43 protein-coding genes and 1 riboswitch (1 of these 44 running past the window's edge) are annotated in these 57,671 nt (G+C 50.7%); of the genes, 11 read left to right on the forward strand and 32 right to left on the reverse strand.

The annotated features are described in order from the left end of the window. Positions 1–532 precede the first annotated feature (532 nt). The 4 genes from FJQ58_RS03835 to FJQ58_RS03850 all read right to left on the reverse strand — a co-directional run bounded on the left by FJQ58_RS03835 (position 533) and on the right by FJQ58_RS03850 (position 4,377). On the reverse strand, positions 533–1,465 hold the full coding sequence (locus FJQ58_RS03835) for a hypothetical protein (protein WP_139991115.1): 933 nt from the start codon (positions 1,463–1,465) through the stop codon (positions 533–535). Positions 1,466–1,495: 30 nt separating this feature from the next. Then, positions 1,496–3,709 (reverse strand): heavy metal translocating P-type ATPase, encoded by a 2,214-nt coding sequence (locus FJQ58_RS03840; protein WP_139991116.1) that lies wholly within the window; start codon positions 3,707–3,709, stop codon positions 1,496–1,498. A 98-nt stretch (positions 3,710–3,807) separates the two neighbouring features. Continuing rightward, positions 3,808–4,008: a copper ion binding protein gene (locus tag FJQ58_RS03845; RefSeq protein WP_139991117.1), complete on the reverse strand. Its 201-nt coding sequence runs from the start codon at positions 4,006–4,008 to the stop codon at positions 3,808–3,810. Positions 4,009–4,026: 18 nt separating this feature from the next. Beyond that, positions 4,027–4,377 carry a metal-sensitive transcriptional regulator gene (locus FJQ58_RS03850; protein ID WP_139991118.1) on the reverse strand — a complete coding sequence of 117 codons (351 nt, stop codon included), beginning with the start codon at positions 4,375–4,377 and terminating at the stop codon, positions 4,027–4,029. Positions 4,378–4,626: 249 nt separating this feature from the next. Here FJQ58_RS03850 and FJQ58_RS03855 point away from each other — a divergent pair, with 249 nt between their 5' ends. From FJQ58_RS03855 to FJQ58_RS03865, 3 genes are read left to right on the forward strand one after another with little or no spacing between them, the layout of a single operon-like run. Further along, complete coding sequence (locus FJQ58_RS03855; RefSeq protein ID WP_139991119.1) at positions 4,627–5,367, forward strand: glycerophosphodiester phosphodiesterase; 741 nt, start codon at positions 4,627–4,629, stop codon at positions 5,365–5,367. A 2-nt stretch (positions 5,368–5,369) separates the two neighbouring features. Beyond that, positions 5,370–6,542: an SLC45 family MFS transporter gene (locus FJQ58_RS03860; protein WP_139991120.1), complete on the forward strand. Its 1,173-nt coding sequence runs from the start codon at positions 5,370–5,372 to the stop codon at positions 6,540–6,542. Continuing rightward, positions 6,539–7,114 (forward strand): hypothetical protein, encoded by a 576-nt coding sequence (locus tag FJQ58_RS03865; protein WP_202915203.1) that lies wholly within the window; start codon positions 6,539–6,541, stop codon positions 7,112–7,114. The genes FJQ58_RS03860 and FJQ58_RS03865 overlap by 4 nt, the downstream gene beginning before the upstream one ends. A gap of 67 nt (positions 7,115–7,181) precedes the next feature. Here the strand turns inward: FJQ58_RS03865 and FJQ58_RS03870 are convergent, their stop codons facing one another. The 4 genes from FJQ58_RS03870 to FJQ58_RS03885 all read right to left on the reverse strand — a co-directional run bounded on the left by FJQ58_RS03870 (position 7,182) and on the right by FJQ58_RS03885 (position 12,096). Then, positions 7,182–8,048 (reverse strand): YitT family protein, encoded by an 867-nt coding sequence (locus FJQ58_RS03870; protein WP_139991121.1) that lies wholly within the window; start codon positions 8,046–8,048, stop codon positions 7,182–7,184. Positions 8,049–8,251: 203 nt separating this feature from the next. Beyond that, the gene (locus tag FJQ58_RS03875) at positions 8,252–8,530 is read right to left on the reverse strand and encodes a hypothetical protein (RefSeq protein WP_139991122.1); all 279 of its coding nucleotides are present in this window, start codon (positions 8,528–8,530) and stop codon (positions 8,252–8,254) included. An 89-nt stretch (positions 8,531–8,619) separates the two neighbouring features. Next, positions 8,620–10,365, reverse strand: coding sequence for an ABC transporter ATP-binding protein (locus FJQ58_RS03880; protein WP_139991123.1), 1,746 nt, complete (start codon positions 10,363–10,365; stop codon positions 8,620–8,622). Positions 10,366–10,368: 3 nt separating this feature from the next. Continuing rightward, positions 10,369–12,096, reverse strand: coding sequence for an ABC transporter ATP-binding protein (locus tag FJQ58_RS03885; protein WP_139991124.1), 1,728 nt, complete (start codon positions 12,094–12,096; stop codon positions 10,369–10,371). Positions 12,097–12,290: 194 nt separating this feature from the next. After that, positions 12,291–12,369: riboswitch (ZMP/ZTP riboswitch) on the forward strand. Positions 12,370–12,432: 63 nt separating this feature from the next. Between FJQ58_RS03885 and FJQ58_RS03890 the strand changes: the two genes are divergently transcribed. Then, entirely contained in the window at positions 12,433–13,287 is an 855-nt protein-coding gene (locus tag FJQ58_RS03890) for a bifunctional 5,10-methylenetetrahydrofolate dehydrogenase/5,10-methenyltetrahydrofolate cyclohydrolase (RefSeq protein ID WP_139991164.1), read from the forward strand. A gap of 87 nt (positions 13,288–13,374) precedes the next feature. Here FJQ58_RS03890 and FJQ58_RS03895 read toward each other — a convergent pair whose 3' ends face one another. From FJQ58_RS03895 to FJQ58_RS03960, 7 genes are all read right to left on the reverse strand, one after another. Further along, positions 13,375–14,331 carry a sugar-binding transcriptional regulator gene (locus FJQ58_RS03895; protein WP_238403782.1) on the reverse strand — a complete coding sequence of 319 codons (957 nt, stop codon included), beginning with the start codon at positions 14,329–14,331 and terminating at the stop codon, positions 13,375–13,377. Positions 14,332–14,373: 42 nt separating this feature from the next. Then, positions 14,374–15,546, reverse strand: a complete 1,173-nt coding sequence (locus FJQ58_RS03900; protein WP_139991125.1) for a response regulator — start codon at positions 15,544–15,546, stop codon at positions 14,374–14,376. After that, positions 15,527–17,350, reverse strand: a complete 1,824-nt coding sequence (locus tag FJQ58_RS03905) for a sensor histidine kinase (protein WP_139991126.1) — start codon at positions 17,348–17,350, stop codon at positions 15,527–15,529. Before FJQ58_RS03905 ends, FJQ58_RS03900 begins: the two co-directional genes overlap by 20 nt. Positions 17,351–17,650: 300 nt before the next feature. After that, the gene (locus tag FJQ58_RS32240; RefSeq protein WP_162341288.1) at positions 17,651–25,033 is read right to left on the reverse strand and encodes a 5'-nucleotidase C-terminal domain-containing protein; all 7,383 of its coding nucleotides are present in this window, start codon (positions 25,031–25,033) and stop codon (positions 17,651–17,653) included. 410 nt (positions 25,034–25,443) lie between these two features. Continuing rightward, on the reverse strand, positions 25,444–27,225 hold the full coding sequence (locus tag FJQ58_RS03945) for an ABC transporter ATP-binding protein (RefSeq protein WP_139991127.1): 1,782 nt from the start codon (positions 27,223–27,225) through the stop codon (positions 25,444–25,446). Between the two features lie 12 nt (positions 27,226–27,237). Next, entirely contained in the window at positions 27,238–28,980 is a 1,743-nt protein-coding gene (locus FJQ58_RS03950) for an ABC transporter ATP-binding protein (protein ID WP_139991128.1), read from the reverse strand. Positions 28,981–29,664: 684 nt separating this feature from the next. Beyond that, positions 29,665–30,477, reverse strand: a complete 813-nt coding sequence (locus FJQ58_RS03960; protein ID WP_139991130.1) for a hypothetical protein — start codon at positions 30,475–30,477, stop codon at positions 29,665–29,667. A 536-nt stretch (positions 30,478–31,013) separates the two neighbouring features. Here FJQ58_RS03960 and FJQ58_RS03965 point away from each other — a divergent pair. Beyond that, a complete protein-coding gene (locus FJQ58_RS03965; protein ID WP_139991131.1) occupies positions 31,014–32,087 on the forward strand; it encodes a glycosyltransferase family 2 protein in 1,074 nt (357 codons plus the stop codon). 8 nt (positions 32,088–32,095) lie between these two features. On the opposite strand, the gene FJQ58_RS03970 is transcribed toward FJQ58_RS03965, so the two are convergent. Genes FJQ58_RS03970 through FJQ58_RS03985 form a run of 4 tightly spaced genes read right to left on the reverse strand, consistent with a single transcriptional unit; the run spans position 32,096 to position 35,843 of the window. Further along, positions 32,096–32,863: an ATP-binding cassette domain-containing protein gene (locus FJQ58_RS03970; protein WP_139991132.1), complete on the reverse strand. Its 768-nt coding sequence runs from the start codon at positions 32,861–32,863 to the stop codon at positions 32,096–32,098. 20 nt (positions 32,864–32,883) lie between these two features. Then, positions 32,884–33,657, reverse strand: coding sequence for an aliphatic sulfonate ABC transporter permease SsuC (gene ssuC, locus FJQ58_RS03975; protein ID WP_139991133.1), 774 nt, complete (start codon positions 33,655–33,657; stop codon positions 32,884–32,886). 20 nt (positions 33,658–33,677) lie between these two features. Then, the gene (gene ssuD / locus FJQ58_RS03980) at positions 33,678–34,817 is read right to left on the reverse strand and encodes an FMNH2-dependent alkanesulfonate monooxygenase (protein ID WP_139991134.1); all 1,140 of its coding nucleotides are present in this window, start codon (positions 34,815–34,817) and stop codon (positions 33,678–33,680) included. 36 nt (positions 34,818–34,853) lie between these two features. After that, entirely contained in the window at positions 34,854–35,843 is a 990-nt protein-coding gene (locus FJQ58_RS03985) for a sulfonate ABC transporter substrate-binding protein (protein ID WP_139991135.1), read from the reverse strand. A gap of 276 nt (positions 35,844–36,119) precedes the next feature. Between FJQ58_RS03985 and FJQ58_RS03990 the strand changes: the two genes are divergently transcribed. Then, the gene (locus tag FJQ58_RS03990; protein ID WP_162341290.1) at positions 36,120–37,322 is read left to right on the forward strand and encodes a helix-turn-helix domain-containing protein; all 1,203 of its coding nucleotides are present in this window, start codon (positions 36,120–36,122) and stop codon (positions 37,320–37,322) included. Between the two features lie 74 nt (positions 37,323–37,396). Here FJQ58_RS03990 and FJQ58_RS03995 read toward each other — a convergent pair whose 3' ends face one another. Then, positions 37,397–38,446: an anthranilate phosphoribosyltransferase gene (locus tag FJQ58_RS03995; protein WP_139991137.1), complete on the reverse strand. Its 1,050-nt coding sequence runs from the start codon at positions 38,444–38,446 to the stop codon at positions 37,397–37,399. A 12-nt stretch (positions 38,447–38,458) separates the two neighbouring features. Further along, complete coding sequence (locus FJQ58_RS04000; protein WP_139991138.1) at positions 38,459–39,076, reverse strand: ANTAR domain-containing response regulator; 618 nt, start codon at positions 39,074–39,076, stop codon at positions 38,459–38,461. Between the two features lie 323 nt (positions 39,077–39,399). On the opposite strand from FJQ58_RS04000, the gene nirB reads away from it, so the two are divergent. The 5 genes from nirB (at position 39,400) to FJQ58_RS04025 (ending at position 44,900) form a co-directional block, all read left to right on the forward strand. Then, positions 39,400–41,841, forward strand: coding sequence for a nitrite reductase large subunit NirB (nirB, locus tag FJQ58_RS04005; RefSeq protein WP_139991139.1), 2,442 nt, complete (start codon positions 39,400–39,402; stop codon positions 41,839–41,841). Between the two features lie 24 nt (positions 41,842–41,865). After that, the gene (gene nirD / locus FJQ58_RS04010; protein WP_139991140.1) at positions 41,866–42,180 is read left to right on the forward strand and encodes a nitrite reductase small subunit NirD; all 315 of its coding nucleotides are present in this window, start codon (positions 41,866–41,868) and stop codon (positions 42,178–42,180) included. A 13-nt stretch (positions 42,181–42,193) separates the two neighbouring features. Then, positions 42,194–43,060 carry a formate/nitrite transporter family protein gene (locus FJQ58_RS04015; RefSeq protein WP_139991141.1) on the forward strand — a complete coding sequence of 289 codons (867 nt, stop codon included), beginning with the start codon at positions 42,194–42,196 and terminating at the stop codon, positions 43,058–43,060. Then, positions 43,057–43,833, forward strand: coding sequence for a uroporphyrinogen-III C-methyltransferase (gene cobA, locus FJQ58_RS04020; protein ID WP_139991142.1), 777 nt, complete (start codon positions 43,057–43,059; stop codon positions 43,831–43,833). Before FJQ58_RS04015 ends, cobA begins: the two co-directional genes overlap by 4 nt. 113 nt (positions 43,834–43,946) lie before the next feature. Then, a complete protein-coding gene (locus tag FJQ58_RS04025; protein ID WP_238403786.1) occupies positions 43,947–44,900 on the forward strand; it encodes a TRM11 family SAM-dependent methyltransferase in 954 nt (317 codons plus the stop codon). An 8-nt stretch (positions 44,901–44,908) separates the two neighbouring features. Here FJQ58_RS04025 and FJQ58_RS04030 read toward each other — a convergent pair whose 3' ends face one another. The 11 genes from FJQ58_RS04030 to FJQ58_RS04080 all read right to left on the reverse strand — a co-directional run. Continuing rightward, complete coding sequence (locus tag FJQ58_RS04030; protein WP_139991143.1) at positions 44,909–45,703, reverse strand: alpha/beta hydrolase; 795 nt, start codon at positions 45,701–45,703, stop codon at positions 44,909–44,911. A 188-nt stretch (positions 45,704–45,891) separates the two neighbouring features. Beyond that, positions 45,892–46,353 (reverse strand): divergent PAP2 family protein, encoded by a 462-nt coding sequence (locus FJQ58_RS04035; RefSeq protein WP_238403784.1) that lies wholly within the window; start codon positions 46,351–46,353, stop codon positions 45,892–45,894. Between the two features lie 151 nt (positions 46,354–46,504). Next, positions 46,505–47,347, reverse strand: a complete 843-nt coding sequence (locus FJQ58_RS04040) for an MBL fold metallo-hydrolase (protein WP_139991145.1) — start codon at positions 47,345–47,347, stop codon at positions 46,505–46,507. A gap of 6 nt (positions 47,348–47,353) precedes the next feature. Next, positions 47,354–48,121, reverse strand: coding sequence for an ABC transporter permease (locus FJQ58_RS04045; protein ID WP_139991146.1), 768 nt, complete (start codon positions 48,119–48,121; stop codon positions 47,354–47,356). Beyond that, on the reverse strand, positions 48,109–48,861 hold the full coding sequence (locus FJQ58_RS04050; RefSeq protein WP_238403785.1) for an ABC transporter ATP-binding protein: 753 nt from the start codon (positions 48,859–48,861) through the stop codon (positions 48,109–48,111). Before FJQ58_RS04050 ends, FJQ58_RS04045 begins: the two co-directional genes overlap by 13 nt. Before the next feature lie 106 nt (positions 48,862–48,967). Next, complete coding sequence (locus FJQ58_RS04055; protein ID WP_139991147.1) at positions 48,968–50,677, reverse strand: ABC transporter ATP-binding protein; 1,710 nt, start codon at positions 50,675–50,677, stop codon at positions 48,968–48,970. After that, positions 50,664–52,529, reverse strand: a complete 1,866-nt coding sequence (locus FJQ58_RS04060) for an ABC transporter ATP-binding protein (RefSeq protein ID WP_139991148.1) — start codon at positions 52,527–52,529, stop codon at positions 50,664–50,666. The genes FJQ58_RS04055 and FJQ58_RS04060 overlap by 14 nt, the downstream gene beginning before the upstream one ends. Positions 52,530–52,752: 223 nt before the next feature. Beyond that, positions 52,753–53,766, reverse strand: coding sequence for a zinc-binding alcohol dehydrogenase family protein (locus FJQ58_RS04065; RefSeq protein WP_139991149.1), 1,014 nt, complete (start codon positions 53,764–53,766; stop codon positions 52,753–52,755). Between the two features lie 19 nt (positions 53,767–53,785). Beyond that, the gene (locus tag FJQ58_RS04070; RefSeq protein ID WP_139991150.1) at positions 53,786–54,730 is read right to left on the reverse strand and encodes an aldo/keto reductase; all 945 of its coding nucleotides are present in this window, start codon (positions 54,728–54,730) and stop codon (positions 53,786–53,788) included. Between the two features lie 40 nt (positions 54,731–54,770). Continuing rightward, positions 54,771–56,270 carry a UxaA family hydrolase gene (locus tag FJQ58_RS04075; RefSeq protein WP_139991151.1) on the reverse strand — a complete coding sequence of 500 codons (1,500 nt, stop codon included), beginning with the start codon at positions 56,268–56,270 and terminating at the stop codon, positions 54,771–54,773. Further along, positions 56,263–57,671, reverse strand: partial view of a tagaturonate reductase gene (locus FJQ58_RS04080; protein ID WP_139991152.1) — the 3' portion only. Its footprint extends 88 nt past the window's final position; only the last 1,409 of its 1,497 coding nucleotides appear in the window; its start codon lies beyond the right edge, outside the window — the gene reads right to left on this strand; it ends in the stop codon at positions 56,263–56,265. Before FJQ58_RS04080 ends, FJQ58_RS04075 begins: the two co-directional genes overlap by 8 nt.

The following is a 57,671-nucleotide window of genomic DNA, read 5'->3' on the forward strand; positions in this document are numbered from 1 at the left end:
ACCTTTACAATGGAGATTTTTTTTGTTTTTGTCCATAAAATTCAGATTTTGATTAGTTATTAGTAAATGGTCATCCATGCTTTTTTCTATGTTAGTGTTGATGCAACGCTAGTGGAGAAAATCCTGTTAAATGCCCCAAAAGTCCGAAACCCATTAAATTAACGGGATAATTTACCGCTAAATCAAAGTGAGAGTAATCATTACCTGTGACGAAATTAAAATTGAAATAACAATTACATTAATCAATTAGCAATTACCTTATACAACATGTTTAGTTTAACACGTATTTTTAGGTTTTCAACCCCACTAATAGGTTTCTTACCTCATTACTCGAAGGCTTTTTTCAGAGCATGAGCTTCCAAAAGCACTATCGGAGCCCCTCCGCCTTCTTCTTTCCCCTTGTTCCTGTAACACATGATAGTCAAAATTCCGACTTCAAGCCGCCCTACTCCCATCCGATTTAAATAAAAACAACATTTCCAGCAAAAAAAATCACCCAACGAGGGTGATTTCCAATGATTACATGCGTTGCTTATTTGGCTTCAACCGTGAACGGAATGATAAACGTCTCTCCGCTGCGCTGGAATTGTCCCCATATTTTGTAGAGTCCGGGTGCTGGAAATTCCGTCGAAAAGACGGCAGTCGGCCCGCTTTCCTTGTCATTCTTCGGGTGAACATGCAAATAATGCTTCAAGTCCTCGCTAATAATCACAACATGTCCGATGGCTCCTAGATAGGGCTCCAGATTCGCAATCGGCTCCTTCGTTTTCTCATCAGACAAGGTAAAGGTTAAGTCTGCCGTTTCCCCCGGCTGATAAGTAGATACCTCAAGCGAAGCCGCAACGCCATCCACCGTTCTTGTAAGCTGGCTATCCTTCTGAATTGGCACGGAGGCCTGCTCCTTGCCGGCGACGGTAACATTCGAGGCTATCGTCATCTGCGAATAGCCTGAAGGAATAAAATCCGCAAACAGCTTGTACTCCCCGCTCTTGGCAAAGGTAGTCTTGATCTCGAACTTCCCTGCTCCCTTGTACTCGGGATGGATATGGCTAAATTCTGCCAGATCCTCGCTAACCACAATCAGATGCATAAGCTTCTCATGATTTAGCTCAAATTCTTCTATGCCTTTGTCGGCTGAATCTCGGAGCGACAGCTCGATTTGGGTTTCTTCCCCAGCCTTAGGCTGCTCCGGCGAATAAGCCCATTCCAGCTTCACATGATCTAGAGCAGACGCTTCGGCATCATGCCCGCCGCCATGGCCACTATGGCCCGCAGCCGCTTCCGTCCCGGCCGGTGCAACTTCTCCCTCCTCAGCGCCATGGCCGCTATGTCCGTTAGCCGCTGATTCTGCTCCGTTTTGCGAAGCATGCTGCGCATGCTCGTCCTTCGCGCCGCTGCCGCAGCCGGCGGCAAGCAGACTGAGCACGATTACGGCTGCAGCCGTCGTTCGTTTATGATATTTCATTATGTTCACAGGCTCCTTAACCATTTAAAATTATCTCATCCTTTGCAGCCTAAGCGCATTTAATACAACGGATACCGAGCTTAATGCCATCGCCGCTCCCGCTAGCCAAGGGGCTAGGAAACCGGCTGCCGCGATCGGTATGCCAATCACATTGTAGGCAAGCGCCCAGAACAAATTTTGTTTGATATTTGCCATCGTTACGCGGCTCATCCGGATCGCGTCCGCAATGCTGTTCAAATCACCGCGCATTAATGTAATATCCGCTGCCTCAATGGCCACGTCAGTACCGCCGCCGATGGCCATCCCGATATCCGCTGCGACTAGCGCAGGCGCATCGTTCATGCCGTCACCAACCATGGCAACTTTCCTGCCTTCTGCTTGCAGATCCTGTACCGCCTTCGCCTTCTGCTCGGGCAGCACCTCGGCAAGAACGCGCTCAATGCCAACTTGGGCGGCAATTGCTTTGGCCGTACGTTCATTATCGCCGGTCAGCATAATGACATCGAGGCCCAGCTTCTTCAAGCTGGCAACTGCTGCTGCGGAGGTTTCTTTAACGGTATCAGCTACCGCAACTAGTCCGGCGTATGCCCCGTTAACGGCAATGAGCATAACCGTCTTCCCCTCCGACTCCAGCGCCTGCTGCTCTTCCAGCACCGACTGTATGCTTACGCTGTGTTTTTCCATGAGCTTGCGCGTCCCTATCAACAATTGTTGACCATCTACCTCTGCTTCAATCCCGTAGCCCGGTACTGCCTCAAATTTCTGGGCATCAGGCATCGGGATTGAACGAGCCGCAATCCCGGCCACCAGCGCCTCTGCTACCGGATGTTCGGAGTTTCTCTCGGCTGCTCCGACCCAGCTTAGCAGCATCTCTTCCTCGAAGCCGGCCGCTGCTCGAACATCGGTCAGCTCCGGTTTGCCTTTCGTTACGGTTCCCGTCTTATCCAGCACGATCGTATCGACATGATGCGTGCTCTCCAAATGCTCTCCGCCCTTGAACAATACGCCGAGTTCTGCCGCGCGCCCCGAGCCCGCCATAATCGAGGTAGGCGTAGCCAAACCAAGCGCGCATGGGCATGCGATAACGAGCACCGCTATCGCCTTCTCCAGCGCGTTGCCCACATCGCCAGGCTCGACAACAAAATACCATACCACAAAAGCAACCGCGGCAAGCGCCGTGACAATCGGGACAAAAATGCCCGATATCCGATCAGCGACCCGCTGGATTGGCGCCTTCGAGCCCTGCGCTTCCTCCACAACCCTTATAATTTGTGCAAGCGCCGTTTGCTTCCCAACTTTCTCTGCCTGCATGCGAAGCGCGCCGTTTTTGTTAATTGTCGCGCCAATCAATTTATCACCCATGCTTTTCTCTACAGGCATGCTCTCGCCTGTCAGCATCGATTCATCGACTGTAGAAGCGCCTTCGAGCACAAACCCGTCGACCGGTATTTTCTCGCCTGGCTTAACAAGCAGCACATCGCCGGCGACCACCTCCATAATATCGACTCGCTGTTCCGCGCCGTCCCGAATCACGATTGCCGTCTGGGCTTGCAGCCCCATCAGCGTCTTAATCGCTTCAGAGGATCTGCCCTTAGCCAAAGCCTCAAGCAGCTTCCCGAGTACGATTAAGGTAATAAGCACCGCGCTCGTTTCATAATAAAGCTCTACGTCATGCGCGCCATGCCCGGAAGCACCAAGCGTTCGCAGCGTACCATAGAGACTGTAGAAAAAAGCAGCCGACGTGCCGAGTGCGACAAGAACGTCCATATTCGCGCTGCCGCTTCTCAGTGCTTTATAAGCGCCAACATAGAATGGCCACCCGATAATGAACTGCACGGGCGCTGCCAGCGCCAGTTGAAACCAAGCATTCATGAACAGCTGCGGAACCGGCAGAAAGCTCGTAAAGGAGAAATGGCCCGCCATCGCCCACAGCAAAGGCAAGGCAAGAATAATGGAAACGGCAAGCCGCAGCTTCTGCCGCTTGATCTCCTGTTTCTTGTAATCGCCAGCCTCTTCATTCGATCCCTCAGTCAGCTTGATCGTGCCATAGCCTAAATCGATAATCTTCTGCTCCAGCTTGCTATCATCCATGACCTGAGGATCATAGCTAACGGATGCCCGCTCCAGTGCCAGATTCACATTGGCCTCCACGCCTTCCATCCGATTGAGTCCCTTTTCAATCCGTGTCGCGCACGCTGCACAGGTCATTCCTGTAATTTGAATCGTCGTTTGTGCTTTTTCCATGTCTGCCCACCTACTATCTATATACCCTCACGGGGTATATTTTGTTGTAAAAAAAGAGAGGCTATTCCTAGCCTCTGCCTTGCCTAACCTGCGAAAAATCACACCACGTCGTAACCTTGATCCTCAATAGCCGCTTTGACCGCATCAAGCGAAACCTTAGACTCATCATATTCTACTTCGACCTTCTTCGCTGCCAGATCAACCTTGCCTACTGCTCCTGCATTGCCTACTGCCTTCTCTACCGCGCTCACGCAATGACCGCAGGTCATGCCCTCAACCTTCAATACTGTATTTGCCATTTCAAAAAATCCCCTCTCTTATTTCATTAATTTATTAACGGTAACAAGCAATTCATCAATAACTTCGCTCTCTCCCGCTTGGATTCGTTCCACAACGCAGCTCTTCAAGTGGCCTTCCAGCAGCAGCTTTCCAACGCTGTTCAAAGCGGATTGGGCAGCAGCAATCTGATTAAGCACATCATCGCAGTAAGTATCCTTTTCAATCATCGCCTTCACGCCTCTAATTTGTCCTTCTATGCGGTTGAGGCGCTTCGTCAAATTATCCTTCATCTGCTCGGAGTGATGACTCTTGCGCGGAGCAGATGAATCACAACAGTCAGCCGCGTGCCCATGGGCCACTGAGCTTCCCGTTATCACTTCATTATCCATTCAACATACCTCCAGGGGGTATCTGTTTACATCCGAAGTATAACATACCCCCAGAGGGTATGTAAATATCATTTTTGAAAATGGTTTAATATTCCCATTTAAGCGCTTCTATTCTGTACGGCAATATGCTACGATCCTCATAAACCACCTTGGGCGATTTTCATTTCGTTATTTTGCACTTAATTTTGCAAAAATACTACTCCTGTATGATTGCTTAGACACTACTCAATCAAGAGAGGATGAATCGATTTGCAAACCGTGATTAATTTTGCCCACCGCGGAGCAAGCGGCTGCTGCCCGGAAAATACGCTCGCAGCCTTCAAAAAAGCGCTGGAGCTAGGAGCTACTGGCATTGAAACCGACGTTCAGCTAACGAAGGACGGCCGGATTGTCATCATTCATGACGAATCGCTCGCTCGCACAGCCGGACTAAGCCAGTTTGTAAAGGATACCGACTATGCCGAGCTTTCAACCCTTGACGCGGGCAGCTGGTATGCTCCCGAATTCCATGCAGAACGGATTCCATCGCTGGAGCAACTGCTCGAACTTTTGCAAGCTACCGATACGATTCTTAATATCGAGCTCAAAAATGGGATTTTCCAATACCCGAACATCGAAAGTAAAGTCATCGAAATGGTTCGAGACTTTCGCATGACGGACCGCGTCATCCTCTCCAGCTTCAATCATTATTCGCTTGCCTTATGCAAGCAATTGGCTCCAGAGATTCAGACCGGCATTTTATATATGGAAGGTCTATACCGACCTTGGGATTATGCAGCAACGCTGCAGGCAGATGCCCTTCACGCCTTTAAGCTGGCCGTAACGCCTGAACTGATAGCAGAAGCAGCTGCAAATGGGATCGCTTACCACCCGTTTACAGTCAATGATTCCGCAGAAATGGAGAAGCTTATTCTTGCTGGCGTGGCAGGCATAATCACGGATTACCCGGATGTCCTTGCCGAGTTGCTGAAGAGGAGAGGAGCACGCTAAGCATGAGAAAAACATGGCTGCTAGGCTTCGGTTTTTTTAGCATCAGCATAACATGGGCGCTCTACAACGCATTCGTCCCCTTTTTTCTCGAGAAATTTTTGACGAGCACTGCGCTTATCGGGTTCATGATGACGATCGATAACTATTTCGCCCTATTCCTGCAGCCATGGATCGGCAGCCGCAGTGACCGCACGAATAGCCGCCTTGGCAAAAGAATGCCTTATCTCCTCCTCGGCATGCCGCTCGCCGCCTTGTTTGGAGCGCTTATTCCTTGGCATACCAGCCTGCTTACGCTCGTGTTGTTTATGGTGCTGATGAATTTATCCATGAGCCTTTACCGGTCGCCAACCGTCGCGTTGATGCCTGACATCACCAAGGAAGGCAAGCGGACGCAAGCGAACGGAATCATTAACTTTATGGGCGGAATCGGCTCCATTCTCGCCTTCGCGGGGGGCTCGTACCTGTACGACAAGCACGCCTCGCTGCCCTTTCTATCAGCATCCGTTTTGACGCTGGTCTGCCTCATGATTCTTTTGTTCACCATCAAGGAAAAACGGGACACGATCGCCTATATACCCGCCGAAGCGCAGAATAAAGTTTCATTCAAGGGCCAATGGAACCGCCCTACTCTGTTCTTGCTCGGAGCGATTTTTTTCTGGTTTCTCTCTTATCAAGGCGTCGAAGCCTTCTTCACCCTATACGGCAAAAACCATCTGCAGCTCACGGAAAGCCAAGCTTCCTTCTCACTTGCCTTCTTCTCCCTTGCTTTCGTGCTTGCCGCTATCCCAAGCGGGCTGCTCGGCAATCGCTATGGCAAGAAGCTGATTATTACGATAGGCGTGATTGGATTGATTATTATTTTCGCCGCCATTTCATTTGTGGACGCTTTGTTCCCCCTACGCGCCCTGCTCATCCTCGGTGGCGTATTCTGGGCCATGATCAATATTAACTCCTATCCGTTCATCATTTCGCTTGGTGATGAGCAGAGCATCGGCGCACGTACCGGCATTTATTACTTATTCTCATCGCTTGCCGCCATTACTTCGCCGCCTCTCATGGGTGGCTTGATCGATTGGCTCGATTATTCGGCCTTATTTTATTTCTCTTCCGGGGGCATGGTCATTGCATTGCTTTTGCTGCTGTGTGTTAAGGATAAAGGAAAAGCTATCCGATGATGATCCTACATCATTATTTCGATCAATCGACCGGACCCTTTCTTAATTTGTCGGACCTGTCTCCGGAGGATGCAGCGCTTGTCCTTGAACAAATTCGCCAGCTGCAGAAGGGGTTTGCCAGCAAACGTTCGCCAGATTATCTTGAGACCAGGCGCAGCCTTGAATTAAAGGCAAGGGAGCTGTTCATTCGCAAAGGAGGCACACCGGTAAGGCATCAGCCCCATTATATGACCGTAGGAAGCTGCCCTTGGCTGCTGGATTGGTATCCAAACGGCAAGGAGCTTCAAATTGCAATCAACGCTTTCGATCCAGCAACGCTAAGCTTTACTTATGGGGATTTGTTTCCTACCATGCGGTATGCGGACGGCAAGCCTTATCGCGGGGAGGTTTATACAGCGAATGAAATTGTTGGGATCATCCTTGAGTTCGGGCTGCCGCAAGAGTGGAACGCAAGTGGCCAACATGGTCCGGAGCGATACATCGAGGTGCAGGTATGGGATGACAAGCCTCTGAAGCGGTACATAACGGAAATGAATCCGACACTGGCGCAGTCTGCTCCTCCTCAAGCCTAACCCCCGATTTCGCAACAAAAAAATCCGGCTGTGCGTCGCATGACGCCCCAGCCGGATTTTCATTGGATTAGTGAATGCTGCCTTTGCTAAAGCCGCCGCCCATGACGTCGGACACATGCTCAATCGCGATAAAGGCATTCTCATCGATGGATTGTACGATAGACTTCAGCTTAGCGAGCTCCAAACGGGATACTACGCAATAGATCATTTGCGTATTCTCTTTGGAATAGCCGCCACGCGCATGAATAAAGGTTGTCGTTCTGCCTAAACGGTCGATAATCGCTTGGGAGATTTCCTCGAACTCGGCGGAAATGATCGTTACCGATTTGGATTCATCCAGACCCTCTACGACGATATCAATCAGCTTAATGGCGATATAATATGTAAACATCGAATACATCGCAGAATCCCATCCAAACACGAACCCTGCAAATACAAATATAACGACGTTAAAGATCATTATAATTTGCCCGACAGGCATACGAAGCTTCTTCGAGATCAGAATCGATACAATCTCAACCCCGTCAAGCGAACCGCCGAACCGAATGGTCAAACCAACGCCCGCACCCAGGATTAATCCACCGAACAGAACCGCGAGCAGCTTTTCTTCCGTAAAAGCCTCAACGTGATGGAGCAGGGAAGTCGTAATGGACATAACGATAATGCCGTACAAAGTCGAGATCGCGAACGTTTTCCCGATTTGCTTATACCCCAAAATAAGAAAAGGCACGTTTACAATGAATAGATAAACACCTAGCGGAAGCGGAGTTAAGCTAGCCAGCATGATCGATACGCCCGCAATGCCTCCGTCAATGACTTGATTCGGCACAAGGAACAGCTCCAAGCCGACACCCATTAGGACAGAGCCAATCGTGATAAAAATAAACCGTTTAAAAATTTCGAAAAATGATAACCCTTTGTGTGCCTTAGCCAACAGCCTTACCTCCGTTTTTTCTGAATCACTCTACTGACTTTAGCACAAAAATGGCATTTTTTCAAAAATGAATGCTCTCAAGTTAGAAAATATGCCACAGACTTCGGCTCCAATCCCTTGACAGAACGGCTTTGGATAACCTTTATTACAAATAAAGACTCAAGCCGCAATTGCCCCGGCATGAGTCTTATCCTAATCCAATATTAATCTACGAAGCCCGCAAGGCCTTTATCCATCAAATAATCCATCTCCGCGTCCAAAATCGACTCGACGACCAACTCATTCGATTTCACATCCGAACGGCTCAGCACATAGTCTACCAGTTCGTCGCCGTCAATATCGACCTCACCGTTTTTGTCTTCCTTAGCATTGTTGATAAAAACCTGCTCATGCTTCAATACGAGCTTGATCAGCTTTTCATCCGCATTCGTCTCGTTTGCAATATATTGCAAAAGCTCTTGCTCGTTCAATTGTTCCGTCATCGTTTGTCATCTCCTAATTCTAATGCTTGTTTCATTGTACCACATTCATTTCATCCTGATGAGAATGAGAAGCTAAGCGTTTTGTAAACTTAAGAATGATGATTTTGTACAAATTGGTTGCCATGCAGCTGATAGTACAGCCCTTTCTGGGCAAGCAGCTCTTCATGGCTGCCTCTCTCCGCAATTTCACCGTCTTTGATGAACAGAATCGTATCGGCATGGCGAATGGTGCTTAAGCGATGAGCGATGACAAAGCTGGTTCTGCCGCTAAGCAGCGTCTTCATCGCCTCCTGGATTTGAAGCTCGGCAAGGGTATCGACGCTGCTCGTTGCTTCGTCGAGAATGAGAAGCGCCGGTTCGCCCAAGATCGCGCGCGCAATCGTGAGAAGCTGGCGCTGGCCGTGGCTAATGTTGCCGCCCTCCGCGGTCAGCTCGGTGTCGTACCCCTGCGGAAGCTTGGCAATAAAAGCATGCGCATTCGCCTGGCGTGCCGCGGTCTCTACCTCGGCATCCGTTGCCTCCAGCCTGCCATAGCGGATATTTTCACGAATGGTGCCTGAGAATAAATGGGCATCCTGCAGCACGATGCCCAGCTGGCTTCTCAGGTTATTTTTGTCCATCATGCGGATATCCTCATCGTCAATCAAGATTTGGCCGGTGCTGATCTCGAAGAAACGCCCGATCAGATTAATGATCGTGGTCTTCCCTGCGCCAGTTGGGCCAACCAAAGCGATCGTCTCTCCCGCTCTAGCCGTGAAGCTGATATCCTTCAGCGCCGCGGTTCCGTCATTGTAGGCAAAACCTACGTCTTTAAACTCTACCCTGCCGGCAACTGAACCATGCTTGGCCACCTTCGATTCATCCTCGTATTCCGAAGGAACATCCATCATTTCAAACACCCGCTCCGCCCCTGCGACGCCCGATTGAATGTTATTGTATTGATTGGCAACTTCATTAAGCGGACCGCTAAACTGCCTGGAGTAACCAAGAAAGCTTATAATGACCCCGACGGAGGCATGGCCATGCACCGCCAGCCAGCCGCCGGCCCCCGCTATGATCAGATAGCTGATATGGCCGAACATATTCATGAATGGTCCCATAGTGCCGGAATAAATTTGCGCCTTGATCCCTACCTTCTTCAGCCTCGCGTTGGCGGTGCCGAACTGCTCCGCCATTCGCTCCTCCTGGTGAAAGAGAGCAACTACCTTTTGTCCGGATACCGTTTCTTCAATAAAGCTGTTCAGCCCGCCAAGCTCCTGCTGCTGTCCTTTGAACTGCCGTTTTGTTATTTTCGCGATTCGTTTGGTCACGAATACGATAAGCGGAATGACAACAAGCGCAACCAGCGTCAGCCATACGTTCAGGATAAGCATCATCGTAAATGAGCCTATGAGCATAATGACGCTTGAAATGATTTGAATCAGGCTTTGATTCAACGTATTCGTCACGTTATCGATATCGTTAGTCGTGCGGCTCATCAGCTCGCCATGATTTTTGCTGGCGAAGAACGGCACGGGAAGCTTTTGCAAATGAGTGAATAAATCCTTGCGAAGGCTCCAGACGGTCCGCTGCGATACCTCAGCCAGGAAAAAAGCCTGCAGCCACCCTACTAAGCTGCCAGCCGCATAAATCGCAAGCATAAGCAAGCAAATTTGCAGCAGGCCGTCGTAGTTTTTAGCAATAATGTAGTCATCTAATGCAAGGCCCAGCAAATAAGGGCCCGCCAGCGTCAGCCCTGCCGAAACTACCGTTAACACCATGACCGTAACCAACCGGCCCCGTTGATGAAGCAAGTAAGCGCCTATTTTCTTTAAAGTAGCAAACATCGAAGTCATTGGTTATGCTCCTTGCTGAGATAAGGCAATTTGCCGATAGAGACCGCTTTGCCGCAGCAGCTCCTCGTGTGTGCCAATCGCTGTAATTTGACCCTCTTCAAGCACGATAATCCGATCCGCCTGCTGAACCGATGCAATGCGCTGCCCGATGATAATGCAAGTGCTGTCCGCCATAAGCGTTTGAAGTGATCTACGAATGAGGAGATCCGTGTTCAAATCGACCGCGCTCGTGCAATCATCAAGTATGACGATCTTCGGCTGCAGCAGCAGCGTTCGTGCAATTGATAACCTCTGCTTCTGGCCGCCGGAGAGGTTAACCCCTCGTTGACCCAGCACGGTATCGTAACCTTTTTCCAGCTTCATAATAAAATGATGCGCTTCTGCCGCTTTAGCAGCCGCTTCTACCTCCTGCTGGCTTGCATCCGGCATGCCGTAACGGATATTATCCCGTATCGTCCCACTGAACAAATGGGCCTGCTGGAGCACCATCCCGATTTGACGATGAAGCTCCTTCGGATCAATCTCGTTGATCGGTTGTGAATCGATGCGTACCATCCCTTTTGTCGCTTCATAGAACCGCGGGATGAGGCTGACGAGCGTCGATTTTCCCGTTCCGTTGATGCCAACGATCCCTATCGTTTCGCCCGCTTCAACCGTAAAATGAATATCCCGCAGCACAGCCTTCTCCAAATCACCGTCATAACTGAAGCTGACATGTTCGAAGGAGAGGCTGCCCTCGCGAATGACGCTTTTCCCCGTACCCGCTTCGTTCCCTTTGTTACGGCTGTCGGCAGGCACATCCAGCACTTCATTAATCCGATCTGCGGAAGCCTTGGCTCGTGAAATAGCCATAAGCTGATTGCCAAGGCCAAGCGTAGAGAACAAGAGCTGCGTAATATAAGTCAAAAATGCCGCAAGGCTGCCGACCGACAATGCTCCTTGCTCCGATAGCACGCCTCCGTACCAAAGTGCGGCTACGATGCTAAAATTAAGAATCAATGACATGAGCGGCGTATTTAGCGCAACGATTTTGGCAGCTTTCAAGCTCGCTTGCAGCAAATTCGAATTCGTTTCATTAAAACGTTTCTCCTCATAATCGGCGCGCACGAAAGCTTTGACCACGCGAATTCCAGACAAATTCTCCTGCATAACCGTGTTCACTTGATCCAGCCGCTGCTGCATGCGCGAGAATAGCGGTACGGTGATCCGAGTCGTAATGACCAGAAAGGCAACCAGCAGCGGCAGCATGGCCAACAAAATAAACGATAAACGCGGACTGATCGAAAAGGCCATAATCAGGCTTCCTGCAATAATAAACGTATCGCGCGCAAATATACGAAGGATAATGAGCACTAAGCTTTGAATTTGCGTAACATCGCCTGTTAACCGGGTTACGATGGAGCCGGAGCCGAAGCGGTCCAACGTCTGTAGGGACAAGCTTTGAATTTTTTGAAACAGCTCCTGCCTCAAATCTGCCCCGAAGCTTTGCGACGCTATCGTCGAGAATACGGTGCAGCCTACGCCTGCAAATAATCCAACGAGCGCAGCAAGCAGCATTTTAGGCGCAGTCCCGGCAATCGCCCCCAAATTACCGTCCATAATTCCATCATTCACGATACTCGCCATAAACTTGGGCTGGAGCAGGTCCATCCATACCTCCAGCAGCATAAATAGTGGCGCAATGATGGCAGGCAGCCAATATTTCTTCAAAAATCTAGTAAGCTTTAACAAATAAACACCTCAATCTACTACCAATTTCGAAAACAACAAAGAAAGAGGGCTGCGCAGCTAGCGCCCTCTCGTTAGAGTCATTATAGCACCCCATAGCCCGTTTCTTCACTCCAAAAAACGAAAAATAATTCGCGGCTATAATCGGGACCGCTCGTTTTTTCTCGTTTCAGCTGTTACAATAGAAGCAACATCACAAAGCTGTGCGTGACTGGCGGAGCATGGGGAACCATGAGGAAGCGCGCAGATCATTAGCCGTACGCCTGGGCAAAGGTAAGGGGATTATCCCCTTGCCTTTTTATGTTTTCCGACAACCATTTGAAGGAGCTGGGGTAGATGATGGCAGAAAAGCTGATTTTAGACGGAGCACGCGTGGCGAACGAACTGAAGGAACAGTTGAGAACGAGGGTGGATGCACTGAGCGGCATAGGGATTACCCCTTGTCTCGCCACGATTCTAGTCGGTGATGATCCCGCATCCGAGACCTACGTGCGAATGAAAGGCAATGCCTGCAAACGGCTTGGCATCACGTCAAGACGCATCCATTTGGATAGGTCCATATCAACGGAGGAGTTAATTAACGTCATTTCACAGCTAAATGAAGATCCCCTTGTTCATGGCATTTTGCTGCAGCATCCCGTCCCCCATCAGATTGACGAACGCGCAGCCTTCGAAGCCATCAGCATCCACAAGGATGTCGACGGCGTGACCGCGCTGGGCTTCGCTCAAAATGCGTTTGGCTACGCGGACTATCCTTCCTGCACGCCCGCTGCCATTATGGCCTTACTCGATTATTACCGCATCCCGATCGAGGGCAAGCATGCTGTCGTCATCGGCCGCAGTCCGATCCTCGGCAAACCGGTTTCGCTAATGCTGCTTAACCGCAATGCCACGGTCACAACCTGCCATTCCAAAACCACGAATTTGGCGGATATGGTCAAGCTCGCCGATATCGTCGTCGCTGCCGTCGGCAAACCAAAGTTCATCCAAGGCGAATGGCTGCGCCCCGGAGCCGTCGTTCTGGACGCTGGATACAATGCAGGCAACGTCGGGGATGTCGACTACGAAGCTTGCCTCCTGAAGGCAAGTGCCATAACCCCCGTTCCGGCAGGCGTCGGACCTGTTACCATTGCCATGCTTCTCAAGCACACCGTTGACGCAGCCGAAAAAACCATAGCCATAGCAGAGCAATAACTTTGGCCATAAACACATCCACATAGCAAAAGGGGCTTCTTCCCCCTTTTGTTATGCAATCAAAGCTGCCATTCCAGCAGTTTGCGCTTAAAGCTCCCGCTCCAGCAAGTACCTTGCCGTAAATTGGTCGGTAATCAGCACATTGGTGTAGCCTCCGCGCAGCGCGCCATAGATGCCGTTAACCTTCTTCGCTCCGCCAGCAACAAGAATTGACTGTTCCTTACTCTTTAACTCGTCGAGGTTAATTCCAATCGTCCGTTGATTCAGCTCGTCCGAGCAAATGACGCCTGCCGTATCAATGTACCGCGAGCAAATATCTCCCGCAGCCCGCTCACGAATAATCCCAAGATCCGATTCTGTAAAATAATTCGCTCGAATCAACACGGAGTCGTCAGTCGGAGCACCTACCGTAACCACGGCAATGTTGGAGAGCTTACCCAGTTCCAATATATTGCGAATATGCCGATCCGACTCAATCGTTCGCTTTACAACCTCATGGTCGACAAGCGCAGGCAGCGGAATAAAATAAGGGATCGTATGAAAGGCTTGCCCGAATAAATGAACGATTTCATAGGCATACGTATTGGTCTCCGAATGACTGACGCCGCCGTTTAATTGTACGACCTTGACGTCTCGGACAGGCTTGTCCTTAAGCTGCGTAGCCATTTGAAACAGCGTCGTGCCCCAGGTTGTCGCAATGATATCGCCGTCCTTAACCGTATCATATAAATAGGATGCAGCCGCTTCGCCTATGTAGCGCTTGACGATGCTGTCCTCATACTGCGGCACCGAGACGATCACCGCCTTCTTCAAGTGAAACTTTGACTCCAGCCGGTCGGCTAGAACAAAATTGTTGCCGTTCGGATTGACAATCTTAATCTGCACATACCCCTCATCCTTCGCCTGTTGTAGAAACCTGGAGATGGTCGGACGCGACACGCCCAGCTTTTGCGCAATCTCTTCCTGATTATAATTTAATTCATAATAAAGTTTAGCGGCGTCTATCATTTTAGAAAGCTTGTCATCCATCCGATCTTCTGCCATCCTGCCTCAACTCTTTCTATATATAGCTTAACCAGCAAGCCTTCACATTTTTTTAACGGCTGCCGACATTTTGTTGTCAATCATATCCACTACAAGCGAATCGTACAAATGAAGCAGCTCTTTGGAGGGACGGATACCAAGCTCCCGGTTTAAAATTTTCACATAGTCGGTATACTGGACATTCAACGCCTTCTTGTTCCCTTCCTGAGCATGCAGCTTCATCAGCAAACGTACAACGGTTTCGTCCAGCGGATTGCGGGCATTCAGCTTAAGCAGCAGCTTCATCGCAGCAGCTGTATTCTGAAGGGACAACAGCGATTCGGATACCCGCTTAACAAAAGCCGCATACAATTCAGCCAAGCGTTCCGTCTCATGAATCGCCCATACATAAGCTTTACTGCCGAATAAATCTCCCGTATACAGCTTCTCGCATTGCAATATGCTATCAACCTCGCTGTCAGTCACCGTTTCCCACTGGCTAGACCGTTGTTCAAACTTCTCGTAATCGATAACCGCATGATTTAGTTCCAAAGCATAGCCGTCATTTTCCGAACGGATCGACTCCCGCAAGCCAAGCGGCTCTAATGATTTACGCAGCTGATAGACGGTCGTATTTAAATACTTATCCGCATTTTCCTTGGACATGCCACCGAAAATATCGGCGACCAGCCGGACACGGGCAATTCGTTTCCCTCGATTCAGAAGCAAATACGCAAATAGCTCTGCGCTTTTGCTCGAAATCCATTTCACGCGGCCCGAATCGTTTCGTACGGAAAAATCGCCTAACGTCGTAATCATGATTTCATTAGCCACTTTGGCGTTCGAATCCTCAAGCGTCATAGAACGCAGCGCCCTCCTGCCTGCAAGCGTGCGATTAACGGTTCTCTCCAGCCTCTCCTGCGATACCGGCTTAACCAAATAATCCACTACAGAAAGCTCATACGCCTTTAATGCAAATTCCTTATGCGAAGTAACAAATACGATTTGCACCCCGCTTCCCGTTTGTTCTATTCTAGCCGCAAATGTCATGCCATTTTCACCTGGCATCGAAATATCGACAAAAGCCAGTTCAATGTCGGCGTTCTCGCTCAAAAATGCCGCTGCTGACTGCGTATCCGTGAAGGCGCCGGCCACTTCCACTTCGGGAACCTTCATCAGCATTTTCCTCATAATCAGATGCATGACTGAATCATCATCAACCAGTATGACTTTCAAGTGCTTCCACCTCCATCTCCTCGCTTCTCCTCATAACCCCTCCGCTAATGAAACCAGGCAATGTGAATAAAACGTTAGTTCCTTCGCCAAGCGTACTTTCAAACTGGAGGCTTCCGCCATGGATGCGCAGAAATTCGCGTGAAAGCACAAGGCCGAAACGCATCTCGCTTCCTGCATGCAGGGAGCCTGACTCCTTAAAATACAATTCTTCCTGTGTGAGCAGATTCGCCGTCTCCTCATCGATTCCCGCTCCGTTATCCTTCACGGACACTCGGACAAGCTCCCCTTCAAGGACAGCGCCGATTTCAATTCGACCTTCCATGCCGGTGTACTTAATCGCATTCGAAAGCAAATTGCGAAAAATGAGATCGAGCATCTCTTTGTCGGCATTCACCGTCAACGTTTCGTCCACAGATTCAATCATTTGGATTTGCTTCATGCTAGCCCTACCTCCCGCTAGCGACATAGCCTGCCGGACCACCTGCTGCAAATTCCATGCCTGCGGCCGAAAAGCGACCCTGCCGTTTTGGCTTCGATACCAATCAAGCAGATTGTCGACGAGATGAAAGGTACCTCGCACTTGTTTTTTTATCTCCTGGAACACTTCCGCATTCGCCAAATCCGCATCCTTCGGTTCCTCTCCCAGCAGCTCCGTCAGACTGACAAGAAGCGCAATCGGATCACGTATGTCATGGGCCACCACAGTGAACAGCTTGTCTTTGAATGAATTCAATTGGGAAAGCTGTCTCGCGTTCTCGCGTAAGCGTTCCTCGTTTTCGATCAGCTCTGTAATGTCGTTGAACATCAGCATTTTCCCGATCGGAGTTACTCCAGTATCATAAATAAAAGAAAGGCTGCATATAAAATGCTTCAGCTTCTTCCCCTGCATATGTTGGAAAGAGAAACGCTCCTCTTGGTTTCCGGAAGAGGAAATTCTCTCTAGTAAATCCGGCCAAGAAGCAAAAATATCCGTCCCTTTGGCAGGATAGTTCCTTACTGCACCAAGCTCGGGAAACACCTGCTCAGCTGCTTGGTTGTAACTCACGATCTGTCCTTCGTAATCAAACAAAACAACGCCGTCCCGAATCGTCTCGAACACTTTGGCAAGCGCCAGCGGCGTTAAGCGAAGCAAATTGAACCGAAAAATCCCCCATACGTAAACAACGCCCGATACCGCAAACCCAATCGGCGTCATGTCGACATTCAAACCGAACAAAAAAACGAAATTCAAAAGCATCGGTGCGGCCGCGCCAAGGACGAGCACTATGATTTGCTTTCTTACGATAGGCAAGGATCGCAGATACATCGGAATAAACAGCAGAATGCCGAACAAGAGAATTAAATAATTATAAACGCCATGAAGGATATAAAAAGGACCCTTAATAGTCGTATACAAAGGAACCGCTGCATTTGTATTCGTTATGTATTCCTTATAAATGAGCTGATGCCAATCATTAGTCAAATGAAGTAGAAAGATCAGGACGGGGATGATCAAGAGCAAGAAGGTGATGCGTCGCCTAATTTGAGCGGCAGCGCCTGTAAATTGAATGACCAGAAGCAGCCAGAGGGTAGAAACAAACGGTATGCCCACATATTCAAGCTGGAGCGAGAGCTTGACCCCACACAAGCTCGTACTCAAAATTTCAAAGGCGTAGCCAAGAGCGTAACAAGAAGCTCCCAGCATAATCAATACCATCGTTCTTGCCACTTGTAACCGGCGTTTCTGATAAGAGAGCAACGCGATGAACAGCATCAGCGCCGTCGCGAGAATAAGCAATATGGACATCCATTGTCTTGTTTCCACGACTTCGCCCCCATTGTTACATCTATCCTTAATCGATCCGAATAATCTTAACCCAATTAATTATACCATCGATATAGGAAAGGAATGAATTCTTTTTGCTTGCAAAACAGCTGAAAAAAGAGGGGCAAGGCGAAGCCGCTGTCGCCGTCCTTTGGCGGTGCTTCGCGTAGCATGCCAAGAAAGGTAGAGAAGAGCGAACGATAAGATATCTTTTCCTATATTTCAAGAAAAAGAAACGTCCCACTCCACTCTTCGCACAGTGGATTGGAACGTTTCTACTAGGTTTATTTGTCGTATCGCTTAACTTTTGCTTTTCTCATACGCTAGCGCTGACAATATGAGCGTTACAACCTCTGCTCGAGTCGCTTTGGCTTGAGGCGCAAAACGATTGTCGCCCACGCCTCCGATCAAGCCTGCATTTTGCGCTGCCGCAATATACGGCCTAGCCCAAGCAGGAATATCTCCTACATCTGCAAAAGTTGTTTTTGCATTCGGATCAACTTCGATTCCGAGCGCGCGAACTAGAATAACGGTCATTTCCGTTCTCGTCAAGGAACTCGATGGCCTTAGCGTATTATCTTCATAACCCGCAATGACTTTATCTTCGATAAGCTGGGCAAAAAAGCTTCTTGCCCATACTGGCACTTGGCCGGCATCCGCAAATTCGAGCTTGCCCTCTGACGATTCAAGCTTGAATGCCCGCCCAACCATCGTAATAAATTGCCCTCTTGTCGCGGTATCTTTAGGATGGAACGTGCCATCTCCATACCCATTCACAAAACCAAGCTTCACGGCATCTTCAATTGCTTTTGCCGCCCAATGGCTGCCAACATCACTGAACTTAGTTCCCGTGCCTCCGCTGCCGTCAGGTGTCGGCGTCGGTTTTGGAGTCGGATTCGTTGGTATGACGATAGGCGTCGGCGTTGGTGATGTCGTCGGTGTTGGTGTTGGTTCCGTCGGCGTCGTCGGCGTCGGCTCCGTTGGTGTCGTCGGCGTCGGTGTTGGTTCCGTCGGCGTCGTCGGCGTCGGTGTTGGTTCCGTCGGCGTCGTCGGCGTCGGAGTCGGCGTTACCGTATTCACTTCGACAATCCGGCCTTCGGTCACCGTATTTATCGTACCTAATTGGTCAATGTACTCGCGGAATACTTCGTAATCCACAAGGTTCATCTCATACTGGCGTCCAGCATCCTTAGCCTGCTTCATCGAGCGGTAGAAATCCCCGCCGCTAGCCATAAAGGAGTTAGTTGCCACGAAATAGTAGGCTTCCAAATCAATCGGACTGAAGCTGCCGTCCGCATTTTTGATTTCGACCTTTGTAATTCGTTTGCCTTCTTGTGTAAGCTGGCCATTCGCGTCCAATATTTCCGGCTGCTGCTTAATATCATAGTAGAATCGCATGCCGGACACTTGCGGGAAGCGGCCTTGACCGGTTTCAATTCCGCTCACGCCGTTCTCGAGTGCAGCAACAATCTCTGCGCCAGTCATACGCAGCGACGTAAGATTGTTACCGAAAGGCATAACGGTAAGCAGCTCACCTAGCGTAATATCGCCGTCAACCTTGCCTTCTGCGGTCTGCTTGATGGAAGCGCGAATGCCGCCGCCATTTTGAATCGCAACAAAGCCTTTGACCTCCAAGTCCTTCAAGCTCGAATTGCTGTTCACGAAGCTTTTCACTTTAGAGATCATGCCGTCTGCCATCAGGTTGCCAAGATTGGTTTCTTTATAGCGGACAGAATTGCGCTCGCCATCCAAAAACACATTCGTTTTGCCGATGACTTCCTTTTGAATCTCCTCAACACCTTTACTGTACTCCTTTAGCATTTCCGTCGCTGTTGCGTCAGCTGCATAACCGCTGATCGCCAGCAGCTTGCCATTCCATGCCGTCAATACACCCGCTTGGTCAAATTCCAAATCCAGACGGCCCAAGTAATTGCCGTATTCTTCTGCTTGCACAACCAATGTAGGTTCTCCGTCCGCATGATAAACAAGTGGAGCATCTACCTTCGTATGGCTGTGGCCGCCAACAATCACGTCAATGCCTGTTACTGCTTCAGCCAAAATCTTATCAAATTCATTGCCCAAATGCGTGAGGGCTACAATTTTGTTAATGCCTTCATCCTGAAGCATTTTCACTGTTTCTTTAGCCTTGGCAATATAATTTTCGAACTCGATGTTATCGCCAGGTGACGCAAGGAATTTCGTATCTTCGGTCGTCAGACCGAACACGCCGATCTTCTCTCCATCGCGATCCAAAATAATTGCATCGTAAATTTTCCCTTCAGCTGCCGGGTTGCCAATGGCCTCCTCGGAGACAAGCCCATTCAGCGCCGGTTCCTTGCTGAAATTAATATTGGAGCTTACAAACGGGAACTGAGCTTTCTTCACAAAATCAGCAAGCGTAGCTGGTCCTTTATCGAATTCATGGTTTCCGAACACCATGGCATCGTAACCAATGTAGTTCATAAACTCCAAATCCGCCAAACCTAAATATTTATTAAAGTACAGCGTACCCGAGAATACATCGCCTGCATCAAGCAAAATCGATTGCTCCACTTCGGAACGAATCTCATTAATCGCCGTGATTCGTTTGGCAACCGAGTCCAGATGGGCATGCGTGTCATTGACATGCATCAAGGTAACCTTGAATGGCTCATCGCCCTCGGATGGAAGCGGCTCGCCTTTCAAGTCAGTCGTCCGGCCTTCCGTACCTGTGTTAATCGTCCCTAGTCCCTCGATATGCTCCAGGAACACTTCGTAGTCAACAATGTTGAGCTCATGCTGGCGACCCGCATCCTTCGCCTGCTTCATCGAGCGGTAGAAGTCTCCGCCATTTGCCATGAACGAGTTGGTTGCTACAAAGTAATAGGCATTCAAGTCAATCGGGCTAAAGCTGCCGTCGGCATTTTTAATATCTACCTTCATCACGCGTTGGCCAGCAGTCACCAAGTTTCCATCAGCATCCAGAACTTCAGGCTGCTTCTTGGAGTCATAGTAGAAGCGCAAGCCCGACACTTGCGGGAAGCGGCCTTGGCCGGTTTCGATTCCGCTTACGCCGTTTTCCAGTGCACCGACTATTTCAGCGCCTGTCATACGAAGCGCCGTCAGGTTATTCCCGAAAGGCATAACCGTGAGCAGCTCGCCCATGGTGATTTCGCCTTCTTGTTTGCCTGCTCCGGTAGTCTTGATCGAAGCGCGGATACCTCCGCCGTTCTGAATGGCAACAAAGCCTTTTACATCATATTGGCTAAGCTCTGCATTGCCGCTCACCAAGCTCTTCACCTTGGCAACCATGCCGTCCGCCATCAGGTTCCCAAGATTGGTCTCTTTGGCGCGAACAGTGGTTCGCTCGCCATCAAGCATTACGTTCGTGTGTCCGATGACTTCAGCTTGTATCTCTGCAACGCCTGCTTGGTAAGGGACAAGCATAGCAGTCGCTTCCGGATCAGAAGCAAAAGTCGCAATATCGAGCAGCTTGCCATTCCACTTAGTCAGCACGCCTGCTGCATTAAATTTAAGCTCCAATTTGCCTAAATATTTGTTGTACTCTTCCGCTTGAACAACAAGCGTAGGCTCGCTATTAGCATGGAATACCTTTGGAGCATCTACCTTCGTATGGCTGTGCCCGCCGACGATGACGTCGATGCCGGCAACTTCTTCCGCCAATACGAGATCGAATTCATAACCCAGATGAGTTAAAGCTATAATTTTGTTAATGCCTTTGTCTTGCAGCTTTTTCACTGCCAGCTTCGCTTTCGCGATATGATCCTCGAACTTAATATTTTCGCCAGGCGAAGCAAGGAATTTCGTGTCTTCCGTCGTTAAACCGAATACACCGATTTTCTGCCCATTTCTGTCCAAAATAATAGAATCATAAATCTTGCCTTTTTCCGCTGGCTGGTCCGCAGCTTGCTCAGATAAGTAGCCGCTAAGCGCTGGTTCTTTGCTGAAATCGATGTTCGAGCTTACAAATGGGAACTCAGCATCCTTCACAAAGTTTGCAAGCACCGATGGCCCTTTATCAAATTCATGATTGCCGAATACCATCGCATCGTATTTGAGCTTGTTCATAAATGCCAGATCGGCCAAGCCTAAAAACTTATTGAAAAACAGCGTGCCTGAGAATACGTCCCCGGCATCAAGCAAAATCGAATTTTCCGTTTCGTTGCGAATTTGCTTAACAGCGGTAAACCGCTTCGCCACATTCGCCAGATTCGCATGCGAATCATTCACATGCATAAGCGTCATTTCAAAATCTGCATCCTGCTTAGCTGAAAGATCAAGCTGTGCAAGAAGAGGATCGTGATCGCTCACTCTGCCCTGCTGTGTAGAGAAGTCTGCATTGACATGTACGACATCGATCGCTGCTTTCGCAGCAGTACCTTTGTCCACCAAAATATGATCCAGCGTTTGCGAATTGCCGTCATAAATATAGGAATAACGTTCCGAAACCGGAAGCGCATCAACCAAATTGGATAATTCCGCGCCCTTGAGCTTATTAAGCGTACCTGAGAATTGGAAATCATTAAAGTCTCCCAATACTACCACGCTAGCTTCAGGGTCTTTGGTTGTCAGCTCTTTAACGAAGCTGTTCACCGCATCTGCCTGCTTCGCGCGTTGTACCTCACTGCTGCGGACTACCGGCTGAATATCGCCCCAAGGCTTATCGTCCCCGCCTTTGGAATTCAAATGGTTCGCGATAGCCACAACGCGTTTCCCTTGGAAAAGGAATTCTGCGACCAGTGGCTTGCGGGATGAAGCGAAGGTCGTTGCGTCCGCCGATCCGATTCGCCCAGGATTTTGGGTCAGTCCTCCGACTCCATTTACCTTAACCGTTGATGAGAAATCGCCTTTTTTCCCTTTGGCAAGATCTACGCGGTCAGGATTGTACAAGAAGCCTACGCGGATGTTGCCTCCCGGCGCGCCGCCATCCTTATTATTTTCCGGAGCGATGTCCGTATAAGCATAAGTTGGGCCGCCTTGCGCCTTGATGGCGTCAATCAGCGTTTTGAAGCTTTGAGAAGCATCGGTTGTGCCGGTATCCTTCTCGCCATCATTGTCCTGTACTTCCATCAAGCCGATAATATCCGGTTTCTTCATGTTTGTGACGATGATAGCCGCGATTTTTGCAGCCTTGGCCGTTTCCGAGGCGCTGAAGTTCTCTACGTTAAACGTAGCAATCGTCAGCTTGTCCGGGTCTGGCACAAGACTCGTTACCTTCTGCGCATTCGTGCTGCGGATAACCGCTGGCAGGGCTTCCGTCGGAAGCAGCTTGTAAAGGTCGCTTGCGTATTGAATGACGCCTACGATATTGCCGTCAAAGGCATCGCCGGTTTTAATCTCGCTGCCCGCAGGCTTTGCGGCAACGAACAATTTTTGCGGGTTCAGGCTGCTGTCTGTCTCGTTCAGGCCATTGCCTTGCAGCACAATGCCGCCAGCAGCTGTTTTAACCGGATTGTTGGAACCATTGTCAAAAGTAACCGGAGTTACGGCATTGGCATAAGGTCCTGTAATCGTAGGATTTGTAATTTCAACAAGCATGCTCTCCAAACTCTCGAAGAAATCAATTGCATCGACAGCAGGATTAAACTGGCCAAAGCTGTCCGAATCGATCAAATTCGGAATCACGCGTCCGCCTGTCCCGATTAGAGTAGCAGTAGGAAGCGGATTGTTGCTAGATAGCTTATTAATAACTGATGCATTAATTTGCGTAACGGTCAGGGAAGGGCTATTCCCATACTCCTGAACCGTACCTGTTACCGATACGCTGTCTTTCACGGCTAAGCCATGAGCCTTCTTATAAACCTGGATAGCCTCCGAGGTATTCGGATTGTTATCCTGCTCCTCATCTGGCGCCTGCAGATAGAAGGAATCTGTGCTTACGGAAGTAATAATGCCCGTTACATTGGAAACTTGTACATTATTATAGATCGATTGATGCGTTTCGCCTTGAATCGTATGAATGGCAATGCCATTCGTGTTCTGCAGCACTTTGTAAGTAAATGTGGCTACTTCGCTTGTCACTCCGCCAGCTGTAACGACCGCCTTGATAACGGTATCTGCATTAATGACGATTGGAGCGCTGTAAACCGTACCCACCGTTGCGGAAGGAATCGTTCCATCCGTCGTGTAACGAATGGCGCCGTTCTCTGCAAGCGTGCTTAGCTTGACCGACCCACCTGCATTAATGCCGCCGGAAGGAATGCTTGCCTGAACAGCCAGTCTTTTCTCAACAATGTCGAGCGGTTGGCGAGGAAGCAGCTCCAGCCCTACGCTGGAATGATAGGTCATGACGCCAGTTACCTGCTCAAAGGTTTTGCCAGCGGCAAAGGATGCGTCAGAGGAATAGATAATGACTTTGCCTCCGTTAACAGCATCCGCAGCTGTTACAACGCCGCTAGCCACACTTTCAACGGTAATATTATTCACTTGAATCAAACGGCCTTCGAATTTATTGCGGTTTTCTGTTGTTTTGCCAAAACTAGTTGAATCTGCGATCATCGGTGCCGGTACCGCAACGGTACCCGTTACCTTCGTATTTTCGGCTGCGGCTTCCAGTTGGAGCAAGCCGTTGAATTCCGTCAGCTTTCCATATGCTTCAACTTGATCGCCAGGCTCTGCGGAAACCGAATTCGGAACTCTCACTACAATGCCGTTATTGGCATCCTGAACGAACAAATTAACGAAAGCTCCAGAATCCGCGCGGTGCGTAATAACGCCGCTAAGCGTAACGCTTGTGCCAACCGCAGCAGCACGGGCCTCAGCAATGGTCATCATGCTGGAGATCGTATAAGAGAACGCTGTAAGCGCGCTGTTTGCCAAACCATCCTTCATTGCGTAAGCATGGACGGTTGTTGGAGCCGTTATCACGATAGACGAAACTCCCGGCTGATACAATTCGAAATCTTCCGGAGCGATTTGCGCATCGCCTGATCCGTATACACTGTAATACACGCTTGCGCCAACCGTTGGCGATGAGAGCTTGATCATTGTGCCGGATGGCACCGCTCCTGCGCTGACGTCAGCAGTTACCGCTTCCACTCCGTCCGCAGCAGCGCCGTAGGAGGAGTTCCGCGGATCTGGCGTGCCCACCTCATAATCAGTGCTGTTGTTATTCGTGTCCAGAGCACGATTGCCCTTACGTACAGCAGCTGTTACATTTGTAAGCGCAACTCCCGTTGGACCTGTACCCTCAAACTCGCCAGCTGTACCGTAACCAACCAAATCAATCGTCTGGTTGCCGCTGTCTACCAGCTTCACCTTGCCGCTGGCGCCTGCCATATTCAGCGTGCCAATCGCATCCGGGCTCACTAGGTTAGGCGAATTTGTATCCGCACCCGCAGCCTGCTGGGTCAAATAATACTTGCCTGGCCCTATTTTACCTGTTAAGGCCATCGTATTGCTTCCAGACGTTGGCCATGCTCCCGTTGCAGAAGCGTATAGCAACGTCATCCCCGTTAAAGTAATTTCATGATTAGTCGGGTTATATAGTTCAACGAAATCCTGCCTAAAGGTCGAGCCTGTACCATTTCCCCCTGCGCCATACACCTGAGAAATAACGACATTGTCCCCCGCAGGCGTTGCATAGGCCGGACTTCCCAGACTGCCCAGCATACCGGTTACAACCAGTACCGCCGCTAACAGCATGCAGACTTGTCTTTGTATGCGTCTTGTCAATCGCTGCATTCTTTTTTACTCCTCTCTGAGTACCCTAAATAGTATTTAACATCTGGCATACCTTTACTAGCGTAATGAAAAAATGTCATGAGAGTATCGAAATGAAATTAAGTTCTAGTAAACATGCACATTTGTTCATAGGCGGCAACGAAAATCCCCTTCGCTCCAAAACATGCATGCCATCTGTAAGAAGATTATTTGCATAAAGGAAAAAAGGGGATTTCAGCTTTGGGCCCTAAAGCATTACGAGCCGCCTATAAATGTAATGTAAACTGACATTAAACTTATTGAAGAGTATACAGTGGAACATTTTTCCTGTCAAATTGGTAGAAAGGAGTAATGTTATTGATTGTTCTCACGAAAAAAGTGCCATATATATGACTTTTGAAGTCGTCTATATGGCACTTAAGACTCTTTTTTTACCTAATATCCACTTCTTGGGTCGCACTCGTCTCAGCGACTCCCGCCTTCTCGCCTTTCTGGAGCTGATACATTTTGAAATATCTGCCCTCCAGCGCCATCAAGGCTTCATGATTGCCGCGTTCGACAATTTCGCCTCGGTGCAAGACGAGGATTTGGTCAGCTTCCCGAATCGTAGACAGCCTATGCGCGATGACAAGCGTTGTCCGGCCTTGACTCACTACGCGCAGCGCTTGCTGAATGAGCCCTTCCGTCTCGCTGTCGATGCTTGCGGTGGCTTCATCCAGGATCAGAATCGATGGATCAAAGGCGAGCGCTCTCGCGAAGGAAATCAGCTGCCTTTGGCCAGAGGAGAGCGTGCTTCCTCGTTCGACGACCTGCTCATCATAACCGCCAGGCAGCTGTTCGATGAAAGGAGCTGCTCCGACATCCTTCAGCACGCTTTTTACGCGCTCAATGGAGATGTCCTTCTTGTAAAGGCTGACGTTAAACTTAATATCGCCGGCAAACAAATACGGGTCCTGCAGTACAATTCCCATATGCTTGCGCAGCGCTTGCTTCGAATAAGTCGATATGTCGCGTCCATCGATAGAGATCACACCCTGATTCGGCTCATAAAAACCGAGTAAAAGATTCATAATCGAGCTTTTTCCTGAGCCCGTATGGCCGACTAAAGCGACCGTTTCCCCTTTGCGCGCCTCAAAAGAGATCTGCTTCAGCACATTCTCTCCGTCATTGTAGGCAAAGGTGACGTTGTCGAATTTCACGATCCCCTGCGGACGCTTCACCTGGCCGGCTTCTTCAACCTCCACACCATCCATATCCAATATGGCGAATACCTTTTCCGCCGATACGAATGCCCGCTGCGCATTCGTCAGCTGATCAAATATCCCGATAATCGGCTGGAAGATCCGGCCCAAATAATCAATAAAGGCATAGAACACCCCGAACATGATTGAGGTTTCAAGCGAAGCGCGGCCAAAATACCAAATGACAAGCGCTGTTACAAGGCTGCCGATGGTGCCCACAATATTTCTCGAGGACATGGCAAATACCCGGAATTGCTTGATTTGATTGACATACCTGTCCTCATTCAGCACCTCGAACTCATCCAGCGTGACCCGCTCGCGGCGAAAGGCTTGAATAATAGGCATGACCACAATGGATTCATTGATCATCGCATTCATATCGCTAAGCCGTGCACGCATAATGGTAATGTACCGCTTGGAATATTTTAAATGGATGACCATGATGAGCGCGAATAACGGCGGCAGCAGCAAGCAGAACAAGGCTAGGCGCATATCCAAAATAAAAAGCGCCGTAAATATGCCGAGCAGCTGTACGAAGCTAACGACGAAGGTCGCCATAAAACTCATGAACAAATCGCGAACGGCCTCCGTATCATTGGCTATTCTCGATACGGTTTGCCCGATCGGCGTGTTATCGAAGTAACGCAGCGGAATCCGCTGAATATGGCCCATGAGATCCATCCGCATATTTTTTATAATTTTCAGGGCTGTCGATTGCAAAATATACGATTGCGAGAAGTTGCCGATGCTGGCGATGAGCAGCAGCCCCATGTAAAGGGCAAGCAGCCAAAGCACAGGCTTCAGGTCATTTCCGTCGACTGCCAAATGCTTGTCAATAATCGTCTTGATGATGAACGGACCGCCAAGCTCGGCGCCTACCGCACAGCAAAGAATAAGCAGTGCGCCAATAATTCTGTACTTATAGACGAGAGCATATTCGAATAGTCTTCTCGCCGTTGATTGCTTTGGCATTGAACAGCCTCCTCATTCTTCCAAGCTTGCTTCCATTTGCTGTCGATCCCATTGCTGCTTATACCAACCGCCGAACAGCATCAGTTCTTCATGGGTGCCTTCTTCAATGACGCGCCCCTCATTCAATACGATAATCCAATTCGCATGACTGACCGCCGATAGTCTGTGCGTCGTAATAAACGTCGTTTTCCCTTCACGTTCGAGGCGGATATTGTGCAAAATGCGGCTTTCCGTACGGGCATCGACCGCTGACAAGGAATCATCCAGCAGCAAGATTTCGGAATCAATGAGCAGGGCTCTCGCGATGGCTAAGCGCTGCTTCTGGCCGCCAGACAGCATAACGCCATTCTCGCCGACGATCGTCCCGAGCCCCTCCGGCATAGCTGCGATATCCTCCTTAAATGAAGCCATCTCTACCGCACGGGCAACTTCCTCCGGGGTAGCATCTGGTTTCCCAAGCGCGATATTGTCTCGGATCGACTTGGACAGCAGCAAATGCTCCTGCGGAACATAGGCCGTCCAGCGCCTCATCTGATCAATCGCAATCCGCTCGATCGGAACGCCTGCAATATACAAACGCTCCTGCTCCAGCGGATATTGCCGAAGCAGCTGCTTGAGAAGCGTGCTTTTTCCGCTGCCCGTTTTCCCGACAATGCCAAGCGTCTGCCCTCGTTCGAGCTGAAACGATACGTTGTCCAAGCTGGGCTGGCTCGCCGTAGGGTAGGTAAAGGTAAGGCCCTTGGCTTCGATGCTCTCAGGCACTGCTATGACCGCAGGCTTGTCCAAATCCTTCAAATCCGGCTTTTGCGTAAGCGCCTGATCTAGCCGCTCAGCCGATGCGCTGCCGCGCTGCAGCACATTGATAAACTCTCCGAAAGAAATCATCGGCCAAATCAACATGCCCAAGTAAATATTAAACGTCACCAGCTGGCCTAGTGAAATCTCGTTTTGAAAAACCAGATAGGAGCCATACCCTATTCCGATGGAATAGCTGACGCCAACAATTAAAGAAATAATCGGCTGAAACAACGCATTCAACAGGGAGACCCGTTTATTCTTCTGCATCACCTCGCTAGTCACTCGGTCGAAGGCAGCCAGATCGTCAGACTCCTGCACATAGGAACGGATGACACGTATGCCGGAAATGGACTCCAGCGCGTGGTCATTCATTTTACCGAAGGAGGCCTGCGCGTCAAGAAACCGAGTTCTCACCTTCTTGCCGAGCTTGCTGATGACAACCGCAAGCAGCGGCAGGGGAATAAGCGCTGCCAGCATTAATTTAAAACTGACGAGCGAGATCATCATAATCACGACAACCGAAGCGCCCACCAGCGTATTCACCAGCGTCATGACGCCGTACCCAGCGGTTTGCCCGATCGCCAAAATGTCATTGGTGGCTAGCGCCATGAGCTGCCCCGTGCTGTTCCGCTGAAAAAAAGCAGGCGTCATCCGCGTCATATTCGCAAGCAGACGGCCTCTTAGCAGCTTCTCGACCAGTGCCGAGTTCCCAAACAGCCTCGTTATCCAAATATAAACCATGACGTAGAGCAGCAGCGCCAAGCCAACCAGCAGCAGCACCGTTTGCGTCAAGTCCGCCGAGGTAAGCTGTCCTTCTCTAATGTGGTCCACCGTCTTGCCGATCAGATTGGGAGGCACCGTTGAGAGCAGGCTTACGAGCGCCATAACGCTGATCGCGAGCGTGTAGCTCCCCCATCTATCCTTTAAAAACCATCGCAACCGATGTACAAATGACATCTAATCCCCTCTTTCTTACGAACATGTGTGCCATTTTTAAGTATAGCAGTTTGCTAGTTCACATTTCACCCTCCTGCAGGACGAAAAAAAAAAAAAAAGAAGAAAGCGAAATCATGCCCGCTTCTTCTTCATCGCTATTCACAATTCATCGCTCGTCTTGGCNTCGAAGGAAAAGAAGCCCCGCAAGCAAAGAAATGATGCTCGTAAGGATCAATACGGATATCCAGCCACCATTTATGTTCATTAAGAACGGATAGAAAATAAGGACTGCTGCATAAGTAATCATGTAAAAATCCCTGCGAAATATAGCCAGCTTCCTAAGCGGCTCTTGATCTGCCAGCTGCGCGATTTCAGCAAGCCCGTTGAATATCCAATAAGCCAGCACCAAATGAATCAACAACACAGTTTGCGCGTAAATATGCGTGACAAGCGAAACGGACATAAAATCATTCAGCGGTATATTCGTATTGATCACCATATCAGGCATCGTCAAAAAAATCATGAGGAATGCCGCCCATTTGGCTTTGCCAAACACCGGTTGCTTCTCATTCAGCCGATGAAGCGCCAATGCTATCAAAATATAACCGATAAAGTCAGGAAGCACATCGATCACGATTCGAATATCAATTAATACAAATACAATTCCCCAGCCAAGACGCCGAAACGCACCCTCGCGCGACATCATCATATATGCTCGCCTCCCGAGCGAACGAATCTCCGTAGCTGTTTTTCGCTAATATACGTATTATGGTTGATTGGGATTTCTTCAAGGACCGAGCGGCCGTCTTCCGTCTTGATGTACAGACGCAGCTTTACCTGATAGATGTCAAACGCAGCAGGAGCTTGATCCGGAATGGACCATTTGTAATCTACCGATAACGAATTTCCTTTCAAAAAACGGACAGGCATATTTAAATGTTCAATCGCCCTTCCAGACATATTCACCGTTAACCAAGGCTCAATCTTGTCCTGGTGGGTTAACTCTATTTTTTCCAAGCTTGCAGCTTCATTGATTAGCAAGGACGAGCTGCCCGTGCCGTCGGAGGATGAGCTCCCCCAATGGTGACTAAGCACTTCTCCCCTCTCCTCCCAAACAAGCGCAATTTCGCCGATCGGCACCTTGCGCGGCTCTCCTTCACTGAAATAGACGGTAGCTTCACGGATGCTAATGGGTATTCTATCCATCGTTTCTATGTCCTCCGCCATCCATACGCCAGATGCCTTCATCATCATTTGATGGGCATAGTTATTCTCGGGATGCAAATGAAACCGAACCCAAGGCAATTCCTCAATTCGAACACTCGTTACCTTGCTGCTTCCCCGCCTATTCTCAAAATAGACAAGCTCCAGCATATCGGATTGGTAGCCGTTCACAGTAATATAATGCTTCAAAAAAAGCGGCTCCTCCAGCTGCGTGCTATCGTAATACCACAGATTTCCGACCCAGCTTCCTGCAATCATCACCAAAAGAGCTGGCCACAAAAAAATACGTTTCATGTACACACCACCTTCTCCCACTTTCCATATTACCATTTATTTAGGAGGTTGATGCCAATCTGAACATATTTACCCCACTTGAACGGCGTTCAGTATAAATTACAACTTGTTCTTTATAACGAATATGTTATGATGATAGCACATGTACTATTTAGAGCTTTCCTTCGCACGATTTTCGGTACGACATCGCTAATGGCTGTCTCCGGCCCTATTAACTGGATTTTGTCCTGTTATTTTAATGGATTTCGGGCACTCTGAAGATTTAGCAGGAATTTGTCCCGTTAATTCTAGGGATTATAACAAATATGTCGTAAACCGGTTAGATTAACGGGAGCCATTCCATCTATTTCATTTTTCCCGCGGATAATGATCGTTTAACGGGAGAAATTCCATCTAAAGTAAGCTGAACAAACGAAATCTATCTTTGAAAATGATTTAAATCCCCTGTTTTTGATCTCACCTATAGCTCTTTTTTTATCGTATATGGTTAGGATGGGTTAAGCTTCGCAATCATGTTTAATTCCGAGGTGGAGCAAATGGATTGTGCCATTAGTGTAATCGTTCCTATTTTCAATGCTGAAAAATGGTTGCTCCGCTGTTTAAACCGCATTCTGCATCAGCCCTTCCACTCGTTTGAGCTGCTGCTTGTCAATGACGGCTCCACAGACCAAAGCGGGGCTCTTTGCGAGGAGTTCGCTGCAAGCGATTCCAGAATTAAGGTGCTGCACAAGCCTAACGGAGGCACAAGCAGCGCCAAAAACGCCGGCCTGCAAGCAGCCAGCGGGAAATATGTCGTTTTTCTCGATGCGGACGACGCCATAGACGAATCTTATTTTGTTAAGCTTTATGCCACGGCGGAGGAGCATGCCTGCGACATCGTTATGAGCGGCTACGAGACCGTTCCTAATAAACTATCCGTAGTCCCCGGTTTCCAGCTGCATACGCTCATGAATGGGAAGCAATTCGTGCTTAGCTCCCCTTCGGTGCATTCTGGCAATGATCTATGTTTTGTTTGGCGGAGCTTGTTTCTGCGAGATATGCTGAAGAAGAACGAAGTGTTGTTTCATGAGGGGCTTACCGTTGGCGAGGATACCATCTTCCATTTGCAAGCCTTGCTATCCGCAAAGCGTGTTTATGCGATCCCGGACCCTTTATATTTTTATACGGTCAACAATTTAGACAGTCTAATGAGCTGCCCCTATAAGCCCTATTTGGAGAAGAGCCTTTCTCTGCAATACGAGCTGCGGCAGCGGCTTTCCGAAAAATCCGGGCTTCTCGCCCACAAGCATTACAAAAAAGACATGGCAGCCTACCACATCCGCTCCATTCTTGGCATGCTTTTGCGTAATGTGAGAAACAGCCCTATCCCCGTCAGCAAATCGGATGTAGCCAGAGTAATCAACCTAAACATGATTACAAGGAGCACGAAGGAGCTTAGCTTTACGTATGCGTGCCCCGGCTTCAAAGAATATCTCTATTATTTGGCGATTAAGTTCAAGTGGTCTGCCGTGCTATTCCGCTGGGAATTCCATCCGCCTGCCGTCGCCTCGTTCCTGTCCTTTGGCATCCTAGGGCGAAGCAAGCGAATGAACAACCGAACCTTTCGTTAACCTGCCGGTCAAATCGAATAAGAGACTACTCTCTGCTCATGCTTGCCTCTCTCCAAAATCCGGTCCAAAATCAACTTTTCAAAATGAACAAAGTCATTATCTCTCTCGCGTGGCCGATCAAGCGTAATCATCAGATCAAGCGCGATATGGCCATTTTCAATGAGGATGACCCGGTCCGCAAGCGCTACGGCCTCGCTGACATCATGCGTTACAAGCACGGCGGTAAATTGCTGCTTTGCCCAAAGCTCCTCAATAAGCTGCTGCATGTCGATTCGCGTAAGCGCATCTAGTGCGCCGAGCGGTTCATCAAGCAGCAGCAATCGCGGCTCGCCAACCAAGGCCCGCGCCAGCGCAACCCGCTGGCGCTGCCCTCCCGACAGCACGCCCGGCCATTCCTTGGCCCGATCCCGCAGCCCTACGAGTCCCATCGCTTCAAGCGCTTTTTCTTTGTCGCCAGAACCGGATTTCACGCCGATCTTCACATTGTCCACGCAGCGCTTCCAAGGCAGCAAGCGGGCATCCTGGAACAGCATCCTCGTGTCCTCGCGGATGCCATTGATTTCCGAATCGTCCAGCGCAAGCCGTCCCTGCGTCGGCTCCTCGAGGCCCGCAATCAGCCGCAGCAACGTGCTTTTCCCGCAGCCGCTCCGTCCGACAATCGCCACAAATTGCCCCGCGGGTATGTCCAGCTTCACGCCTTCAAGCACGATTTTATCCCCAAAGCGCTTTCCTGCTTCCTCTATGAGCAGTCTTGCACCCGATGAATGGTTTCCCATAAGCTTATTCCCTCCATTACCTACCGTTTCACGTAATTCGGATGCCATTTCAGCAGCTTTTCCTCCAAGATTTTAGCGGCAGTATCCGAAAGCTTCCCTAATATCGCATACATAATGATGGCAAGCACAACGACATCGAGGCGCATAAACTCGCGCGCATTCATCGCCATATAGCCGATGCCCGAGTTGGCGGAGATCGTCTCGGCAACGATAAGCGTAAGCCACATAAAACCAAGAGCATACCGGACGCCAACCAAAATAGACGACAATGCGCCGGGCAAAATCACTTCCTTGTAAAGAGCAAAGCCCCGAAGGCCATAAACCTTGGCCATTTCCACTAGACCGGGGTCAATGGAACGGATGCCATGCAGCGTGTTCAAATAAATCGGGAAAAATACGCCGAGCACCACCAAAAACACTTTGGCGGTCTCTCCGATGCCAAACCACAAAATCACAAGCGGAATAAGCGCCAAATGCGGCACATTGCGAATCATTTGGATAGAGCTGTCAAGCAGCCGGTTCGCCGTCTGCGATAAACCGTTAAGCAAACCGAGCAGGAAGCCGATTCCTCCGCCAATAGCAAAACCAATAAACGCCCGCCACGTGCTGCTGCCGATATAATGGAACAACTGCCCGGATTTTGTCATGGCAATGCCGGCCTCCGCTACCTGTAGCGGGGTCGGCAAGGTACGGCTGGAAATCCAGCCAAATTGTCCAAGCAGCTGCCAAATGATTAAGATAACGATCGGAACGATGGCAGGAGCAATACGACTATTGATCAATCGGGTAAACATGTTTATGATTGCTCCTTCCGTTACGTTGCACTGCCCGTTTTCGGGCGTTTGTTGTAAGCGACCAGCTCTCCGGAAGCTGCAATGCCGCCATGCTCTTCACTTGCCTGCGCCTTCAGAGGCAAACACGGAAACAGCAGCTCTGCCGAGCGGTAAGCCTCCTCTAAGTGCGGATAGCCCGATAGAATGAACGTTTCAATGCCAAGCTCCGCATATTCCTTCATTCGTTCGGCGACGGTATCCGCGTCTCCTACAAGCGCCGTACCCGCCCCGCCGCGAACAAGTCCAATGCCTGCCCAAAGATTAGGCGAGATCACGAGCGAAGCTTTGTCTCCGTTATGCAGCTCGCCCATCCGCTTCTGCCCTACGGAATCATAACGGGCAAGAATACGCTGCGCCTCGGCAATCGTCTGCTCATCGACGTGACTGATGAGTTGATCGGCTGCCGCCCACGCCTCTTCGTTTGTCTCTCTGACAATGACATGCAGCCGAATGCCGAATTTCATCTTTTTCCCTCTCGCTTCGGCAAGCTTCCGCACCTCGGCGATCTTCTTCGCTACTTCCGCAGGGGGCTCTCCCCAAGTCAAATAACAATCGACATGATCGGCGGCAATTTGCATCGCAGCAGGAGAAGAGCCTCCAAAATAAATCGGCGGATACGGCTTCTGAAGAGCAGGAAACATGACCTCCCCCGACTCTACCCGTACGTATTTGCCTGCAAAATCCACTTCTTCTCCCTGCATCATCCGCCGCCATACCGTCATAAACTCGTCGGTTTGCTCGTAACGTTCGCCATGCGAGAGGAAGATGCCGTCTCCGCCAAGCTCATGCGGATCGCCGCCGGTAACAACATTAACGAGCAGCCTGCCGCCGGAGAGCCTATCGAAAGTCGATGCCATCCGCGCTGAAGTCGAAGGGGACATGAGGCCCGGACGGATAGCTACCAAAAACTTTAATCTGCGCGTCATTCCAATAAGGGAAGAAGCCGCAACCCACGCGTCCTCACAAGCCTTGCCTGTCGGAAGCAGCACCCCATGGTACCCTAACCGATCAACAGCTTGAGCAATTTGCCGGATGTAATCATAATCTACCGCGCGGGCACCTTTCGAGGTGCCCAAATACCTGCCGTCCCCATGCAGGGGAATAAACCAAAACAGTTCCATATTCGCTCTCCTTAATCCTTTGCAGGGTATGAAGGTTTATTTGATTACCGCATCGCTAACTTTAAGTTCAGAAGGAATCAACTCCAGTTTGAAAAAGGTATCTGCGATGCTCTGCTGCGCTTGAAGCGTCTCATCGCTAACTCGGATGACGCCCCAGCCGCGGTGAGCCAGTGCTTGCTCAAGCGGAGCTGCGTCAAGTCCGAGCGCAGGCGCAAGCAGCTTAGCCACTTCAGGCTGATTGTCCTTTGCCCATTTATCCGTTTCTTCCAACTGGTCCAAAATGACATCTACAGCCTTTGTATTCGACTTTGCAAAATCGCGTGAAGCTAAATAGAACTCATAGTTCTTCACAAGTCCTTCGCCATCCGCAAGCACGCGCGCTTTCGTAGCTAGCTGTGCAACAGAATAGAATGGCTCCCAGATCACCCAAGCGTCTACATTTCCGCTCTCGAACGCCGCTCTCGCATCTGCAGGCGGCAGATACACAACCTCCACATCACTGTAGGCCAAGCCCTCTCGCTCCAAATATTTGACGAGCAAGTAATGAACGTTCGAGCCTTTATTCAATGCAATTTTCTTGCCTTTGAGGTCGGCCGATGATTGAATCGGCGAGTTTTCAGGCACAAGAATGCTTTCAGCCTTAGGGCTTTCAGGCGAATGTGCCAAGTATACGAGCGGCGCACCCGCAGCCTGCGCAAAAATCGGAGGCGCCTCGCCGGTATGGCCGAAGTCAATGCTTCCAACGTTCAAAGCTTCCAGCAGCTGCGGGCCGCCGGGAAATTCCGTCCATTCCACTACGTAGCCAGCTTCCTTCAGCTTCTCCTCCAGTCCTCCGCGTTCCTTCATAATGTTTACGGAAGCATACTTCTGATAGCCGATCCGAACCGTCTTCGCTTTCGTGCCGTTGGAACCTGCATCCTTGCCCGAATTATTCGCGCTGCATGCCGAAACAACCAGCAATGCCGCCAGCATCAGGAGAACTGCCCAGCCTCTGCCCTTCTTTTGAACCCGTTTGCTCTTATTCATCTCTGCTCACTGCCCCTTTTCTTCTTCTCGGTTTGCTAATGCTTATAATTCCAATTAACTTACTAAGATTTGTATAACTCGAAATTATCATCTCCGTTTTGGACTGTCAACAAAATGAGGAAAGAAGAGCGGCTATGAGGAGGAATGAGGAAAATCAGCCGCAATTCGCATTTATCAATTGAAGTTTAAGAAGCTATAGCTTATCATTATAAATAACTCATAATTCCTATGTATTAACTTTGAATTAATGATGCAGTAGAAATGGAGTGCTCCCCTATGATGAATGAACGCTTGAATCTTCTAAGCCTGCAGGAAGCGATGGATATACTGGGCATCAGCCGTGCGACCATCGACCGCTGGCGCAAGGATAAGCAGCTTCCTCATATTAAAATAGGCAAGGAAGTTTGGATCGATCCCCAGCAGCTTCAGGCTTGGGTGAAGCAGCATGGTATTTCGGGAGAACAGCAGCGCAGTGCCATGACGGGCAGCTCCAATGAGAAGACCGTCACCATCGGCTACCAAAGCGGGGCCGCCCTGTTATGGAGCCCATTGATTATTAAACAGCTGGGCTTATTCGAAGAGGAGCTGCGAAGGATCTCGCCGGCGACGCGCTATCAAATTGCCTGGGTCAACGCTCCAAACGGAATGGAGCTTGTCGAGGAGCTCATTGCCGGACGCGTCCATATCGCATCGGTTGGCGATTATCCGATTATCGCCAGCCGCGCGCTTAGCAATATCCTTCCGCGCTTCCAGCCTCAGGTCATCGCCTTCGATGGGAAAACGAGCAGCGGGGGCGGAATCTCGTTAGTCGTTCCTGCCGGAAGCAAAGTTGATCATTTAGATGCCTTATCCTCGTTATCAATTTCTACAGTAGGCAACTCCAGCTCCTCTTACCGCCTGAAAGAGTGGATGAATACGTTCGGCCTGCACTCTGAGCCTATCATACACCGCGGCATGGGCGATTGCCTCAGCGGAATTCTCGGGGGCCAAGTGGGCGCAAGCATGCTGTGGGAGCCTTATTTAAGCTGGGTTCAATCCATCGGCGCAGGCATTCCGCTGCTTTCGGAAGGGATTGGCGGCGATTACTTGACCGGTTTAGTTACCGATGGCAATTGGTCCAGGGAGAATGAGCCGATCGTCATCGCTTACTTGAAAGCCCATCTGAGAGCGCATGAGTTCATCCGCAATGAGCAGGACCGAGCAGCGGAGCTTATTCAGCAGGCAAGCGGCTTTCCACTCCCGCTCGTAAGCCGGGTGTTATCGCAAATTCGCTGGGACGCCTCTATTTACAGCCGTGATCTGCAAACCTTGAACCGATCAAGTGAAGGAAAAACCGACTGGCTGTCCGCGCATAAGCGGGATACCGGTGGCCTTGAATTCCGCAAGCAATATTTACAGGAAGCCGTCGAGGCGCTGAAGCTTCCCCTATTGCCGGATTCTCCGCTGCCTGGAGAATGGTCAAGCGACAATGTATATTAGAGGTCCGTCCCGATATTATGAAGCGTAAAAGAGGCTAACGGATCATTTGCCCGGCAGCCTCTTCTTTAATCCTCTTAAGTTGTTCGGCAATGCAAAGCATTCTCGCCCATCATCGCATGTTGCCATTTGTGGTAAAGCTCCAAAGGCGCGCCTTGATCCAGTAAATCCTTGCAGACATATAACCCTTCCTCGACCGATTCCACTTTCTCTGCCAAATGGAGCCGAACCGCGGCATTAAGGAGCACTTGATTAGTGAAGGCCATGTGGCCGCACCCTTGCAGCACGGCCTCCGCCTCATGAAGCTGCCCGGCCGCTGTCCAATCGATTTCAGGAACGGAAGTTAAAAGCCCGTATGCGTCCGGATCAATGATATGAAGCTGCGATTCCCCGTTTTCCACAAAGTAAGTGCGAGTCGGCCGCTCGATAAACAAATCCTCGGAGCCCTCCATGCCTTGCACGATGAGCGCTTTATGGTAATGAAGCTGGTTCGCCAGCTTTGCCATCCGCTCGAATACAGTATTATGGTAGACGCCAAATATTAAATATGGGGAATGAGAATAATCGATCAGCTTCTCGGCTGTATTCAGCACGGTTCGCATGCCCAGCTCGATTCGAATCGAACGAAGCGCCTTCAGCGGCGGACACCATTCCTCCGCCGGAACGTAAAGAACCCCGGTATCAGAAGCCGCTTTAACGATCTGCTCACGGGATAGAAGAGCAGCGTCGATGCCAGCCTCACGCAGCAAGTCATGCAGCGTAATTCCCCATTTCGGCGGCAGGGATTCCGAGCCGTGCAGCGTAACAGGCAGACCCGCGGCAGCAAGGACAAAGGAGGTGGGAAAGGTCGCATAGAACGACTTTTTCCTGCCGTCATAGGGACCAGCGCAATCAAGCCCCTGCTGTATTGGCGCGCGGTAAGCACGGCTTCGGCATGCCGCAGCGAATGCTTCAAGCTCTTCCACGCTTTCCATCTTCATTCGCTCCGCAATAAAAAAAGCTCCGATTTGGGCTGGGGTCGCCTTGAGATCAAGGATTGCATTTGCCGCGAGCAGCGCTTCCTCATAGCTAAGATCCCGCGCCCCCCGTTTTCCTCGACCTACTTCCTTAAGCAGATTCGTAATCATGGCATGGCCCCCTTATTTCTGATCCTGAAGGATTTGATAAACTTTCACGATCGACGTAGCGACGTCCACCATTCGCTTGCGTTCATTCATCGCCTGTTTTCGAAGCACATCATAAGCTTCCGCTTCGGATATATTTTTGATTTTGCACAATATCCCCTTCGCCATATCGATCCACTTCCGCTCCTCGAGGCGCCCCTCCAGCTGCTTCTTTTCATTCATCCATTGCAGTCGTTCAAAGCATTGCTTTGATCCAAAATGGAGTGCCCAGTGCAGCTCCTGCTCGCTCATGGAAGGCGTCAGTATCCCGTCAACAGGCACTTCATCCTCACAGAAGGCAGCTGACAAAGAAGCGGTACCCACACTGCACCACCACAGCATGGGTACCGTTTTATGCTTTAGAAGCTTTACGCCCCACATCTTCGCCTCATCGAGCGGCAAATGCAGAATAACCGCATCCGCGCTGCTCATATGCAGCTCGGCCTTTTGTTCGTCACCAGCCCGCAAAACCTGATAGCCAAACGATTCGAGCTTATATTTTGGCGTATGCTGTTTGGACAATTCCTCAAGCTGAGAGTCCTGGACCGCTCCCCCGATTGCCGCACGTTGCTCGACTACTAACAAAGAACGCATGTAGAAGCGCCCCCTCCTATTCGACTTTTTATCAAACAAAGCACAAGTCGATACCTTTGTGATTATATATAACATAAAACTCTTGAGTTTGTCACCAAACAAGTTTTTTCATCGCCTACCATGTCATATATATTGACACAAACTCAATTGGTGTTGTATATTTACGTTAGCAACCACATATCATTCTCGAATACAACGATGTATTCGGTTATAAGCGGCAAAGAAGCCTGCTTTCGTTTTCAAGGGAGAAGTACGTTTTTCCTTTGATACGGAGCAGGCTTTTATGATTTTACAGAGACAGCGTTCGAGAGGAGAGAAACACAATGACAGCAACCAAAAAGAAATTAGTGTTGATCGGCAACGGCATGGCGGGGGTTCGCGCAATCGAGCATTTATTGAAGCTTTCTCCTGAAAGCTACGACATTACCATATTCGGCGCCGAGCCGCATCCCAATTATAACCGTATCATGCTTTCCTCCGTTTTGGCCGGCGGCGCCGATATGCAGGAAATCATCATTAACGATTGGAGCTGGTACATCGAAAACAATATTACACTGCACACGGGCCACAAAATAACAAACATCGATACGGAACGCAAAAAAGTTACCTCCCATCTAGGTATTGAAGCAGCTTACGACGCTCTCATCATCGCCACCGGGTCCAACCCGTTCATGCTGCCTCTTCCCGGCGCAGACAAGGAGGGCGTAATCGCTTTCCGTGATATTCACGATTGCGAAGTGATGATGGATACGGCCAAAAAATACAAGAAGGCGGTCGTCATTGGCGGCGGTTTGCTCGGGCTCGAAGCCGCACGCGGCCTTCTTCATCTCGGGATGGAGGTTAACGTCGTCCATATTCATAGCTACTTAATGGAGAGGCAATTGGACGAGGCAGCCTCCAAAATGCTGCAGCGCGAGCTCGAAGCGCAAGGGATGCAATTCTTATTGAAAAAAAGCACAGCGGCCATCAAAGGGAAGCGGCGGGCTAGTGGGCTTGCCTTTACGGATGGCACCGAGGTGGATGGCGACCTTGTTGTGATGGCTGTCGGAATTCGGCCGAACATAGAGCTTGCCAGAGCGGCGGGCATTGACGTCAACCGCGGCATTGTCATCGATGACTTTATGCGAACGAGCCTGCCAGACATTTATGCTGTCGGCGAATGTGCTGAACACCGCGGCATCGCCTATGGCCTGGTTGCCCCGCTTTATGAGCAAGGTGCAGTGCTTGCCAAACTTCTGGCAGGTGTAGAAACCGCTGGTTATACTGGCTCTGTTACCTCAACCAAACTAAAAGTTTCCGGCGTTGATGTGTTCTCAGCTGGACGATTCGGAGATTCACCAGGCACGCGCTCGTTAAAGCTGCAGGACGATCTAGCCGGCACTTACAAAAAAATCGTGATCCAGGATGGAAAGCTCGTTGGCGCAGTCTTGTTCGGCGACACTTCCGATGGCGCTGAATTATTTGCTTCTATTAAGAAAGGCGAATCCGTAGCAGGGCGAGAGAAGGAGATTTTGCTCGGCATTTCCTCGGAGCTGCTTGGCCAATCTTCTGGGAGCAGCCGACTTGAAGCAATGGCCGAAGACGAAATCATCTGCGGCTGCAACGGCGTATCCAAAGGAACGATTGCCGATGCCATTACGAATAAAGGCTACAATACCGTTAGCTCGATTAAATCCTGCACGAAAGCCTCCGCTTCCTGCGGCGGCTGCAAGCCGCTTGTTGAAGGCTTATTGAATCTATATTCAGGCGACTCTATTGGCGAACCTGTCAAGGAAGGCATTTGCGGCTGCACGACGCTTAACCGGGACGAAATCGTCGAAGGCATCACCAAGATGCGCCTCATGAGCACGAACGAGGTCATGAACGTGCTTGGCTGGCATAATCCCGAAGGCTGCACGAAATGCCGCCCGGCTCTCAACTACTATCTTGGCATGCTTTATCCGGAAGAGTACGTCGACGAGAAAGAATCCCGTATCACCAATGAGCGTTATCATGCTAATATTCAAAAGGATGGCACTTTTTCTGTGGTCCCCCGCATTTACGGCGGCGTAACCTCCCCTGCGGATCTTAAGAAAATCGCCGAGGTTGCAGAGAAATTCGAAGTTCCCATGGTTAAATTCACAGGCGGACAGCGGCTTGACCTTCTGGGCGTGAAGAAAGAAGACCTCCCCAAAATTTGGGCAGAGCTGGATATGCCTTCCGGGCACGCCTACGGCAAAACGCTTCGTACCGTTAAAACTTGCGTGGGCAATACCTTCTGCCGATTCGGCACGCAGGATTCCATCGGTATGGGCATTCGGATGGAGAAAGCCTTCGAGCGGCTGAACGCTCCAGCCAAGGTGAAGCTGGCGGTATCCGGCTGTCCCCGCAACTGCGCGGAATCCACAATCAAGGATCTTGGCGTCATCGCCATCGACGGCGGCTGGGAGCTGCATGTTGGAGGCAATGGCGGCATCAAGGTAAGAGCGACCGAGCTGCTTACAATCGTTAAGACTGAGGATGAAGTTATGGAATGGTCCTCCTCCTTCTTGCAGCTGTACCGTGAACAGGCGCAGTGGAACGAGCGTACTGCCCAGTGGATTGAGCGAGTCGGCCTTGACTATGTCAAGAAAGCGCTCGAGAAGCAAGAGGACCGCCTCGCCCTAACGGCGCGAATCGAGAAGACGCTTAGCCTAACTACGGACCCCTGGAAGCAAATCATCCAAACCGACGAGCTTCGCAAAAATTTCGAGCAGCTCTCCGGCGCTCAGCCTGCACAAATTTAAGATTACTCTGGGAGGTATACACAGATGACAACAAAGCTGCTTGTAGCCAACCTATCGGATATCGATGTGTTGGGCTCACGTACCATTAAGATTCAAAATACCGAAATTGCTGTATTCCGTCTAACTGACGGCAGCGTGCTGGCGGTAGAAAATAAATGCCCGCATAAAGGCGGCGTATTATCGGAGGGAATGGTGTGCGGCACAGCCGTACACTGCCCGCTTCACGATTGGAAGATCGACCTTCGCAGCGGACGTGCGCAGGAGCCGGATGAAGGCTGCGTGACGACCTTCGAAACCGAAATTGATCGGGAGAGCGGCTCTATTTATGTAACGATTTAAGGAGGACACCACAATGGCGTATATCAAACCCGCTGACGTACTAGACGCCATGATCGACACTGGGACTGCAAAAGCAAGCTTAGGCGCCTTTCAGATGGTCATTCGCGGATTTCTAGGAGGCGCAATTCTTGCCTTTGCCACAACGCTCGCATTTACGGCTGTCAACCAGACCTCGATCGGCTTGGTTGGGGCCCTTGTCTTCCCGGTCGGCTTCGCCATGATCGTCCTGCTTGGCTTTGAGCTGGTGACTGGCAGCTTCGCGCTCCTTCCGCTTGCCGTGCTTGAACGTAAAACAACCACTTCTCGGATGCTGTCAAGCTTCGGGTGGGCCATACTCGGCCATTTGATCGGCTGCGGATTGTATGCCGTGCTTTATGGCTTGACGGTGACAAAGATGGGAACGGACATGAGTAATCCTTTGGTTCAAACACTAATCCAGGCCAGTGAAACCAAAACGATAGGGTATGCGAAAATGGGCTTTAACGGCTTGCTGCTCGTCACCATCAAAGCCGTGCTTTGCAACTGGATGGTTACGCTTGGCGTCGTAATGGCCTTTACGTCCAAATCAACCGCCGGCAAAATTTTAGCGATGTGGCTGCCGATCCTTACGTTCTTTGCCCAAGGCTTCGAGCATGCCGTCGTCAATATGTTCGTCATTCCCGCGGGCATGCTGCTTGGCGCAGACGTCACGCTTGCGGATTGGTGGCTCTGGAACCAAATTCCCGTATTGATTGGAAATTTTATCGGCGGCGCTCTCTTTACCGGTCTCTTCTTCTATTATTCCCAGCGCAAGCCCTCTTCAAAATCAGCCGCAACTTTGCAAATCGTAAAGCCAGCGGCCACTAAAGCGGCGGAAAAAGCCAAAGGGAGCAGCTTATGAGACATTTAACGTCAGGCAAGGTCTATATTGTGGGTGCAGGTCCTGGTGATCCGGAGCTGATTACAGTGAAAGCGATGCGGCGTATCCAAGAGGCTGAGGTTATTTTGTACGACCGGCTGATCAGCAAGGAATTGCTCGGCTACGCCAGACCCGAGGCCGAGCGGATCTATTGCGGCAAAGCGCCCGGTTCACATGCGATGTCCCAGCAGTTAATCAATGAAGCGCTCGTCCGCTATGCGCGGGAAGGCAAAACGGTCGTCCGTCTCAAAGGCGGCGACCCGCTCGTCTTCGGAAGAGGCGCGGAAGAGGCGCTGGCACTCGCCGCATGGGGGATTCCTTATGAGATCGTGCCGGGTATAACATCCGCCATCGGAGCCGCGGCAGCGGCTGGCATTCCAGTCACTCACCGTGAATATGCCGCTTCCTTTGCTTGCGTTACCGGCAGCCGCTGCCATGGCGATAAATCGCCGATCCGCTGGGATTTACTGGCGCATAGCGTAGATACGCTTGCCATCTATATGGGTGTCAGCGAGCTCCCCGCCATTCGGGAAGAGCTATTGAAACACGGCAAATCCCCGACTACGCCCGTTGCGCTTATCGAACGCGGCACGACCCCTCAGCAGCGTACGCTGATTGGCACACTATCCGACATTCATACGATTGCTGTCTCGATGAAGCTAAGCAATCCGGCGCTGATCGTCATCGGTGAGGTCGTTAGGGTAAGGGAACGACTTCTGCATGCCGAGCAGCAGGCCATGCAACAAATCGGCTAACCACCCGCCTCAGTCCGCCTTTTGCCGCTTCTATTCCCCTGTCGCATGACGGCGCTCGTTCATTTAACGTATAATAGAAGACTCAGCACGTTAATGAAAAGGATGCGACAACACTGACGATAAAAAAGCATGAGCCATTATATATCTATACCTACGGATACCGCTTGGAGGAAACCGAGCTTTGCCAGCTGGAGATGCGTACTTTTTTTGGAACCCATTCGGAAACCGGTCTTCTGAAGAGCGTGATTCCCATTCATCCTGACCGCAGTCCGTTTATGAGAGAACGCCTTGAAGTGCTCTATGAGGGCGAATGCTTGGAGGAGATATGGGAACAAGTCAAGCAGATTGAACTGAAGAACGAAACCTTCAAAGTCATCTTTATCAAAATGAATGATTTGACGCCTGACAATAAAATCGAGTTTGATGAGCAGCGCAGCATTGAGCGCGATATTGGCATTTATATTGAAGGGGAAGCAGATGTTCGTCAGCCCGACCATGTTTTTGGCATATTGACTTTGGGGGGACGCTGGTACTTTGGGAGTTATATCAAAAGCAAAGCCGTCTGGCTAAACCATATGCAGAAGCCCCGCAGCTATTCCATCGCTTTAAGCACGCGCGTAGCGCGGGCAGTCGCCAACATCGCCGTGCCCGATCCGGCAAAAGTTAAAGCGATTGATCCCTGCTGCGGCATCGGAACGGTGCTCGTTGAAGCACTCTCCATGGATATCGATATCGTAGGCCGGGATATCAACCATTTCGTCGTGCAAGGCACCCGGGAGAACCTGGTTCATTTCGATTTGCAAACGGAAGTAGTCTGCGGAGATATTTCGGAGGTAACGAACCACTACGATGTAGCTATTGTGGACATGCCATATAACCACTTTTCCCACACTACGCCGGAGGCGCAGCTAGCCTTGCTCCAGCATACCCGCCGGATCGCGGACAAAGCCGTTATCGTAACGGTAGGCGCGATCGACGAGCTGATTGCAAGCGCAGGCTTTACAATCCAGGATCGCTGCACGACCCGGAAAGGCAATTTTATCCGGCAAATTATCCTATGTAAGTAGAAGGCGGCTTATTTAAAATTTTGGAAAGCAAGCCAGGACGCGCACGCATCCGTCCAGCTTCGCGTGTGCTCCTCATCGTCTGCTAAGCCTAAGCCATGCCGTCCCTTGGCATAGACATGCAAATCAAATGGAACCTTGTGCTTGCTGAGTGCTGCTGCGAACAAGAGGCTATTTTCTACAGGAACAGCTGCGTCGTCGGACGTATGCCATAAGAAGGTAGGCGGCGTGTCCTCCGTTACATTGAGCTCACTGCTGAGCTGCTCTGCTTGGGCAAGCTCCGCTCCTTTGCCAAGCAAATTGTCACGCGATCCCTCATGCGCAAACGGTCCATGGAGCGTGATCACCGGATAGCATAAGATTAGCAAATCCGGCCGGCATGACATTTGCTCAATGACATCTTCCGCTTCTTTATTTCCTTTGTCATAGCTTGTCCCTGCATTGGAAACTAAATGGCCCCCGGCAGAGAAGCCCAACACACCAATTTGATCCGGATTAATGCGAAATTGCTCCGATTTGAATCTTACGGTGCGAATTGCGCGTTGAACATCAAATAATGCGCTTGGATACTGGTAAGGAGCAACACGGTATCTTAGCACAAATGCAGAAATACCAAGCCCATTCAACCACTGCGCAATCGGTTCTCCCTCATGATAAGCTCTCATACCGTACCCTCCGCCTGGACATACGATCACGGCAGGGCGATTGTCGCCTTCCACAAGATACGGCGTAATTGCCGGACAATCCTCATCTGCATTCCCAAGGGCGTAAGGCGCCCCGTGCATCCATAACAACTGCTCTGTCATCCGCATTTCCCCCTAGATTTTCTACATATAAAATGGCTGCTGTCCCCATTATATAACGATGTAAGCGCTACAGCCAATAAAATGTACATGCTCTAACAAGTGTGCTCGTAACCAAGAACAACAAACTTAAACAGGCTTAAGCTATGATCAGCCTAAGCCTGTCTAGAAAATATATGATGGCTGCTGCTTTACCTATTCGCCGTAACGGCACTAAGAAAGCCTATCACCGCGCCAAGCATAGATCCCGCCGCCACCTCGCGAGGCTGATGGCCAAGGCTCTCCTTCAACCTCTCGCGCCTGCGCTTATGGTATATGCCTGGCTCACGGCCCGCAAGCCGCTCCATGTCTTCGTCCAAATCATTGACCTGCACCGCGATTTCTCCCGCATGCCTGCGGATATTCATCGCATCATACATCACAATGATGCCAAGCATTGCTGAGATGGCAAAGGCCGGAGTCCTCACTCCATATCGCGTTGCCGTATAAGCGGCCAACGCCGATACACCGCTTGAATGCGAGCTGGGCATTCCGCCAGAGCCTACTAATTTTCTAACGTCGCATTTACCGGTTTTTGCATAATGAACGGGCAGTTTAAGCAGCTGTGCCGCCCCTACCGCCGCAAGCGCCGTAACCAAACCTCGGTTTGCCAAAGGCAATCACCCTCCCCCATTTGCTGATTACACCGTAGGTTGCCCTTTATTCAGCACAATCATGCGGGGCATCCGCCAACAGATTCATTGGCATCGGCATTATGATTGCTGGCGTGATCGTATTTAAGCTGAAATAACTATCACTCAGCCTTTACTTCATATAGATGAATCGCTCGCCGGGAGCGAACATATGAAACTTTTGGGACGGATAATGGCGATAGATGTAATCGACGAAATAAGCCGGATTCTCATCATTGTGCGGGAACAAGCCATAATGCATCGGAATAAGCAAATCGGCATGGCTTTGCACCGCAATTTCAATCGCTTCGCGGTAATTGCAATTGCCAACGATGCCTTGTTCGCCGCGAACGAAGTCCTTTCCGTTAATAGGCATCAACGCGATATCGACCTGCCTGCTTTGCAGCCAGGTCACCAACTCAGGAAAGCCGACCGTATCTCCCGCATGATAGAGACGAAGGTCCCCAAAGCTCGCTGCAAACCCCAAAAACCGATGCTCTCCCGCTTCATCCTGCTCAAACTGCTCATGCTTGGCAGCGAATGCTTCCAGCGTAATTCCTCCATCCAGCTCCAAGGTTTGTCCATGGGAGATGCCGATGAGCTGCTCGTCCCGCAGTCCCCATTCCTTGACTAGAGGCAAATGTGCTTTGGATACGATAAATCTCGTTTTGGATGATTTCCCGATGGCTTGCAGCGTTAGCTTGTCCATATGGTCCTCATGATGGTGCGAGCAAACAACATAATCGACATCCAAACATTGCGAAGGCGCAAGCGGCGATTCAAACGCCCTCATCCACGGGTCTCCGCTGAGCTCATGCACCCAGTTTGTCAAGTAAGGATCGAAGAGTACCTTCGTCTGCTTCCATTTCACAAGAAAACCTTCTTGCCCCAGTGCCCAAAGCGCAAGCGCCTGCTCTGGCAGTTCAGTAGCTGCAATCTGATCCTCTAATGCGGTTCCGCTGTTATATACCTCCACTAACGATCATCCCTTCCGCTCTGGCTCTATGCTTAATAAACGCAAATCTTTGGTAAACCACTCCCGATAACTTAGCAAGCTCAAAATAATGCTTGTAACGGCTGCCGAGCTAGCGAATGCAAATACGATCAGAATCTGGTAACGCACCGCTTCGATCGGATCGGCTCCTGCAATAATCATGCCTGTCATCATCCCAGGAAGCTGAACCAGTCCAACTGTTTTCATGCCATCAATGGTTGGAATCATGCTGGATTTGACCGAGCGCTTCATCGCATCCTGAATCGCCTGCCTGGCTGTCGCCCCAAGCGAGAGCAGCGTCTCGATCTCTCCTCTGGAGGAGCCGACCTCTCTTCTCATTTGATTCAGCAGCAAGCCTGACACCACCATTGCATTTCCAATCGTCATGCCGCTGATCGGAATGATATATTGCGGCGTAGCCTCAATGATGCGAAAACCTAGCAGCAGACCCATCATAAGCAGCTCCGTCGAAGCGATCGCAATAGCAATCTTCCAGACAATGCCCCGCAGTCCCTTGCCTCTTTTGCCAGCATGGTATGAAGCTACCCCAATCATTAACAGAAGGATCAATGCAATAAACCATGGATTGCTGGTATTAAATATAAATTGAAGCACATAACCAACTAACAGAAGCTGGATCGCGGAGCGAATCGTTCCGATTGCAATATCCCGCTCCAGCCCGAGCTTCTGCCATACCGATACTAGCATCGTAATCATAACAAATAGCAGCGTAAAGCTGAGACCTAGGATAGACATGGCTGCTCCTTAGAGGAGGAACCCTGCATGTAATTCCGCGCTGTCTCCGTTGATGGGCCCGCAAAGAAAGAGGCCGTAGCGCTATTCTCCAGCAGCGTCCCTTCTCCCATAAACCACACCTGTCCGCTTATTTGCCTCGCCTGCTCCAGATCATGCGTAACCCAAATCATGGTCGTCCCCTCCGCAGTATGCCACTCCTGCAGCACTTGTTCCACAAGCTCCTTGCTGCCGCGGTCCAGCGAAGCCGTCACTTCATCCAGCAGCAACACCTCGGGGCGCAGCAGAAGCGAGCGCAGCAGCGATATCCGCTGCTTCTCGCCGCCAGAGAGCAGCTCCGCGTTTTTGCCAAGCTCCAGATGCTCCAGCCCTAGACGAGGCAGCAATTGCTTGACCAGCTTCTCCTCATAAGGGATGCGGTGGAGGAAACTAACGGTACGGAGGTTTTGCTCCACGCTGCCTTGAAGCATGGCCGGCTGCTGGGCAACGTAGCAAACCTTCATTCTCCAAGCCCTCGGATCCATCTCGCTTTGCGGAACACCGTGTAAGCCAACGCTGCCTTCATCAATACCGTCCAAAGCGGCCAACATGCGCAGCAGCGTGCTTTTCCCTTGACCTGATACACCTAGAAGAGCAATCATCGCTGGCTCGGTGATATGTGCCGATACATCCATAAATAGAGGACGCGTATCCTCACCCGTTCGGTTTTTCCTTACTTGTTGCAATTCCAAAACTGGCTTCACGGTTGTCCTCCTTGCTTCTTCCTTTCCATTATAGCGTTATAGGCACTATTCTTAAATCGCGAAAACAAATGCGATGGCAACTTGCCCAGGAACAAATAGAAAACCCTTAATGCTGGGCCATTAACAGCTGCTGATATACCTTGCCGCTCGCAAGCAGCTCCGCATGCGTGCCCGTTTCCGCTAATGCGCCTTGATCCATGACAAAGATGACATCGGCATTCTCTATCGTAGACAAGCGATGGGCAATCATAATCGTCGTCTGCCCATTCCTTCGCTCCTCAAGTGCGCCGAGCAGCTGCCGCTCCGTCTCCAAATCAAGGGCGGAGGTCGCCTCGTCAAGCACCAAAATTTCCGGGTCGCTGACAAGGGCCCGCGCAATGGCAATGCGCTGGCGCTGTCCGCCGGATAGCTTAATGCCCCGCTCGCCGATGTCGGTATCATAACCGTCCGGCAGGCTCAGAATAAAATCATGGATCTGCGCGATACGGCATGCTTCCTCAACGTCTGCTTCCGTTACGCCGTCTCTGCCCAGCATCAGATTTTCTCGAATCGTATCGGAGAACATATAGGGGTCCTGAAATACGATCGATACCTTCTCTGCCCACTGCCTGCGGTCATACTCCTGTGCACGAACGCCATTGAGCGTTAAAGTTCCCAGCGGCATATCATAGAAACGGACCAGCAGCTGGGCGATTGTCGACTTGCCGCCGCCGCTTGTGCCAACGAAAGCAATTTTCCTTTTCACTGGAAGATCGGCCGTAAATCCGCGGATCACCTCGGGTAGCTCCGGCGAGTAGCGAAAGCTCGCTCCTTCAAAGGTTAAATTTCCGATTTCCCCTTCCATGCTTCTTCTGCCCTCATCCTGCTGCTCCAGCTCCAAGATGCGCTGCACTCTGTCCACATTCGCCAGTTGAGAAGACATCCCCATTATAAATTGAAACAAATTATAGAAGGCATCCGACATTTGGGTAGAAAATTGGAACAAGATAACGAAAGTTCCGATGGACATTTGATTATGGATCAGCTGCATGCCGCAGTAGCCAAGAACGAGGATACCGATGCCCCATTTCATCGGATCGCTGTAACGGATTTGCCGGTTTACGAGCTTCCCTTCTTCCATAACCTGTTCAAAATAATCCGAGAACATTTTCTGGTAAAGCTTCTCTTCCCATTTCAATCGGTGGTATGCAACGACCTCGCGAGTCGACGCTACGCCTTCCTCAATTTGAATAAGCAATGCCGTACGCTTCTCCGCCACCCGCTTAGCCTGCGCCTTCAGCTTTGGCGTAAAGTAGTAGCCTATTAATACGTAAATGGTGCAAAGCGCTACGATCATCAACAGCAGAACCGGGCTGGCCAAGCCGATAATGACCATTAAGATGCAAAGGTTCAGTACCTCCTGCATGCCGCGCGGAATTTGCCAGCCGATAACGCTCGCCGAAAGAAACAAATCCTGCGTGAACGAATAAACGTATTTCCCCGTCCTCTCGCTTTGGAAACGCTCGATCGGTACGCCTTCAAGGCGCTTCAGCATGCGGGAGAGCAAGGAACGGCTAACCGCAAATTCATTGCGCACCAAGCTTCGGCTAGTCATCGTAAACATAAGGGAATATACGGTGCCCGCCAAGGCGAAGACAGCAATCACAATCGGCAGCAGCTCGTAGTTCCCTTGCGTGAATACGTCATCAATTAATATTTTTTGAATATAGACAAGTGTGTAGTTGGACACCGATTCCAGTGCGAGATAGAGCAGCACGGTTAGATAAGTGCCTTTTAGCATCACCGAATTGGACCAAAATATTTTAAGATATTTCATGCGCTACTCTCCTCTCCGCCGCTTCCGATTGCCCAATTTCCAGCTCATACAACAGGCCTTTGCGGGCAAGCAGCTCATCATAACTGCCTGACTCCGCTACTCGGCCCTCGTGAATGACCACAATTTTGTCAAAATGCTTAACCGTTGACAGCCGATGCGCGATTGCAATCGTCGTCCGGTTCACAAGCACCTCATCCAGCGCGCGCTGGACCTCGTACTCGCTGACGTTATCTAAGGAGGACGTCGCTTCATCGAGCAAAATAATAGCCGGCTGCTTCACGAACATACGCGCGATGGACACGCGCTGCTTCTGTCCGCCGGACAGCTTCATCCCGCGTTCGCCAACCAGCGTGTCGTAGCCATCCGGCAGCAGCATAATAAAATCATGCGCATAAGCCGCTTTGGCAGCTGCGACCACCTCATCGTCACTGGCTTCCGGCTTGCCGAACCGAATATTTTCTTTAATCGAAGACCCGAACAAGTAGGTTTCCTGAAAGACGTAGCCAATCGATTCCCGAAGCCGCTCCAACGCAAGTTGGTGAATCGGAACCCCGTCAAGCCGAATGACGCCGGACGTCGGATCATAAAACCAGCCAATCATTTTGAACATTGTCGTCTTGCCGTTACCGCTCGCTCCTACGAAGGCAACCTTCTCCCCCGGTTTAATCGTCAGCGAGAAACCGTTGATTACAGGGGGCTGCTCCGGATATTGAAAGTGGACGTCTTCAAATACCAACCCGCCTCGCACCTCGTCCAATACGATTGGTTCTGCCGGGTCTTCAATTTCGATAGGCTTATGCATGAAACGAAACAGCGGAATGGTCTGGTGGATAATTAGCTTCTGCTCCGTGAGCTGCGTAACGAGCAGGGTAAGCCTGAACATCGTAGTCATGTACAGGAGGGTAAATGCGATGAAGCCGCCTAGCGTAATCCAATTGTTTTGCAAAGAGTAGTAACCGGCAATGAATAAAGCGATAGCGCCCAAATAAAAGGTGAAGCGCCTGAAGCTTCCCCGTCCGAAGCTGTAGGTTGCGGCGAGCAAATAATAATGAGACCAGCTTTTGTGCTTGCCCAGGGTGCGCTCATGGTACCAGGGCTGCGAGCCGAATGCGCGGAATTCGCGCAAGCCGGATATGCTCTCGTAGATGGATTGATTGTACTCAATTCGGGATTGGCCCGATTGCCTTCCATAAAGAGCGGCTTTGCGCTCGAAATACGGTCCGAACAAATAATATAGCCCGAAGGTCGGCAGCATAATCAAGCATAACCAACCGCTAATGCTTAGGAGCAGCACGATGGCTACGGCTATAAACAGCAGGTTATCGATGACGCTTGGCAGCACGTTCCGATATATTTTCTGGACGGACGCAACCTCCGAGTTGAACATGGACAGCGTCTCTCCAGCCGGATGACGTTCATAATGGGCAAAGCCTAGCTTGCGCAAGTGCTTGAAGATTGCGGTCTGCATATCCCGCGAAGCTAGCTCGCCTATCGTCCGCTGCAGCAGGTTCCGATAGTTTTTGGCAACGAGCATCAGCAAATTGATGGCGGTAAGCACCGCCAAAATAATAAAGAAAAGCGATGTATCCTTGCTCGGCACCACATGATCGATCACGTATTGAATCATTTTCGGCGTCAGCGTTTCTCCGGCTACGGCCATAGTTCCGCACGCGGCTAGCGCGGCAATTTGTTTCTTGTATGGCGTTAGAAACCGCAGTGCCCAGACATAGGAACGCTTGGACTCGTCAAGCTCATGCTTTTGTTTTTCTTTTTCCGTTTGTTTCTTCGGATGATCGTCTTCCTCGCGTGCGATTCGACTATCAGCCTCCTCTTTCTGCTCTGTCTTTGGCATCGTTATTCCCCCTAGCTCTTTCTTGCTAGCCCCTATCGGCAGCCTAATATTTGGCAGTTAGCTACCAATCATAATTCCGCTCTGCCTCCATTGTCAACGGTCGATATGATTATAGACGTTCTATACCGCAATCCCTCTTGGAAGCCCAAACGAACAGAAAGCCCGGCTCAAGGCTAAAGCGCCTTTTTTCGCCGGACTTTCTATTGTATTTGCCATAACTAAATTATAATTCCACCATTGCTTTGATGACCTTGGATTCCGGTCTCAGCCAGCTGTCATAGCGGCTGATCATTTCGCTGAACGACGAGCGGTGCGTAATGAAACTGTCGACATCGATACTGCCGCTTCTTAGCGCCTCCTGAACAGCGGCAAAATCCTCAATCGTCGCATTGCGGCTCCCCATCAGCGTCATTTCCCGCTTGTGAAACTCCGGGTCGTTGAACGTAAGATCCGCCTTCACCAGTCCTACATACACAAGCTTGCCGCCATGTGCGACGAGTCCGAACGCATCCGTCATCGACCTTGCATTTCCGGTCGCATCGAACACGACGGTCGGAAACTCACCGTCCGTTAACTCGGCAAGGCGCTCCTTTGCGCCCTGCAGTGCATTTACGGTTTCATCAACTCTCGCCCATTTCCTGCAAAAGGCCAGACGCTCCTCCTGAATATCCATCGCGATGACACGCGCTCCACGATGCTTCGCAAATGCCATAACGCCAAGGCCAATTGGCCCTGAGCCGATAACCAGTACCGTTTCTCCCTCACGAAGCTCCGAGCGGCGAACCGCATGCGCGCCAATGCTCAGCGGCTCCAGAACCGCCGCCTGGTCCAGCGTCAGCCCACTAACAACGAGCAAATGCGTTACCGGTACAACAATTTTCTCCCGCATGCCGCCATCAATATGAACGCCTAGTACCTGCATAGCCGTGCAGCAATTCGTTTTCCCATAGCGGCAGGCAATACAAACTCCGCAGTGCATATAAGGAATGATGCTCACTTGATCGCCAGGCCGAATGTTTCCCGCTGGATCATCCGCCTGTTCAACGATCCCCGCCAGCTCATGCCCCAGCACTCGCGGATAGGAGAAGAAGGGCTGATTTCCTTTATACGCATGCAAATCTGTGCCGCATATGCCGATTCTGCGTATCCGAACCACAGCTGTCCCGGGCTGCAGCACCGGTTCCTCCTGCTCCACCAGACGAAGCTGGTCGATCTGCTCACATACGATTGCTCTCATCTTGCCAGCTCTCCTTTTTTTATACGATAACTCCCGTATTGTATTCTGCTTGTCCGCTCTCCCAGCTCCGGTTGTGCACCGGCTCCAAAATCGCAAGCACCTCTGCCAGCAGCTCCTCGTTTATCGGCTCATCCGTCCATTCGATATTTTTGCGGATATTGTCCGGATTGGCTGTACTGACAAGCGTCGTCGGAATCCGCTCGTTAGCCGTAGCGAACTGGATCGCCAGCTTCGCAATGTCTTCGCCTTTGGCTGCGCAGTGCTCAGCTGCTTGCTTGCATACCGCGCGCAGCTCGGCGCCCGCAGGGTGCCAGTCGGCCAGCGGACGGTTGCCAAGCAGCCCCATCGACAACGGCGAAGCGCTAACGAGTCCCACTCGCTTCTGCTCCAGCAGCGGCAATACGTCCAGCAGGGAAGTATCGTTCAGCGAATAATGGCAATAGGAAAGAACGGCGTCAATCTCGGTATGGGCAAGCGATTTCTCAAATACGGCAAGCGGCAGCCCCGAGACGCCGGAGAAGCGAATCTTCCCCTGCTGCTTGAGTTTATCGAGAGCAAGGAATGCGCCTTCCGCCACTTGTTCAAATGGCACAAATTCGATGTCATGCAAAAACAAAATATCAACATAGTCTGTTTGCAGCCTTTGCAAGCTTTCATCCAAGCTGCTGATGATCCGCTTCTCTGAGAAATCGAACCGATCCGCGCCATAGCGCCCAGCCTTCGTCGTTAAATAAAACCGGTCGCGCGCTATTTCCCCGATCGCCTTGCCCAGCACCGTCTCTGCCTTCGTCAGGCCGTAATAAGGCGAAACGTCAATCAGGTTGATGCCTCCATCTACAGCTGCATGCACCGTACGGACGCTTTCCGCGTCATCGGTCTCCCGAAACACGGAGCCTAGCGATGATGCGCCAAAGCTAAGCGCCGATACTTCCAGTCCTGTCTTCCCAAGCTTGCGGTATTTCAACGTTACCCACTCCTGTTATGAGAATTCGTTCGCTAGACCTCTACAAAATAACGCCGTCCTTGAAAATAGCAATTTCCTTAAAGCCATTACGCTCGTTATTCGTTTGGATATCGCCCGATGCGAGGCTGATCAGTTGCTCCCATAACTCGTCGGTCAACGTTTCCATGCTCTTATCCTCCAGCAGCTGCCCAGCGTTGAAGTCGATCCAATTTTTCTTGCGCCCGGCCAGCTCGCTGTTCGTTGCGATCTTCACTGTCGGCACCGGCCCGCCAAACGGAGTGCCCCTGCCTGTCGTAAACAACACGATATGCGCTCCGCCAGCAGATAAGGCTGTGACCGATACGAGATCGTTTCCCGGCGCCTCGAGCAGATTGAGGCCGCTGCTTGTGATCCGCTCTCCATATGGCACAACATCACGCACGATGGCGTGCCCGCCCTTTTGCGTACAGCCAAGCGACTTCTCCTCCAGCGTGCTGATGCCGCCAGCTTTGTTTCCCGGTGACGGATTCTCGTAGATTTCCTGGTCATGCTTAATAAAATATTGCTTGAAATCGTTAATTAAATGAACGATTTTGCCAAATACCTGCTCATCCGCCGCACGGCTCATCAGTATCGTCTCCGCACCGAACATCTCCGGCACCTCAGTCAAGATCGCCGTCCCGCCCGCTTCGATCAAACGGTCGGATACCGCGCCTACGAGCGGATTCGCCGTTATGCCCGACAAGCCGTCCGAGCCGCCGCATTTGAGCCCCAGCTTCAGCTTGGACACTGGCACGGGCTCGCGCTTGAAGCGCTCGGCATAGCCAACGAGTTCCTCAACAAGCTCAAGCGCCTCTTCGATCTCGTCCTCGGCTTCCTGCGACTTTAGAAACTTCACCCGTTCCGCGCTGTGCTCGCCAATCGCGCGCTTGAACGCATCGATCTGATTGTTCTCACAGCCAAGGCCGATGACGAGCACCCCGGCTGCATTGGGATGATTGACAAGCGAGGCAAGCAGCTTCTGCGTATGAACGAGATCGTCGCCGAGCTGGGAGCAGCCAAACGGATGCGCGAAATGATACACCCCATCGACCCGTCCCTCATAAAGCGCATGCGCTTTTCGAGCCACAATTTCACACGTTTTGTTAATGCAGCCGACCGTATTAATTATCCAGATTTCGTTGCGAATGCCGACCTCGCCATTCTCGCGAACGAAGCCCCGAAAGCTTCGGCCAGCGTCAGGCGATGCCCCCTTCACCTGCTCCGGAGTTGTCTGCTCATAGGTATAATCGAGAAAACCCTTTAAGCCCGTGCCCATATTATGCGTATGCACCCAGCTACCCGGCTCAATATCTTCCTTCGCCACGCCAATGGAATAACCGAACTTCAGCACATGCTCGCCCTGCCGAACCGCGCGTGTCAGTACCTTATGCCCTTTGGGCACCTCGTCCGCGAGCTCAAGCGCGATTCCGCCCTCAAGGATAAGCTTCTCCCCTTTAGCAAAAGGCTGCAGCGCAATCACGACATGATCGTTCTCATGCAATCTGACCCAGTTATTCATTGGCTTGTCGCTCCATTCCGGTTATATTCGCGCTTACCGCTGCCGTTAATGCCGGCCAGTCGGCAGCCAAGTCACGTCCCCATACGCTCTTTAGGCTAAGCAGCTTGCCGACCGTCTGTTCCAGCGTCCAGCCTTGCGCTCCCGCCTCCGACCACACGGCCGCAATCATTTCAAGCAGGCTGGCGTCATCCCGTACGATATAGGAAATGCCGCTCAAGGTCTGGCCCTCAAAGCCCGCCTCTGACGGTTTCACCTTATAATAGCGCAGCAAGCCCGCAAAGCCTTGTGCCAACCCGCCGGGCACTGGCTTGCCTTCTTCCGCGTAATGAAGCAGAGACGGCAGCAGCCTTACTTTAAATTTGCTCAAACTGTTCATCGCGATATCGGACAGCCTATGGCGAATGAACGGGTTTAAAAAACGCTCGTACACATCGCCTGCGTAAGCTTGCAGCTCGGACTGCGCAATTGCGAGCGATGGAATGATTTCCGTCTCTACCGCTGCGCGCACGAGCGCTCCCAGCTCCGGATGCTCCACCGCTTCTCTCACCTGCTCCAGATCGCGCAGCAAGCCAAGCGGCGTCATCAGCGTATGGGCTCCGTTCAGAATGCGGACCTTGCGCAGCTGGAACGGCTTCAAATCCTCGACCCAGTGAACATTGAGCCCCGCCTTGCGCAGCGGTAGCAGCTCCTCCAGCTCAGGCTCGCCTTCAATCGCCCAGAGATGATAAGGCTCCGCCGTCGTCAGCATCGGATCGGAATAGCCCCATTCCTTAAACCAAGCCTCGGCCTGCGCTTCCTCCGGATATCCCGTAACGATACGGTCCACGAGTGAATTCAAGAAACGGTTATGCTCGTTAATCCATTCTTTAAATGATTCGGAATAACCCCAATCGTCACTGTAGCGAAGTATGCAGCTGCGAAGCTCATCGCCGTTGCGCTCCAGCAGCTCGCAAGGCAAGCAAACCAAACCGCGTTCCGGATCTCCGGCAAAATGGTTAAACCTGCGGTAAAGCAGCTGAGTCAGCTTACCGGGAAACGACTGGACCGGCTGGCCGTCCACAAGCGCCTCCGGCCGATAGACAAGCCCTGCCTCCGTCGTATTGGACACAACGATTTTCAGCTCTTCATTTTCGGCTAAACCAAGAAAGGTTTCCCAATTGGAATATGGATCGAACGCTTCGCCAAATACGGAAATGACTTCTGTGCGCTCAACGCGCTCGCCATTTTCTAGTCCGCGAATGACCAACGTATATAACCCATCCTGTTCTGCGAGCGCATCGATCTTCGGCTTGCCGCCAGGCCTTGGCTGCGTAACCGCGACACTGCCTTCGTATAAGCCCTGCTTCCTGCACTCATGCAGCATCCAATCAAAGAAGCCTCGCAAAAAATTGCCTTCCCCGA

It is taken from the genome of Paenibacillus paridis, from assembly GCF_006345825.1.
GTDB lineage: Bacteria > Bacillota > Bacilli > Paenibacillales > Paenibacillaceae > Pristimantibacillus > Pristimantibacillus paridis.

Bases quoted from the DNA above. Each gene is read 5' to 3' on its own strand.
- FJQ58_RS03835 (WP_139991115.1), bottom strand. From the start codon at position 1,465: ATGAAATATCATAAACGAACGACGGCTGCAGCCGTAATCGTGCTCAGT.
- FJQ58_RS03840 (WP_139991116.1), bottom strand. From the start codon at position 3,709: ATGGAAAAAGCACAAACGACGATTCAAATTACAGGAATGACCTGTGCA.
- FJQ58_RS03845 (WP_139991117.1), bottom strand. From the start codon at position 4,008: ATGGCAAATACAGTATTGAAGGTTGAGGGCATGACCTGCGGTCATTGC.
- FJQ58_RS03850 (WP_139991118.1), bottom strand. From the start codon at position 4,377: ATGGATAATGAAGTGATAACGGGAAGCTCAGTGGCCCATGGGCACGCG.
- FJQ58_RS03860 (WP_139991120.1), top strand. From the start codon at position 5,370: ATGAGAAAAACATGGCTGCTAGGCTTCGGTTTTTTTAGCATCAGCATA.
- FJQ58_RS03865 (WP_202915203.1), top strand. From the start codon at position 6,539: ATGATGATCCTACATCATTATTTCGATCAATCGACCGGACCCTTTCTT.
- FJQ58_RS03875 (WP_139991122.1), bottom strand. From the start codon at position 8,530: ATGACGGAACAATTGAACGAGCAAGAGCTTTTGCAATATATTGCAAAC.
- FJQ58_RS03880 (WP_139991123.1), bottom strand. From the start codon at position 10,365: ATGACTTCGATGTTTGCTACTTTAAAGAAAATAGGCGCTTACTTGCTT.
- FJQ58_RS03890 (WP_139991164.1), top strand. From the start codon at position 12,433: ATGGCAGAAAAGCTGATTTTAGACGGAGCACGCGTGGCGAACGAACTG.
- FJQ58_RS03895 (WP_238403782.1), bottom strand. From the start codon at position 14,331: ATGGCAGAAGATCGGATGGATGACAAGCTTTCTAAAATGATAGACGCC.
- FJQ58_RS32240 (WP_162341288.1), bottom strand. From the start codon at position 25,033: ATGCAGCGATTGACAAGACGCATACAAAGACAAGTCTGCATGCTGTTA.
- FJQ58_RS03945 (WP_139991127.1), bottom strand. From the start codon at position 27,225: ATGCCAAAGCAATCAACGGCGAGAAGACTATTCGAATATGCTCTCGTC.
- FJQ58_RS03950 (WP_139991128.1), bottom strand. From the start codon at position 28,980: ATGTCATTTGTACATCGGTTGCGATGGTTTTTAAAGGATAGATGGGGG.
- FJQ58_RS03960 (WP_139991130.1), bottom strand. From the start codon at position 30,477: ATGAAACGTATTTTTTTGTGGCCAGCTCTTTTGGTGATGATTGCAGGA.
- FJQ58_RS03965 (WP_139991131.1), top strand. From the start codon at position 31,014: ATGGATTGTGCCATTAGTGTAATCGTTCCTATTTTCAATGCTGAAAAA.
- FJQ58_RS03970 (WP_139991132.1), bottom strand. From the start codon at position 32,863: ATGGGAAACCATTCATCGGGTGCAAGACTGCTCATAGAGGAAGCAGGA.
- ssuC (WP_139991133.1), bottom strand. From the start codon at position 33,657: ATGTTTACCCGATTGATCAATAGTCGTATTGCTCCTGCCATCGTTCCG.
- ssuD (WP_139991134.1), bottom strand. From the start codon at position 34,817: ATGGAACTGTTTTGGTTTATTCCCCTGCATGGGGACGGCAGGTATTTG.
- FJQ58_RS03985 (WP_139991135.1), bottom strand. From the start codon at position 35,843: ATGAATAAGAGCAAACGGGTTCAAAAGAAGGGCAGAGGCTGGGCAGTT.
- FJQ58_RS03990 (WP_162341290.1), top strand. From the start codon at position 36,120: ATGATGAATGAACGCTTGAATCTTCTAAGCCTGCAGGAAGCGATGGAT.
- FJQ58_RS03995 (WP_139991137.1), bottom strand. From the start codon at position 38,446: ATGATTACGAATCTGCTTAAGGAAGTAGGTCGAGGAAAACGGGGGGCG.
- FJQ58_RS04000 (WP_139991138.1), bottom strand. From the start codon at position 39,076: ATGCGTTCTTTGTTAGTAGTCGAGCAACGTGCGGCAATCGGGGGAGCG.
- nirB (WP_139991139.1), top strand. From the start codon at position 39,400: ATGACAGCAACCAAAAAGAAATTAGTGTTGATCGGCAACGGCATGGCG.
- nirD (WP_139991140.1), top strand. From the start codon at position 41,866: ATGACAACAAAGCTGCTTGTAGCCAACCTATCGGATATCGATGTGTTG.
- FJQ58_RS04015 (WP_139991141.1), top strand. From the start codon at position 42,194: ATGGCGTATATCAAACCCGCTGACGTACTAGACGCCATGATCGACACT.
- cobA (WP_139991142.1), top strand. From the start codon at position 43,057: ATGAGACATTTAACGTCAGGCAAGGTCTATATTGTGGGTGCAGGTCCT.
- FJQ58_RS04030 (WP_139991143.1), bottom strand. From the start codon at position 45,703: ATGACAGAGCAGTTGTTATGGATGCACGGGGCGCCTTACGCCCTTGGG.
- FJQ58_RS04045 (WP_139991146.1), bottom strand. From the start codon at position 48,121: ATGTCTATCCTAGGTCTCAGCTTTACGCTGCTATTTGTTATGATTACG.
- FJQ58_RS04055 (WP_139991147.1), bottom strand. From the start codon at position 50,677: ATGAAATATCTTAAAATATTTTGGTCCAATTCGGTGATGCTAAAAGGC.
- FJQ58_RS04060 (WP_139991148.1), bottom strand. From the start codon at position 52,529: ATGCCAAAGACAGAGCAGAAAGAGGAGGCTGATAGTCGAATCGCACGC.
- FJQ58_RS04065 (WP_139991149.1), bottom strand. From the start codon at position 53,766: ATGAGAGCAATCGTATGTGAGCAGATCGACCAGCTTCGTCTGGTGGAG.
- FJQ58_RS04075 (WP_139991151.1), bottom strand. From the start codon at position 56,270: ATGAATAACTGGGTCAGATTGCATGAGAACGATCATGTCGTGATTGCG.